Origin of the sequence: Tianweitania populi (assembly GCF_014652875.1) — a bacterium.
Lineage (GTDB): Bacteria > Pseudomonadota > Alphaproteobacteria > Rhizobiales > Rhizobiaceae > Tianweitania > Tianweitania populi.
The window spans coordinates 226652-282646 of record NZ_BMZQ01000001.1 but is presented as its reverse complement, the minus strand read 5'-3'; the positions used below and the strand labels follow the sequence as shown (position 1 = coordinate 282646).

Below are 55995 nucleotides of genomic sequence, written 5' to 3'. Positions count from 1 at the left end.
AAAGCGACCTTGGCGAACTGATGCCGGTGATCGTCGGCGAGTTGCAGAAGGCCGGCGAGCAGATCCAGCAGGAAGAGCTCGACCGTGCCCGCGCGCAATATCGCGCAGGCCTCCTGATGTCGCGCGAGAGTGCGGCCAGCCGTGCGTCGCAGATTGCGCGGCAGTTGCTTCTTTACGGCCGGCCGATCCCGACCGAAGAGCTGGTCGAGCGTTTATCCGCCTTGACGATCGAGCGCTTGACCGACCTGTCGCACCGCATGTTCTCGAGCACGCCAACAGTAACCGCCGTGGGTCCGGTGGAGCCGTTGATCTCCTACGACGCGATCTCGAGGAAACTCGGCAGCGCTTCGACACCGCGCAAACTCGCCATCGGCTGAGACACCGGCACCCATGCTCGCTTTGCCCTTCGCCCAAAAAGCCACTCCGGTGCTGAAGGGCGAACGGATCACGTTACGGCTGCCGGTCGGACGTGATTACGAGCAATGGGCGGCCCTGCGGCAAGCGAGCCGCTCCTTTCTGGAGCCTTGGGAGCCGCTCTGGTCCGTCGATGAGCTTGAGCGCTCGGGCTGGCGTTATCGGCTCGAACGCAACCGTACGGAGTTCAAGACGGGCAGCGGCATTGGTTTTCTCGTGATCGACAATGCGGAAAACCGCGTGACGGGCGGCATCACCATGGGCAATATCCGGCGCGGCGTCGCGCAGACATGCCAGATCGGCTATTGGATGGGCGAAAACTATTCCGGGCGCGGCTACATGCTGGACGCGCTGAATCTGGTTATCCCCTTCGCATTCCGCGAGCTGCGGTTGCACCGGATCGAGGCCGCTTGTATCCCTTCCAACGCGCGCTCGGTGCGTGTGCTTGAAAAAGCCGGATTCACGCGTGAGGGACTTGCGCGATCTTACCTGCGCATCAACGGCGCATGGCAGGACCATCTTCTTTACGGCCTGGTCTGCGACGACGCGCGCAGTTAACCGGGTAACTTCCAAGTCGACGGGGTGAGTTTGCCGCGCTTCATTCAAAACTCGATTCTGGCCGTTCTCGCCTTGGTCGCCCTTGTCATGGCGGCCATGCCTGCATCGGCCGTCGAACCGATCAAGATTACCCGCGATGATGTTGCGCTCAATCTGACCGGCGCGGTTGAGATCCACCGCAATCAGGGCAGCACGTTCCAGGTCTCCACGGCGCCCGGTCCCGACGGGATCGTGCGACGCATCGAAGTCGAGGCGATGAACCAGGGTTCGGCGGGCGACTGGGCCGTGTTTGCGCTTGCTAACACGACCGACCAGCAGCTCGACCGCCTGATAGTCGCGCCGCATTACCGACTTGTCGGATCCGGTATCCTCTGGCCGGATCTCGGCTCGACCCGCATTTCGGCCATCACCCCCAGCGAAGGCTTCGCGCTCGACCGTCAGGCCAGCGAAGATGCCGACGTGTTCCTCGTCACGCTGAACCCGAATACGGTCGTGACCTTCGTCACCGAAATGGCCTCGCCGCGAATGCCGCAGCTCTACCTTTGGGAAACCGAGGCCTACAAGGACCAGGTCAATTCCTTCACGCTCTATCGCGGCATCGTCATCGGCATCGCCGGTCTGCTGGCGCTGTTTCTGACCATCCTGTTCGTGGTCAAGGGAACCTCCATGTTCCCCGCCACTTCCGCCCTTGCCTGGGCGGTGCTTACCTATGTCAGCGTCGATTTCGGCTTCCTCAATCGCTTGATCGAGGTCGCGCCGGGGAATGAACAGATATGGCGAGCGGGAACGGAGGTGGCGCTGGCCGTCACCCTTGTCGTGTTTTTGTTCACCTATCTCAACCTCAACCGCTGGCACGGCCATTTCGCGTATGGCGCGGTGATCTGGATCTTCGGCTTGATGCTGCTGGCCGGCGTCGCCGTGTTCGATCCTGTCATTGCGTCCGGCATTGCGCGCATGTCGATGGCTGCCGCCGCCGGTATCGGCCTCCTGCTGATCGCCTACCTCACATTCCGCGGTTATGACCGCGCCATCATGCTGATACCCAGTTGGCTGATGGTGCTGGCTTGGCTTGCCGGCGCCTGGCTGACGATCACCGGCATGCTGAACAACGACGTCGTGCAGCCGGCCCTCGGCGGTGGCCTCGTGCTGATCGTTCTGCTGATCGGCTTCACCGTCATGCAGCATGCACTGGCCGGCACCGGCATGCATCAGGGTCTGCTCAGCGATCTCGAACGCCAGGCGCTGGCCGTGATAGGTTCCGGCGACATCGTGTGGGATTGGGACGTTCTGCGCGACCGGGTCGTCACCCGCCCCGACGTCGCGCCGCTGCTCGGCCTTGCCCCTGCCAGTTTGCAGGGCCCTGCCCGCAATTGGCTGCCGGTTCTCCATTCCGACGATCGCGACATGTTCCGCACCACGCTTGATGTCGTCCTCGAACATCGCCGCGGCCGCGTTTCGCAGGACCTGCGCTTGCGCGGCGCCGACGGTCACTACCGCTGGTTCTCGCTGAAGGCGCGGCCGGTGATCGGCTCGGACAGCGAGGTCATTCGCTGCGTCGGCACGCTGATGGAAGTGACGGATCAGAAAAAGGCCGAAGAGCGCCTGCTGCATGATGCAGTTCATGACAACCTGACCGGCCTGCCCAATCGCGAACTCTTCATCAACCGCCTGGACACGATCATCTCGGTTGCCAAGACCGAACCGACCGTGCGCCCGACCGTGTTCGTGATCGACATAGACCGCTTCGGCGAGGTCAATGATGCCCTTGGCGTTGCCGCCGGCGACACGATCCTGCTCACCATCGCGCGCCGTTTGCACCGCCTGTTGAAGCCGAGTGATGCTCTTTCGCGCTTGTTCGGCGATCAGTTCGCCCTCATGCTTCTGTCGGAACAGGAGCCTGCACGCATCGCCGCCGTCGCAGAAGCAATCCGCCAGGCCGTGCGCGCGCCGGTGACCTTTGCCAAGCGCGAGATCGTGCTCACGCCATCGATCGGGCTAATCTCATGGTCCGCGACACAGAACGCGGCTGAAGACATGCTCAAGGACGCCGAGCTTGCCATGCATCAGGCCAAGCGCTTCGGCGGTGACCGCATCGAGCCGTTCCGCCCTGCTTTCCGTTCTGTCGGCACCGATCGCCTGACGCTGGAAGCCGATCTGCGTCGTGCCATCGAGCGCAACGAGCTGTCGCTTGCCTACCAGCCGATCATCCGCCTGGAAGACCGCAGCCTCGCCGGCTTCGAGGCCCTGCTGCGCTGGGAACATCCCCGCCGCGGCGCGATCTCGCCATCGGACTTCATTCCAGTTGCGGAAGGCTGCGGGCTGATCGTCCAGCTCGGCCTTCTATCCATGACCCGTGCGGCCGAAGATCTCGCCGAATGGCAGAAGCATCTGCGCGACACGCCGATCTTCGTGTCAGTCAACCTGTCTAGCCGCCAATTGCTGCGCCGCGACCTCGTCAGCGATGTGCGCTCGGTGATCGCGCGCTCCGGCCTTCAGCCACGCCATTTCCGGCTGGAACTCACCGAATCGCTCGTGATGGATAGCCCTGAACAATCGGCGCATGTGCTCGGCAAGCTGAAGCAGCTCGGCATCGGCCTGTCGATTGACGATTTCGGCACCGGCTATTCCTCGCTCTCCTATCTCACCCGCTTCCCCTTCGACACGATCAAAATCGACAAGAGCTTCCTCGACGATGAAAGCCCGAAGCGTGGCGTGCTGTTGAAATCGATGGTCGCCATGGCGCACGATCTCGGCCTGTCGGTGGTCGCAGAAGGGGTCTCGGACGAGGAAGATGCGCGACTTTTACGGGAAATGGGCTGCGAATATGCCCAAAGTTTCCTGTTTGGGCCGCCAATTCCGGCAGAAATCGTCCAAAAAATCCTGCGCGAGCAGGCCAACACGGCTCAGCCGGTCAAAGCCTAGAAGCGTCTGAGAAGCGCATTGAGGATGGCCGCAGCGAATACCCCGGCCATCCCGCCGCACGCTTTCACCACAGCATCGAACATCCTTGCATGACGACCGGGGATGATCATCTGCAGGATCTCCAGCCCAACCGCCACGCCCACGACGATGATCGCGATGCGCAGGAGATGCTTGGGGTATGCCAGGCCGAACAATCCGCCAATCAACGCAAAAGCGAACAGCCGCTCATAGTTCGGCCCACCGACATGCGGGCGCAGGCCGATCGGCGAAAGCGTTGAAAACGCTATGAAGATCAAAACGATCCAAGCCGCGGGAACGGCCACACGGTGCAACGATGCTGCAGAAAAGCGCGAAATGGGTCTGACCTTGCTTGGACGTATCAGGCGTGCCCAGCCGTGTGGCTGAGATGCGCAAGGTCGATGCCGATCGAGCTCAAGATACGATCATATTTCTGCTCGATCTCGCTATCGAACAAAAGCTCGGCATTGGCCGGGCAAGTCAGCCAACCGTTCTCGATGATCTCGGTTTCCAACTGCCCCGCACCCCAGCCGGCATAGCCAAGCGCCATCAAGGTATGCTTGGGCCCCTTGCCTGCCGAAATCGCGCGCAGGATGTCGACAGTCGCCGTGAGAAAGATGTCTTCGGCAACCGGTGTGCTGGATTCCATCGTCACATCGTCCGAATGCAGCACGAAGCCGCGGCTGCGATCCACCGGGCCGCCATGGCGCACGATCAGATCACGCGCCGAGTCCGGCAGGCGGATGGCATCCTGTTCTTCGATGACGCCGATCTGAACCAGCAAGTCCGGAAAGCGCATCTGCTGGGGCTGATTGATGATCAATCCCATCGCGCCGTCCTCATTGTGGGCGCAGATATAGATCACGGTGCGCGCAAAGCGGTCATCCTTCATCGCCGGCATGGCGAGGAGGAAGTGATCATCGAGGTAGCCGTGTTCGGCCACGGTGCTTTTCTTGCCCAACAGTTCCATAAATCCAAGGGTAACGCGTTTTGAAAAGCCGTAAAGTGGCAACACGCGCGCCGGTTAAGAAAAAGGTCCGGGGGCACCGACCATTTCGGGTAAGCGCCCTGTCTCACACAAAGATGAGGCACTTGGCGATTGCGCCAGCGCTTGCAAGTTGGGAAAGAAAGACATGGTGATGTCCCAAAAAGCAGCGCTCGCGCTTGTCCTTCTGCTTGTCGCGCTGCCGGCGCAGGCCGCGTCCAGTGCCTGGTTCGAGACCGAAGGCGGCCGCATCAGGCTTGTGACGACGGGGGTCCCAGCTGCGGATGGCACGCTGCGCGCAGCGCTGCAGATCGACGTCGCTCCGGGCTGGAAGACCTATTGGCGCGATCCCGGCGATGCCGGTGTGCCTCCGCAGATCACCTTTCCCGCCGCGTCCGGTGTCACGACCGCCGAGATCGGCTTTCCCGTGCCGCAACGCTTCGACGATGGGGCGAGCCACTGGGCGGGCTATGAATGGCCGATCGCACTTGCGCTGACGCTGCATGCTGCACCGGGCAAGACAACGGGAACATTGGAAGCCGATGTCTTCATGGGTCTGTGCCAAAGCATCTGCGTGCCCGTTCAAGCGCAGCTGATCCTCGACCCCCACCACAACGCCGACGACATGTTCGACCGCGCAAGCGTAAATGCCGCCTTCGACTCTCTGCCCGCAAAGGCATCCGCCAGCTTCGGCGTCACGGCCGCGCGCATTGAAGGCGATATGCTGATCGTGGAAACGGCCGCTCCCTCCCGGGACCGCCTGACGCTGTTCTTGGCGAGCAATGGCGGCTTCGAGTTCGGCGTGCCGAAGCACGAGAAAGGCGGTGCTCGTTTTGCCGTTCCGCTTCTTGCCCGACCGAAGGATGCAGCAACCTCGGCATCCGTCGCCTACACGCTGAGCAGCGGCGATGCGGCAGTGGACGGTGCGTTCACGCTTCCATAGCCTGGACGTGGTGGACAGGCGGTCCATCACACCTACATCACGCGCTTCATGACTGCCAACAGATTGGAGACCGCAATGACGATTGCAGTAGGTGACAGCCTGCCGGACGTGAAGCTGAAAGTGGTGGGTCCCGAAGAGATGACCGAAGTCTCCACGAGCGAATTTTTCTGGAACAAGAAGGTGGTACTGTTCGGCGTTCCCGGCGCTTTCACGCCGACCTGCTCCAACAACCACCTTCCCGGCTACCTCGAAAATGCCGACACGATCCTCGGCAAGGGTATCGATACGATCGCGGTGATCGCGGTCAACGACGCCTTCGTCATGCGCGCTTGGGCGCGATTTACCGGCGGCGAAGGCAAGATCACCTTTCTTGCCGATGGCAGCGGCGTGTTTGCCAAGGCGGCCGGCCTTGAGCAGGATATGAGCGCCGGCGGCATGGGACTGCGCAACAAGCGCTTTTCCATGATCATCGACAGTGGCAAGGTCACCGCGCTCAACCTTGAAGGGTCGCCCGGCCAAGCGGTTGATAGCGGTGCTGCGCGCCTGCTCGAACAGCTCTGAGACAAGAGGGCTAGGCTGCTGCCGGCAGCCTCAATCCTCGCGAATGAAGGTCCGGTTCAGCTTGCGCGTCGGCGCGGCTGGCTGGACCGACGCGGCGGCCCGGATCGGATCAACCTTGGCAGCGCTTGGCTTTGGCGCACGCTGCGCCTTGAACGGCGCCATGCCCTGCCGCGCCAGGTCGTCAGCACGCTCGTTTTCCGGGTGGCCGGCATGGCCCTTGACCCAGTGCCACTTAACCTTGTGGCGTTGACGCGCCTGGTCGAGCTGCTGCCAAAGCTCGGCATTCTTCACCGGCTGCTTGGCGGCCGTCTTCCAGCCATTGCGCTTCCAGCCTTCGATCCAGCCGCCGATTCCATCCTTGACGTAGTTGCTGTCGGTATAAAGGTCGATTTCGCACGGCTCCTTCAGCGCGTTCAGCGCCGAAATAGCGGCCATCAGCTCCATGCGATTGTTGGTCGTATTGGCCTCGCCGCCCGACAGTTCCTTGGTTTTGCCGTTGTAGCGCAGGATCGCGCCCCAGCCGCCAGGGCCGGGATTGCCGGAACAAGCACCGTCTGTGTAGGCTTCAACCGTTTTCATGAGATACCGTAAGCTTCGGGCGTCGTTACACCGCGATGAAAGCGCAGCTTGGCGACATATTCCAGCGGATCGCGCTTTTGCACCAGCGCACCATCCGGGATCGTCAGCCAGTCATAAAGCCGCGTCAGCATGAAGCGCAGCGCGGATCCTCGTGCCAGGAGCGGTAGGGCCTGTTGTTCCGCAGCACTTAAGGGACGCACAGATTGATAGCCTGCCGTCAGCGCCGCGGCCTTTGCGGCATTGAAGCTGAAATCCGGCTCGAAGCACCAGGCGTTCAGGCACACCGCCACGTCGTAGGCATAGAAATCCTCGCAGGCAAAATAGAAGTCGATCAGTCCTGACAGCCGGTCGCCGAGAAAGAAGACGTTGTCAGGGAAAAGATCGGCATGGATGATGCCGCCTGGCAGATCCTGCGGCCAGTCGCGTTCCAGAACGGCGAAGTCCGCTTCAACTTCCGCCACCAGCCCGGGCACGACCGAGTCGGCGCGATCACGCGAGCCGTCCCACAGCGTGCGCCAGCCATCCACGGCCAGCGCATTGGCACGGTGCATGGGAAAGTCGGCACCGGCCAGATGCAGCTCCGCAAGTTCACGCCCGACTTCGCCACATTGTGCGACCGTCGGATGGCGCATCCACATCCCTTCAAGAAAGGTGATGATCGCTGCAGGCCGCCCAGCCAGTTCGCCGATCAGCTGGCGGTCGCGTCTTTCAACCGGCAGTGGACAGGTGATGCCTTTGCGCGCGAGATGCTGCATGAGGCAAAGGAAAAACGGCAGATCACTCTGGTCGACGCGCTTTTCATAGAGCGTCAGGATGTAGGAGCCGGTGTCGGTGCGAAGCAGGAAGTTCGAGTTCTCCGAGCCTTCCGCGATGCCCTTGTACGAACGCACATGGCCGATCTTGTATTCCTCGAGGAAGCGGGCAAGCTGCTCCTCGTTGACGTCTGTGTAAACGGCCATGGTCAGGCGTTTCCGTTCACAAAAGCCATGTCGGCGGGCACCAGCGGCATATCGCGCAGCACGCTGAGAACGGGGAAGTTCTCGTTCTCTATCGCGGTAACCGCAAGATCGATCGACACGTTGAACCGTGCATTGAAGGCATCGACGATCTCATCAACGATGATCTGCGGCGCTGATGCACCGGCTGACAAGCCGAGCGTACCGATCGTTTCAATCTCGTCCCATGGAATCTCCGCCGCACGCTGCACCAGCAGAGCGCGCTTGGCACCTGCCCGTTCAGCCACTTCCACCAGCCGCTTCGAATTGGAGGAATTCGGCGCGCCGACGATCAGGAAGAAATCGGTGCCCGCTGCTGTTTCCTTCACGGCTTCCTGCCGGTTCGTCGTGGCGTAGCAGATCGACTCGGCTGACGGCGCCTGGATGGCCGGGAAGCGCTCCTGCAGCCGGGCGATGATGCCCGCCGTGTCGCTTACCGACAGCGTCGTCTGCGTAACGAAGCCGAGCTGATCCGGATCAACCGGCATGAAGCCATGCACATCCGCCTCGGTTTCAATTAGCGTGACCGCGCCATCCGGCAACTGGCCCATCGTGCCGATGACCTCGGGATGACCGGCGTGGCCGACGAGCACGACATGGCGGCCGAGACGCTGATGGCGCATGGCCTGCTTATGGACCTTTGACACTAGCGGGCAGGTCGCATCGAGATAAAACAGGTTGCGCGCTTGCGCATCCGCCGGCACGGATTTCGGCACGCCGTGGGCCGAAAACACCACAGGCCGCTCGCGGTGCTCAGGCGGGATCTCGTGCAGTTCCTCGATGAACACGGCGCCGCGCTCTTGCAGGCCCTGCACCACGAAGCGGTTATGCACGATCTCGTGGCGGACATAGACCGGAGCGCCGTATTTCTTCAGTGCCAGAACCACGATCTGGATTGCGCGATCGACGCCGGCGCAAAAACCGCGCGGCTCGCACAGGCGGATCGTCAAAGCAGGCTTGGCGGGAGAAAACAGGGACATCAAAGCGCTCGCATAGGCCGGACGGACATGAGGTCTGGGAGCGGCTATGTCAAGGTTGGGCGGGTTAAGTGGGCTTGTTCCGGCGCACCCACATTGCCACGCAAACGCCGGCCAGCGCCAAGCCCAAACCATACCAAGTCACGGCATATTGCAGATGATTGTTCGGCAGATCGATGATGGTCACCCCGCCGATCGGCAGGCCGCCGGCGTTCGGCGCCTTGTCGGCATCCACGAAGAAGGGTAGCACCGGCTCGCCGAGCCCTGCACTCGCAGCCATGGCGTCGATATCTTTCCAGTAGAAGATGTTCTTGGCCAGATCGTTGGTCGGCACGAGCCAGGACGGCTTGCCGTTCAACCTTTCGCGCGCCAGACCGGTGACCGTCACATCGCCGCCGACCTGCCCTTCGGCGCGGCTTGCCGGCTCCTTGCGATCATAAGGCACGAAGCCCCGATTGACGAACAGGACGCGGCCATCAGCGAGACGCAGCGGCGTGTAGATGTAGAAGCCGGACTGGCCTTCATAGGTGGCGAAGAAATGACGCTCGCGATCATGCAGGAAAGTGCCACTGACTGTGACCGGGCGATATTCAATAGGATCGCCTGCGGCCTGAGCGGCTTCCACAGTAGCGAGCGGCACAGGCGGCTGGGACAACTGGCTGGTGATGCGCGCCATGAGCGCTTCCTTCCACGCCAGCCGCTCCATCTGCCATGTGCCAAGCGCAAGCAGAATAGCCATCGCAATCAGCACAAAGGCGCCAACGATCCAAAACCGCGCCTTCGAGGCCGGTCTGATGACCAGGGATGGTCCGTCGCCCTGCTGCACTGCCAAACCTTGAACCTCCGAAAACGAAAAAAGCGGCCGCTCGCGCAGCCGCCCTTTCCTTAGCATGATGGGCGTTTCAGTGTCCGGTTGCGATGGTCGCGCCGGCGGAGGCCCAGACATAGATCGTGGCAAACAGGAACAGCCAGACCACGTCCACGAAGTGCCAATACCAGGCAGCGGCTTCGAAGCCGAAATGTTGCTTCGGCGTGAAGTCGCCCTTCATGGCGCGGATCAAACAGACCAGCAGGAAGATCGTGCCGATGAACACATGGAAGCCGTGGAAGCCAGTCGCCATGTAGAAGGTCGCACCGTAGATCGAATCCGCGAAGGCGAACGGTGCGTGCATGTATTCGTAGGCCTGCACGAAGGAGAACAGCACGCCCAGAGCGACGGTGAACACCAGGCCGGACACGAGGCCCTTACGGTCATTGTGCAGCAGCGCATGGTGCGCCCAGGTGACCGTCGTGCCCGACAGAAGCAGGATCACCGTGTTGTAAAGCGGCAGGTGCCAGGGATCGAGCACCTCGATGCCTGCCGGTGGCCACTGGCCGCCGGTATATTCGGTACGCGCGACCTGCACCACTTCGCCCGGGAACAGGCTGGCATCGAAGAAAGCCCAGAACCAGGCAACGAAGAACATCACCTCGGAGGCGATGAACATGATCATGCCGTAGCGCAGATGCAGCGACACGACCCGCGTGTGGTGACCTTCGCGACCTTCCTTGATCGTGTCCGACCACCAGCCGAACATGGTGTAAAGGACCACCGCCAGACCGACCACGAAGAGCCAGGCATTGTTCAGCGGAATGCCGAGCAATCCAAACTCGTTGCCTTTCAGGCCCTGCATCCAGCCTACGCCGCCGAGCGCCATCAACAGCGCGCCGACCGAGGCCGTGAACGGCCACGGGCTGGGGTCTATGATGTGGTAGTCGTGATTCTTGGCGTGCGCCTCAGCCATATCAACCCCCGAGATTATCGCTGGAAACCCTGCTTCCCGCAGCACTTCCCTTTTCGCCAGCAGAGGTGTTGGCCGCGAGCGGCGCACCGGCTGGCAAGGGGAAGAACGTGTAAGACAAGGTAATTGTTCTGATGTCTTTGATGTCGGGATCATCGACGATCGCAGGATCGACGAAGAACACGACCGGCATGTCAAGGGCCTCGCCGGGCTTCAGGGTCGTATCCGTGAAGCAGAAGCACTCGACCTTGTTGAAATAAGCGCCGGCAAGTTCGGGCGTCACGTTGAACGTGGCCTTACCCGCGGTCGGCGTGGAGAACGGATTGGTGGCGGTGTAGCCGATCTGCGTAGTTTCGCCGATCTTGATCGTCACGTCGCGCTGGTCGGGCTGGAAGGTCCAGGGCAGACCGCCGCTGACATTGGCATCGAACCGCACCGTGATCTTCCGATCCAAGATCGTGTCCGAATACTGATCGACCCGCTGTGTGGTGCCACCGTAGCCGGTTGCCTGGCAAAACATCTCATACAGTGGGACGGACGCATAGGCAGCACCGATCATGGCCGCGAAGAACGTCGCGCAGCCGACCGCAACGCGGATATTGGCGCGGCGTTTCGGGTCAACAGGGGTGCTGGTCTTGGTCATGGATCAGAGCGGCCTGTTGAGCAGCGACGGGCCGAACTTTGCGATGGTCGCCACATAAAAGATCACGACAAGAATCGCCAAGCCGACAGCAATCGCAACCGAACGGCTGCGACGCGCCTTGCGCTGCTTGTCCGTCAGCTTGATTGTTTCCTCGAACTGGTTCCGTTCGCCGGCCATCAGAGAATACCCGCCTGGAGAAAGCGCGCGACCAAGCTGTCCGCTAGATAAGCGGCGAAGATGCCAAAAAGATAAAGCAGCGAGAAGCCGAACATGCGCTTGGCCGGCAGCATGACCCGATCAGCTGGCGCCATGCGGAACACGCCCCAGGCGTAGTAAACGAAGCCAACACCCAAAGCTGCTGCGACGATCCCGTAACCGGCGGAAGCATAGCCGAGCACCCAAGGCAGCACGCCGATCGGCGACACGATCAGGGTGTAGATGAAGATCTGCAGGCGGGTCGACGCCTCGCCAGCCACATTCGGCATCATCGGAATGCCAGCGCGGCCGTAATCACCGGACTTGAACAAGGCGAGCGCCCAGAAGTGCGGTGGTGTCCACAGGAAGATGATGGAAAACAGGATGATGCTTTCCAGGCTCACCGAGCCCGTCGCAGCAGCCCAGCCGACAACCGGCGGGAAAGCACCGGCGGCACCGCCGATCACGATGTTCTGCGGGGTCCAGCGCTTGAGCCACATTGTATAAACAACGGCATAAAAGAAGATCGTGAAGGCGAGCAGGCTGGCTGCCAGCCAGTTCACCAGCAGGCCGAGGGTCATCACGGAAAGGAATGACAGAACCAGGCCAAAGCCGAGTGCTTCGCCCGGCAGCATGCGGCCGGCGGGAACCGGGCGACGCGCCGTGCGGCTCATCAGGCGGTCGATATCGGCGTCATACCACATGTTCAAAGCACCGGACGCGCCGGCACCAATCGCGATCGACAGGATGGCGATCGCGGAGAACAGCGGATCGAAGGGGGTAGGCGCGGCCATGAGGCCGACGAATGCAGTGAACACAACCAGCGACATGACGCGCGGCTTCAGCAGAGCGATGAAGTCGCCTGCCGTTGCTTCCGACAGCCCGACTTCCGGGGTGGGCGTCGCGGTTTGTTCAACCATGCTCATTCAAATCGTATCCAATGCCTGGACCCGGACTGTTCAGCCCGGGCCGGGGTTCGTTCAACTGCCTTACTTGATGCGCGGCAGCTGCTCCCACTGGTGGAACGGCGGCGGCGAAGACAGCTGCCATTCCAGCGTGGTGGCGCCTTCGCCCCACGGATTGTTGCCGGCAATACGCTTCTTCGAGAAGGCTTCAAACACGCCATACAGGAAGATCAGCACGCTGAAGCCGGAAAGATAAGCACCGTAAGACGACACCATGTTCCAGCCGGCAAACGCATCCGGATAATCGATGTAGCGACGCGGCATGCCGGCGAGACCCAGGAAGTGCTGCGGGAAGAACACGAGGTTCACACCGATAAACATGATCCAGAAGTGAACGCGGGCAATCGCCGACGAGTACGTGTAGCCGAACATCTTCGGGAACCAGTAGTACCAGCCGGCGAAGATCGCGAACACGGCACCGAGCGACAACACGTAATGGAAGTGTGCGACGACATAATAAGTGTCGTGCAGCGAACGATCGAGGCCGGCATTTGCCAGCTGAACGCCAGTCACGCCGCCCACGGTGAACAGGAAGATGAAGCCGATCGCCCACAGCATGGGCGTGCGCATGGAGATCGAACCGCCCCACATCGTGGCGATCCACGAGAAGATCTTCACGCCGGTCGGAACCGCGATCACCATCGTAGCGAACACGAAGTAACGCTGCGTGTCGAGCGACAGGCCGGTGGTGTACATGTGGTGCGCCCACACGACGAAGCCGACGACGCCGATAGCGACCATGGCGTAGGCCATGCCGAGGTAACCAAACACCGGCTTGCGCGAGAAGGTCGAGACAATGTGGCTGATGATGCCGAAGCCCGGCAGGATCAGGATGTACACTTCAGGGTGACCGAAGAACCAGAACAGATGCTGAAACAGGATCGGGTCACCGCCGCTTTCCGGCGCAAAGAAGGCCGTGCCGAAGTTGCGATCGGTGAGCAGCATGGTGATGCCGCCAGCCAGAACCGGCAAGGACAGAAGCAGCAGGAAGGCGGTGATCAGCACCGACCACGCAAACAGCGGCATCTTGTGGATGGTCATGCCGGGTGCGCGCATGTTGAAGATCGTGGTGATGAAGTTGATCGCACCCAGGATCGACGACGCACCAGCGATGTGCAGCGACAGGATCGCCATGTCCATCGCCGGTCCAGGCTGGCCCGAGGTCGACATCGGCGGATACATTGTCCAGCCACCGCCAACGCCATGCGCACCGGGCGCGCTCGGCATGAACAAGGACAGAAGCAGCAGCAGGAAAGCCGGCGGCAGCAGCCAGAAGGAAATGTTGTTCATGCGCGGGAACGCCATATCCGGAGCGCCGATCATGATCGGCACCATCCAGTTGGCAAAGCCGCCGATCAGCGCGGGCATGACCATGAAGAAGATCATGACTAGGCCGTGGGCCGTGGTGAAGGCGTTGTACATCGACTTGCCGGCGTCGATCGCGGCGTCGCCGTCGATGCCGTAAACCATGCCTGCCAGACCGTGGAAGATCTGGATGCCGGGTTCCTGCAACTCCCAGCGCATCATCATCGACAAAGCGCCGCCGATAATGCCGGCCGTGATCGCGAAGATCAGGTAGAGCGTGCCGATGTCCTTGTGGTTGGTCGAATATACCCAACGCGTCCAGCCCGTGGGCCGGTGATCGCTATGGGCATCGTGGTGGGTTGCAGCGCCTGCCATGATTCCGCTCCGTCTCCTTCCGTCCGGCTGTTGCGAGTTACTCGCCGGCCGAAGCAATCTTGTTCTGGGCGTCGACCGAAGCCATCAGGGCGCGGTTGGCGCCACCGAGATCCGTAGCCGCTGCCGCAAGCCATGTCTGATATTGATCCAGCGCAACGACGCGGATGGCGATCGGCATATAAGCGTGGTCCTTGCCGCAAAGCTCGGAGCACTGGCCATAATAAAGACCTTCCTTCGTCGCCTTGAACCAGGTCTCGTTGATGCGACCCGGAACGGCGTCCACCTTCACGCCGAAAGCCGGCATGGCGAAGGAGTGAATGACGTCGCCGCCAGTGACCAGCATGCGCACCGTGGCATTCACGGGCACGACGACTTCGTTGTCGACGGCGAGCAGGCGCGGATAAGCGCCACGATCTTCCTTGCCGGCAGCAGCGCGGGCATCATCCGTCAACAAAGCCGAGTTGAAGGTCAGCGGCGTTTCGACCTGGTATTCGTAGTCCCAGTTCCACTGGTTGCCGATCGCCTTCACCGTCAAGGCCGGCTCTTCCGGCGGCGTGTATTGCGCCGTCAGCAGCTGGAAGGAGGGAATGGCGAGGCACAGGAGAATCACCACCGGTCCGACGGTCCAGATGATCTCGATGAGCGTGTTATGGCTGGTACGCGACGGGGTCGGGTGGGCATCAGCGCGGAAACGCACGATGCAATAAGCCAGCAGAGCCAGCACGAGCAGCGTGACGGGAATGATGAACCACAGCGTGTAGTTCTCGAACCACTCGATGCTTTCCATGATCGGCGAGGCTGCCGGCTGGAAATCGGTCTGCCACGGCGTTGGTTGGGCGGCAAAGGCGGCCGCACCGGACAACAAAACCATTGCGGCAGCCGCGCCTGTCACTTTTTTCATGGCGATCGTCATCTCCCGGATACCCTGACTAGGACGCGCGTCAGCATGCGGCATGCACACGCACAGACTCCCAGTTCTCTCCAGCCCGTTCAAATCATACTCTCTTGGCGTCCGCAAGAAAGCCACGATTCTGCTGGATGCGGCATTTTGTTCGTGCTGGATCAACAACCTGCCATTGCGTTATGAAGCAAAGTAGGAGCTGCCCTTCAGGCTGATTCACACAATTCTGTGGTGGTCGCGTGCTGATCTGCCGCTGACAGCGCTTTGTTTTCCATGCGAAGGCTGCAGGCTAGATCGCGATGATTCGGTTGGAGACCTTCCCCTGATGCGCTTTTTGAGGCCGCTCGCCTTCAGTCTGCTTCTTGCTTCGCCTTTGGCAAGCGCCCTTCCCGCCAGCGCTCAGCAGCCGGCCCCAACCGGCGCCGTCCGTTCCAGCCATGGCGCGTGGTCGATCATCTGCGACACGCCGGCGGGTGCGACGGCTGAACAATGCGCGATGATGCAGAATGTGGTCGCCGAAGACCGGCCGGAGATCGGCCTTTCTGTCGTGGTTCTGCGCACCGCCGACAACAAGGCCGAGATCCTTCGTGTTCTGGCGCCTCTTGGGGTGCTTCTGCCGAACGGCCTTGGCCTCAATGTCGACGGCAAGGATATCGGCCGCGCTTATTTCGTGCGCTGCTTCCAGGACGGTTGTTATGCCGAGGTGATCCTGGAACAGCCGCTGCTCGACACTTTGAAGACCGGTAAGGCCGCGACCTTCATCGTGTTCCAGACGCCGGAAGAAGGCATCGGCATCCCTGTCGAACTGAACGGCTTCGGCGAAGGTTTTGCCGCACTGCCCTGAGGCCAAGTGTTGGGTGAACCAGCCTAAACCGAAGCGCCTGGTCGCTTCGGCTGGATTCTTGCGACGGCAGCCCCTACTTCTCGGGCATTGCTTCGCAAAGTGAGTCCGCTTCCATGTCCAAGTCCCTGATTAGCCAATTCGATTGTTCCGAAGATCGGCTGCGGCAGATGCTTGCCGACACGGTTCAGGGCGCGGATGACGGCGAGCTTTATCTCGAACAAAGCGAAAGCGAAGCGCTGATGTTCGACAACGGCCGCCTGAAGACAGCCAGCTACAACACGGATCGCGGCTTTGGTCTGCGTGCGGTTGCCGGCGAGGCCACAGGCTACGCCCATGCCAGCGAACTATCGGAAGCCGCCGTGTTGCGTGCTGCCAGTGCGGTCTCCGCTGTTAAAGCCGGCTATTCCGGCACGCTTGCTGATGCGCCGCAGGGTACCAATCGCAAGCTCTACGGCGACAACAATCCGCTGACCGAGCCGGCCTTTGCCGACAAAGCCAAGCTGCTTCAAGAGATCGACGCCTTTGTTCGCGCCGAAGATCCGCGGGTGCGGCAGGTGACGGCTTCACTCATCGCGTCCTGGCAGCAGATCGAGATCATGCGCGGCGACGGCCGGATGGTGCAGGACATCCGGCCGCTGGTGCGCATGAATGTGTCCGTGGTGGTCGGCGAAGGCGACCGGCAGGAAAGCGGCTCTTACGGGATCGGCGGGCGCAAGGGCTTTGGTGAATTCATCGCCGACGATTCCTGGCGCTTCGGTGCCAAGGAGGCGCTGCGTCAGGCGCTGGTCAATCTCGAAGCATCCCCTGCCCCGGCCGGCACGTTCGACATCGTCTTGTCGTCGGGCTGGCCCGGCGTGATGTTGCATGAAGCCGTTGGCCATGGGCTGGAAGGCGATTTCAACCGCAAGAAAACGTCGGCCTTTGCCGGGCTGATGGGGCAACAGGTTGCTGCCAAGGGTGTCACCGTCGTAGATGACGGTACGATCGCCGAGCGCCGCGGCTCGCTGACCATCGACGACGAAGGCACGCCCACCAATCGCACCGTGCTGATCGAAGACGGCAAGCTCGTCGGCTACATGCAGGATCGCCAGAATGCGCGGCTGATGGGCATGGAAGCCACCGGCAATGGACGCCGCGAATCCTATGCGCACCAGCCAATGCCGCGCATGACCAACACCTACATGACATCGGGCGACAAAACGCCGGAAGAGATCATCGCTTCCGTCAAAAACGGCATCTACGCCGTATCCTTCGGAGGCGGACAGGTGGACATTACATCCGGCAAGTTCGTGTTCGGCTGCACCGAAGCCTATATGATCGAGAACGGCAAAGTGACCCGGCCGATCAAGGGAGCCATGCTGATCGGCAACGGCCCGGATGCGATGCATCGCGTATCCATGATCGGCAACGACATGAAGCTCGATACCGGCATCGGCATGTGCGGCAAAGCCGGCCAGGGCGTGCCGGTTGGCGTTGGCCAGCCGCATCTTCGCATGGATCAGATGACGGTGGGTGGGACGCAGGCTTGAGGGCCACCGCTCAAGCGCGCTGTAGCTGGTCCATCTGGTTGTTGGCTCAGCGCGCTTGCCATTTCCGCATGTGCGAGGCGTAGTGAAGGTAGGAAGAGGCTGATCATGGCCTTGCCTGTCTTCAACCATGCCAGCGCGTCGCCAGCGGAGAATCAGTGAATGTCCTTCTCCTCCATCGTGATCCTCACTGGCGCTGGTATCTCTGCCGAGTCTGGCGTGGATACGTTTCGCGACAAAGGCGGCATCTGGTCGAAGGTGGATCTGCAGGATGTGGCGACACCGCAAGGCTTCAAGCGGGATCCGGAACGCGTTCATGCTTTTTACAATGACCGCCGCGCCGGGCTGAAAACCGTCCGGCCCAACGCCGCTCATCGGGCGCTGGCGCGGTTGGAAGCTGAGTTCATAGGCAGTGTCCTGGTCGTCACGCAGAATATCGACAATCTCCATGAACGGGCCGGCACCAAGCACCTCCTCCACATGCATGGCGAACTCACCAAGGTGTTCTGCACGAAGTGCGGCACCCATCGCGACGAACACGGCGATCTCACGACCTTCGATTATTGCAGCCAGTGCGGCGCAACCGGCACGTTGCGGCCGGACATCGTCTGGTTCGGCGAGATGCCCTACCACATGGACGAAATCCACGAGGCGCTGCACCGCTGTGATCTGTTTATCGCGATCGGCACCAGCGGCAGCGTTTATCCGGCCGCCGGCTTCGTGGAGGAAGCCCACGCAATCGGCGCACATACGGTGGAGCTCAATCTGGAGCCGACCGAACACGACAGTGCCTTCGACGAAGTGCGCCGAGGCCGCGCCACCGAACTGGTGCCGGCCTATGTCGAGGAATTGCTGCTGTCCTAGCGGCGCTTCTTGGGCTTTTCCAACAACGCGACAGCTTCCACATGGCTCGACCAGAGAAACTGATCGACGGGCGTGACAGACGTGATGCGGTAGCCGCCGGCGGTGAGGATCGCCAGATCGCGCGCGAGCGTGAGCGGATTGCAGGATACAGCGGCGACTTTCGGCACCTGGCTTTTGGCGAGCTGCTTGCACAGGAACTCGGCGCCTGCGCGCGGCGGATCGAACACCACGGCGTCGAAGCGGTCGAGTTCCTTCGTGGTCAATGGCCGTTCGAACAGATCGCGCTTTTCCGTGGTGACGCGCTTGAGGCCCGGCGTGAAGCGGAAGGCACGATCGAGTGCGGCCAGGGGTGCTGCATCCCCTTCCACGGCATGAACTTCAGCGCGAGCCGCCAACCTCAGCGAGAAGGCGCCCGATCCCGCGAAGAGATCGGCAACGCGCTTGGACTTGCCGATGTGATCTAAAACCAGAGCCGCCATCGCCCCTTCGGCCGACGCGACCGCTTGCAGGAAGCCGCCGGGCGGCACGGTGACCACCGATGCGCCCATCGAGACCTGCGGCTTGGTTGGCTCGACGATGATCTCGCCATCAACGGACACGCGGGCGAAACGGTTGGCGAGCGCGAAGTCGGCGATGGTCTTTCGCGCGGCGTCGTCCAGCTTGCCGCTTTCCAGCAAGGCAACGTCCAGCCCGGCCGCGGTAGCGGTTACGGTCATACGAAAAGGCTTGTTGGTGGAACAGCTTAGCCGCGCCACTGCGCGCAGTGATTCAAGCGCTTCAACGATCGGCGGAACGCTGATCGGGCATTCCACGATGTCGATGATCTCATGCGACAGATGGCGATTATAGCCGAGCAGCATGCCCGCTTCCACCTTGCGAAGGGCAAGGGTGACACGGCGGCGGCTGTGCGGCGCGCAGGGGATGATGTCGCCGACTTCCGGTGTCAGCGCCTGCGATTTCAGCGCCTGCACGACCTTGTTGCGCTTCCAAGCGAGATAGTCGGGCATGGCCATATGCTGCAACTGGCAACCGCCGCAGGTTCCAAAATGCCGGCAGGGCGGCTCGACGCGGTTGGCTGCCGGCTCCTGGATGGCGATCAGATCGCCGCGATCCTTGTTCACAGCGGCGGTGACAGTCTCGTCAGGCAACGTGAACGGGATATAGACCGGGCCGCGCTCGGTGTTGGCGATGCCGTCGCCCTGCGCACCGAGATGGTTGATTCGATATTGCGTGCTCATAGGTATTTCTCGGCTCCGAGAAGCCATTCCTTGTTGCCGTCGCCGCCTTCGATCGGACTGGGCGTGAGTCCGAGTGCTTTCCAGGCCAGCTGACTGTCGAGCCAAGCGCGCAATCGCTCGGCAGTGCGAGGGCCTTCTTCCGGGTCCTTCAGCAGGCCGCCTTTGCCGATCGCATCGCGGCCTGCTTCGAATTGCGGCTTCACCAGAAAAACCCCTCTCGCCCCGGCAGCAGCGAGATCGAGGGCGCGCGGCAAGGCGAGCGTCAAAGAGATGAAGCTGACGTCACAGACGATGAGGTCGATCGGCGCGCCGCCGAGATCCTCGGCCTGCAGGTCACGCGCGTTCTTGTTTTCGAGAGAGGTGACGCGTGGATCATCGGCTATGCTGGGATGGAGCTGACCATGGCCGACATCGACGGCGAAAACACTGGCAGCACCGCGTTCCAGCACGACCTGCGTGAAGCCGCCGGTGGAAGCACCGAGATCGAGCATGGACTTGCCGCTGACATCAATGCCGAAATAATCAAGGCCGGCGATCAGCTTGAGGGCTGCGCGGGACACGTATTTCTGAGCAGGATCATCGACGCAGAGCGTTGCATCGGGGTCGATCAGTTGACCCGCCTTGGTCACGACTGCATCGCCCACGCGAACGGTTCTGCGCTTCACGGCATCGCTGGCGCGCGATCGGCTGGCGAACAAACCGCGCGCAACAAGCACTTCATCGAGACGCTGGGTAGATTTGCCTGGCATCCCCGCTCCATGGCCGAAGCGGGCTGCGATAGCAAGCTCAGGCGCGCGCGGCGTTCTGACCGCGTCCGAGCGCGCCGAAAACAGAGCGCACGATGCCTGCGGAATCCAGCCCCGCATCGGCATACATCTTTTCCGGCTTGGCGTGATCGACGAAGAGGTCCGGTAGAACCAGAGGCCGCACCTTCAGCCCGTTGTCGAGCAGACCTTCCAGCGCAAGGAAATGCAGCACTTGCGTGCCGAAACCGCCGATCGCGCCTTCTTCCACCGTGATCAGCACTTCGTGGTCGCGCGCAAGACGGCGCACAAGATCCTGGTCGAGCGGCTTGGCAAAGCGTGCGTCCGCAACCGTGGTGGACAAGCCAGCAGCATCGAGTTCATCGGCAGCCAACAGGCAATCGGCCAAACGCGTGCCGAAGGACAGCAGCGCGACCTTAGTGCCCTCGCGGATCACCCGCCCTTTACCGATCTCCAGCACCGAACCCCGCTCCGGCATGTCAATGCCGACGCCGTTTCCGCGCGGATAGCGGAAGGCGATTGGGCCGTCGTCATATTCGGCAGCCGTGCGCACCATGTGCTTGAGCTCGACCTCATTAGCAGCTGCCATCACTACCATGCCCGGCAGCGAGCCGAGATAGGTGGTGTCAAACGCACCAGCATGAGTCGCGCCATCCGCCCCGACGAAACCGGCGCGGTCGATCGCGAATCGCACCGGCAGGTTCTGAAGTGCAACATCATGCACGACTTGGTCGTAAGCGCGCTGCAGGAAGGTCGAATAGATCGCGCAGAATGGCTTGTAGCCTTCGGTCGCCAAACCGGCCGCGAAGGTCACGGCATGCTGCTCGGCAATGCCGACATCGAAGATGCGCTTCGGAAAGGCTTCCCCAAACAGATCGAGCCCGGTGCCGGTGGGCATGGCCGCAGTGACGGCGACGATCTTTTCGTCGAGTTCGGCTTCCTGCATCAGGCTTTCGGCGAAGACGCGCGTATAGGCTGGCGCGTTGGCAGGGGCCTTGGCCTGCGCGCCTGTGATGACATCGAACTTGTTGACGCCGTGATATTTGTCGGCCGCAGCCTCAGCCGGCGCGTAGCCCTTGCCCTTCTTGGTCACGACATGGATCAGCACCGGGCCATCACCATTGTCGCGCACATTCTTGAGCACCGGCACGAGGTGTTCGAGATTGTGCCCGTCGATCGGGCCGATATGGTAGAAGCCGAGTTCCTCGAACATCGTGCCGCCGGTCACGAAGCCGCGTGCATGTTCAACCGCGCGCGTCACCGTGCGCTCGACGCGGCGGCCGAGATAACCGGTCAGCTTCTTGCCGATATCGCGGATTTCCGAATAGGCCTTACCCGAAGCCAGCCGCGCCAGATAGGCGCTCATCGCGCCCGACGGCGGGGCGATCGACATATCGTTGTCGTTGAGTATAACGATCAAACGCGCATCCAGCGCACCGGCATTGTTCATGGCCTCATAAGCCATTCCGGCCGACATGGCGCCGTCGCCGATCACCGCAATGACGTTGTTTTTGCCACCCGAAAGATCGCGCGCGACAGCCATGCCGAGGCCGGCCGAGATCGAGGTCGAGGAATGGGCCGCGCCGAACGGATCGTACTCGCTTTCCGAACGCTTGGTGAAGCCGGACAAGCCATGCTCCTGGCGCAGTGTGCGGATGCGGTCACGACGGCCGGTGAGAATTTTGTGCGGATAGGCTTGGTGGCCGACATCCCAGATGATCTTGTCGTCTGGCGTGTCGAACACATAATGCAGCGCCACCGTCAACTCAATGACGCCCAAACCTGCGCCAAGATGGCCGCCGGTCTGTGACACGGCATCGATCATTTCCGCGCGCAGTTCGGACGCGAGCTGCGGCAGCTCGCCTTCGGGAAGCGCGCGAAGATCGGCGGGAAACCGAACCTTGTCGAGAAGCGGGGTCTGGGGAGAAGGCTGCACTCTTGTTACCTTGCCGGCATCGTATGCCCGGAAATAGGGCCGCATGCGCGCGTTGTAAACGGGTGCTCCAGTTTGCCTATGGCGTAGTGCATTGATGATGGAGCTGGTTTCAAATCGCCAAGGAGCTAAAATGACCTCTGGGTCATTTAGCGCCATGTAAGAATGGATGAGTCGTACTTTGCGACTTGTCTGTCCGCCGAAACGAAGGTCAAAGCCTCAACGAGAGATTGAGCGATCATCAATCTGTCGAACGGATCGTGATGGATGAGCGGTAACTGATCGACCATCGCAGCATGGTTTTCCGTGACAGCCAAGATCTCAAAGCCGGCATCCTTGAACCGACGGATTGCCTCCACTGCGGGATAAGGCATTTGATGCTGTCGCAGCTTATATTTGATGGCGACTTCGAAGACGGACATTGCAGAGACATATACGTCATTTTCAACGTCTGAGAGAAGCTCGTAGACATGTCGTGGTAGGCGTTCGTCGTCAGTCGTTGCCCAGATGGCAACGTGGGTATCGAGCAACAGCCTCACTTACTATCCTCAGGGAAGATCGAGCTGGCATAGAAGAGTTCCTCGACTTCCTTGTCGAGTGCTTGGAAAGCCTCGTAGTCAAACGGTAATCCCTTAGCCAATCCCAAGCGACGGTGACGCTTCGGCGTTGATGTCAAAGGAACCAGCCGAGCAGCCGGCCTCCCATTGCGGGCAATGATGACCTCCGTCTCAGAGCCTGTTTCCACGGCTTCAACAAGCCTGGACAAAGACGTCTTTGCTTCCAGCATGTTGACGGTTTTCAGAACATCACCTCCTTAGTCAGGTCTGGCTAAGATAGGCTATGCTCGTGCTTTCAGCAAGAATGATCGTGCTTTTTGTCGGAACGCACCGGCTTGCTTCGTCCTTGTTCTTGCACAACAAGGGAGGAGCACTGCCATTATGTCGACGGATTTCTACTGGCCGTACCGAAGGACAGGCTGGACGACTACAAGCAGATCGCCGAAGCAGCTGCCGGGCTCTTCATGGAATGGGGCGCGACGTCCTATATGGAAGCCGTTGCCGATGATGTGCCTTACGGCGAACTGACCTCTTTCCCGCGCGCCGTCATGGCAAAGGACGATGAGGTCGTCATCTTCTCCTACATCACCTACCCTTCAAAGGCGGTGCGCGACGCGGCGCAGAAGAAGATGATGGAGAATGAGCGCATGAAGCCGATGATGGAAGACATGCCCTTTGATGGAAAGCGCATGATCTTCGGCGGCTTCAAGGCAATCGTGGAGCGCTAAGGCTTCGGTTCAGCCTTACTCTGGATCGAGCGGCTCAACGCCGAGCGGCTTGCCTTCGCGCGACAGGCGGATCTTTTCCACCTTGGCTTCGGCTGCCTTAAGCAGGCGGTCGCAATGATCCTTCAACGCTTCGCCGCGCTCATAGATGCGGATCGACTGGTCGAGCGGCACGTCGCCGCGCTCCAGATCGTCGACGATCTGCTCAAGCGCGGCCAGCGCCTGCTCGAACGTCATGGCCTTGATGTCTTCGTTTTCGGCCATAGGCTCAGCCCTTCATCAATCGTTTTACATGCGTCGCCACGGACGACGATAAGCCTTCGAGGTCATAGCCGCCTTCGAGCAGGCTCACTAGACGGCCGTTGGCGCTGCGATACGCCACATCCATCAGCTTGCCCGTCGCCCAGTCGAAATCGTCTTCCACCAGGTTGATCTCGGCGAGCGGATCGCGGTGATGGGCGTCGAAGCCGGCCGAGATGATGACGAGGTCAGGCCGAAAGTTTGCCAATGCCGGCAAAACACGGCTGGTGAAGGCGTCGCGGAACTGGCTGCCGCCGTCGCGGGGGCTGAGCGGTGCATTGACGATGTTGCCGACGCCCGTTTCCCCTTTCGCACCCGTGCCTGGGAACAGTGGCAGCTGGTGCGTCGAGCAATACAGCACGCTTGGATCGCTCCAGAAGATGTCCTGCGTACCGTTGCCGTGATGGACATCCCAGTCGATGATCGCGACGCGCTCGGCACCGTGCGTCTTCTGAGCATAGCGGGCGGCGATTGCCGCCTGGTTGAAGAAGCAGAAGCCCATCGCCATTTCCGCTTCGGCGTGATGACCGGGCGGACGGGCTGCAACAAACACGTTGTCGGCCTTGCGGCCGAACACGTCATCAACGGCAGCATTGGACGCGCCGATCGCGGTCATGACCGCTTCAAACGAGCGCGGGCTGAGCGTCGTATCAGAATCGATCCGCGTCAGCCCTTCTTCCGGGATGGCCGCCTTGATGCGCTCGAGGTGACTTTCGGGATGGGCGAGGAGAACCAGCTGTTCGTCGGCGGCAGTCGGTTCGACACGATCGAGCCCGTCGAAGTCTGGATCCTCAAGGCGGCGCGCAATCGCCCGCAAACGGTCAGGCCGCTCGGGATGACCGGGCGGCGTCAGATGCTCAAGAAAGATCGGATGGGAATACAGGCGCGTGGTCATGGCTTCCCTTATAGGCTGAAGCGCCGAAGCGCGACACGCACCTCAGCCTCGATTTTCCCTACGCTTATCGCAGGGACCTTCAAATTCGGCCAGTCTGGCCGCGATGGCGCAGATAGTGATCGGCGATGGCGCAGGAGACCATGGCTTCACCGATCGGCACTGCGCGGATACCGACGCAGGGATCGTGGCGGCCCTTGGTCATGACATCGACTTCCTTGCCCGTGCGATCGACGGATTGGCGCGGCGTCAGTATCGAGGAAGTCGGCTTGACGGCGAAGCGCGCGACGACCGGCTGCCCTGTCGAAATGCCGCCAAGGATGCCGCCCGCATGGTTGGCGAGAAAGCGCGGCTGGCCGTCATTGCCGCCACGCATTTCATCGGCATTCTCCTCGCCGGTCATCCTGGCCGTGGCGAAGCCGTCGCCGATCTCAACACCTTTCACGGCGTTGATCGACATCAGGCCGGCTGCGATATCCGCGTCGAGCTTGGCGTAAAGCGGTGCGCCAAGGCCGGCCGGCACGCCTTCCGCAACGATCTCAATCAAGGCGCCGACCGAAGACCCATTTTTGCGGATGCCGTCGAGGTAATCGGCGAACACGGGTACGGCTGCGGGATCGGGCGTGAAGAACGGGTTGTCCGCGCTTTCCACGAAGTCCCAGTCCCAGTTGGCGCGGGTAATTTCTTTGTCACCCATGGCGATCAGCGCGCCGCGCACTTTCAGGCCGGGCACAACGAGCCGGGCCAGAGCGCCGGCCGCAACCCGCGCCGCCGTTTCGCGCGCGGAGGACCGGCCGCCGCCGCGATAATCGCGCACGCCATATTTCACGTCATAGGCATAATCGGCATGGCCCGGACGATATTGCTGGGCGATGTCGCCATAGTCCTTGGAGCGCTGGTCGACATTCTCGATGAGCATGGAGATCGGCGTGCCGGTGGTAACGAGGTGGCCATCGTCCCCGTCAGGCAGAACGCCGGAAAGCATTTTAACTTCGTCCGGCTCGCGGCGTTGCGTCACGAAACGCGACTGGCCGGGCTTGCGGCGGTCGAGTTCGCGCTGCACGTCTTCCAGCTTGAAGCGGATGCCGGGCGGGCAGCCGTCTACCACGCAGCCCAGAGCGGGACCGTGGCTTTCGCCCCAGGTGGTGACCCGGAAAAGGTGGCCGAAGGTGTTGTGCGACATGGAAATTCCGCAGACGGCAAAAGGAGGCTGTCGCGCTTCTAGGAGTGAATCCGGCAGGGGTCAAACCGGCCACCTGCTCGCCTGCCTTTTATTTTTGACACATTCTCTTCGTTCTTGTCTGCTTAGAGGGCGTCGACTTGGCCTCTCAGCTTCTGCCTGTCCCAATTCAAGGAATCCCATGAAGACCGGTTTCGCTGCCGCCTCCATCCTTTTGCTGTCGATTGTCGGCGCTTACGCTGCCGATACGGAAGGCGAGATCAAGAAGATCGATCGCGACAACCTGACGATCACGCTGTCGGACGGTGAAAAGTTCAAGCTTCCCGGCGAGTTCGATGTCACTGCGCTTGAAGAAGGCATGGACGTCGTGATCGCCTATGACGAGGTCGACGGCGAAAAGCTGATCACCGACATGCAGCTGCCGGATCAATAAGCAGCTGGGACCGGCTTAGAGCCAGCTGAGCCGGTCATTTTCCATCCGCAAGATCCGGTCCTGCGGAATGTCCATCTCGCTGGCGGCCACCTCATCAGCCTCCCCCAACAGATGAAACAGTGTGCGAACGATGCCGCCATGGGCGACGCAGATCGTTTGCGTGCTGAGCTCGCGGAGCCATCCGTTGAATCTTTGCGCTAGAAGCGCGTAGCTCTCCGCTCCCTTGCCCGGCGGCAGGTAATTCCACTTGTCCTGGTTGCGCTGGGCGCGCAGGCCCGGTGTTTTTTCTTCCAGCTCGGCGAAGGTAAAACCCTGCCAGTCGCCGAAGCTGAGTTCCATCAACCGGCGATCGGTGCGGTAGGCTTGTGGATCGAGCCCCATGGCCTCGCGCAATCGCTCCATCGTGTGACGCGTGCGCTGCATCGGGCTCGACACGAAGTCGAACCCTGCTGCATCACCGATCAGGCTCTTGAGCTTGACCCCGTTGCCGGTCGCTTGTGCCCTGCCCTTTTCCGTCAGGTCGCGGTCGGCCTGGCCCTGAAGCCGCCCTTCCGCGTTCCAGTCGGTTTCACCGTGACGGATGAAGTAGCAGAGCGGTCGCACCACGTTCGGTCTTATTCCTTGACGACGGAGATGTCCGGGGCATCGACTGACTTCATGCCGACGACATGGTAGCCGGAATCGACGTGCATGACTTCGCCGGTCACGCCGCGGGAAAGATCCGACAGGAGGTAAAGCGCGCTGTCGCCCACTTCCTCAATCGTCACGGTGCGCTTGAGCGGTGCGTTGTACTCGTTCCACTTCAGGATGTAGCGGAAGTCGCCGATGCCCGACGCAGCCAGCGTCTTGATCGGGCCGGCCGAGATCGCGTTGACGCGGATCTTCGAGCCGCCGAGATCGACCGCCAGATACTGCACGCTCGCTTCGAGAGCGGCCTTGGCGATGCCCATGACGTTGTAATGCGGCATGACTTTTTCGGCGCCGTAATAGGTCAGCGTCAGGATCGAACCGCCATCCGTCATCAGCGGCTCGGCGCGCTTGGCGATGGCCGTGAAGGAATACGCGGAGATGTCCATCGTACGCAGGAAGTTGTCGCGCGTCGTATCGACGTAGCGGCCGGTCAACTCGTCCTTGTCGGAGAAGGCGACGGCGTGCACGACAAAGTCGATTTTGCCCCACTTTTCCTTTACCGCGTCGAACACGGCGTCGATCGTGGCCATATCCGTCACGTCGCAATGGCCGACCACGGTCGCGCCGAGTTCGGCAGCGAGGGGCTCGACGCGCTTGCGCAGCGAATCGCCCTGATAGGTCAGCGCGATTTCCGCACCCTGGTCCGCGAGTGCCTTGGCGATGCCGTAGGCGATCGAACGATTGTTCGCTACGCCAAAAATCAGACCGCGTTTGCCAGCCATCAGGCTATTTCCGACCGCCATTCCCGCGCTCCTGTTCAATTCAATTCGTTGGCCGCCCTATTGCACAGCCCTACAGCCGCTTCAAGCAGCCACGATCCCGTTCGCTGACACACGGAGGGCTTGGCTGGCTCTTGCTTAGGCGTTCTGCACGCTATTTGATGGCCAGCCAAGTGGTTGGCGGCTGATAGCCGTTTCGTTGCACGAACATGCTTGAGGAGGCGTGATGACGGGGTTTGGAGGAGACAAACCGTTGGCTTATGAGGATGTGCTGGCCGGGTTCAGCGCAGACGATCTGGCCTCGACGCTCCAGGGCAACCTGGAAGGCGGCATCAATGCCTGCGTCGAATGCTGCGATCGCCATGTCGGCGCGAACCGGCTGGCGCTTGATTACGAAAGTCAGGACGGTCGCCGCGAACAGCTTTTCTTTGAGGAACTGCGCGACCGCGCGGCTCAGTTTGCCAACTACCTCCAATCCATCGGTCTTAGCGCCGGCGATGTCGTCGCGGGCATGCTGCCGCGTACGCCGGACCTTTTGACCACCATCCTCGGCACTTGGCGCGCCGGTGCGATCTATCAGCCCTTGTTCACGGCTTTCGGACCAAAGGCGATCGAACATCGCTTGAAGATGAGCGAAGCCAAGCTGGTCGTGACCGACGCCGCCAATCGTCCGAAGCTCGCAGACATTGCCAATGCGCCGCGTATTGGCGTTTTCCTTCGGGCCGACAGAGGCGAGAGCGTCCAGGCCGGCGACGATGATCTGCGCGCCAAGCTCGCCGAACAGAGCACCGACTTCGCGCCGATCATGCGGCGCGGCGACGATCTGATGATGATGATGTCGACATCCGGCACCACCGGCCTGCCGAAGGGCGTTCCGGTACCGATCCGCGCGCTGCTCAGCTTCGACGCTTACATGCGCTATGCGATCGATCTTCGGCCGGACGACATCTTCTGGAACATCGCCGATCCAGGCTGGGCCTATGGCCTGTATTATGCCGTGACCGGCCCGCTGCTGCTCGGCCATGCTACGACCTTCTACGACGGTCCTTTCACGGCCGAAAGCACCTACCAGTTGATCCAGAGCCACGGTATCACCAATCTGGCTGGCGCGCCCACCGCCTTCCGCCTGCTGATTGCGGCCGGCGAAGACGCGGCAGCACCGCTGAAGGGCAAACTGCGGGTCGTGTCCAGCGCTGGCGAGCCGCTCAACCCCGAAGTCATCCGCTGGTTCGCCGCCAATCTCGGCGCGCCGATCTTTGATCATTATGGCCAGACCGAAACGGGCATGGTGGTCAATTCGCATCACGGCCTCAGCCACGAAGTGCGCCCGGGTGCAGCCGGTCTGCCGATGCCGGGCTTCCACGTCACGGTGATCGGCGAAGACAATGCGGAACTGCCCGTGAACACGCCCGGCGACCTCGCCGTCGATCTCAGCCGCTCACCTCTAATGTGGTTCGAGGGCTATTACCGCCAGGACACGCCGGCGATCGATGGCGGCTTCTATCGCACTGGTGATACGGCCGAGCGCGCCGACAGTGGCCATATCAGCTTTGTTGGCCGCAACGACGATGTCATCACCTCATCCGGCTATCGTATCGGGCCGTTCGACGTTGAAAGCGCGCTGGTAGAACATCCGGCCGTGGTGGAAGCGGTTGTCATCGGCAAGCCCGACCCCGAGCGCACCGAGATCGTCAAAGCCTTCATCGTGCTGAAGCCCGGCCTGTCCTCAGACGGCCTTGCCGACGAACTCTCCACTTTCGTCAAGAAGCGGCTATCGGCCCACGCTTACCCGCGCGAGATCGAGTTCGTCACCGAACTGCCGAAAACCCCAAGCGGAAAGGTCCAGCGCTTCATCCTGCGCAATCGGGAAAAGGAGCCAGGGCAGCCGGCGGGATGAAGCTAACCGGTTTACGCCTGCCGCACCCGCAGCAGATGCTCCAGCTCATGATCGCTGGCATCCAGCATGATGCGGACGTGGACATAGAGGTCGGCATGGCCGCCGGTTTTCACCGGCAGGCCGCGGCCCTTGAGGCGCAGGACCTTGTCGGAGCTTGACCAGGCTGGCACCGACACGGCGAGCTTGCCCAACGGAGTTTCCACGGCAACCTTGGCGCCGAGCACGGCGTCGCTGAGGGCGACAGGCAGGTCGACATGAAGATCACGGCCTTCGATGCTGTAGCGCGGATGGTGCGCATAAACGATCTTGACCAGCGCATCACCGGGCTCGCCACCATAGGGTGACGGATCGCCCTGCCCTTTCAGGCGGATGGTCTGGCCGTCTTCCACATAGGCCGGCAGCTTGACGGCGATGCGCCGTCCGCCGGGAAAGACCGCCTCGACCTTGGCGGCCGCGACGACATCCTCGATGGAAACCTGCATCGTTGCGTTGAGATCGGCACCCTTGGGCGCAGGACCGCGCGCACCGGCACCGGCCGCGCCGCCACGACCAAAGGCCTGGCCGAAGATCTCGCTGAAGATATCGTCATTACCGCCGCCAAAGCCGCCGGAGCGGAAATGCGCGCCGCCGCCGCTCTGACGGAACTGGCCGAACGGATCGCCGCCAGCGCCCGCACCTTCGAAGCCCTGGAAGCGCGGCTTGCCGTCGCCGTCGATCTCGCCACGGTCATACTGGCGGCGCTTGTCGTCGTCGCCGACGATTTCGTAAGCCTGATTGGCGGCGTTGAACCGCTCCGTCGCCTTGGGATCATTCGGATTCTGATCGGGATGATACTTCTTGGCGAGCTTGCGGAACGCCGATTTGATGTCTTTGGCCGAGGCGTCCTTGCTGACGCCCAGCACTTCATAAGGATCGCGCATGGTGATTAAACCGGGTTAACGGAAGTTATCGCCAATATGCGATCTCGAAACCGTGAATTAAAGAGTGCTTGTGGAACGGAGCACCACTTACATGCTCTTGAAGGCGCGCAACTGCCAGGCGCCGCCGTTCACCAGGCAGGCGTCGCCGTCATACAGGCTGACGCCACTATAGCTTTCGCGCGACACTACAAATTTGCGGCAGGTCAGACCTGAATTGGATTCGGCATATTCGGAGATGCTGGAGATCGCGCCGCGAGAGCCGGTATCGGTATTGGCCCAGGATACGCCGCCCTGCCCCACCGACTGGAGATCGGTTGCCGAAACCGCGTTGCGGATGATCGACTGGTCGGAGGCCATCTGGGTATCGGGTGCAGGCGTTGCCGGTACGCTCGACGTGGTCAGGCCAACATCGGCAGCCTTGTTCACAGACATGCCGCAGCCCGCCAGCATCGTGGTCAGCGCAAGACAGCCGAGCAAGCCTGCCGAGCGTCCTCTGGCCGACCGCTTCAGGCGAAGTGGTGCGTGGCTGGTGCTCAAACTGGTGCTATCCCTATCGGCGGGTTGCGCGAAACGCGACAATCGGCAATCTCCGTTTACGGATTTCGAGTCAGGACAGAATAGTGAACGATACACCGTTAACAAGCAGTGACTTTGCCGCAACGCAAAACCCCTTCGAACTGTTCGGCACGTGGCTCGATGAAGCCACAACCACCGAGATCAACGATCCCAATGCGGTTGCCGTTGCCACGGTCGATCCGACAGGCATGCCGAATGTGCGCGTCGTGCTTTTGAAGGAATTCGATGCGCGTGGCTACACCTTCTATACCAATTATGAGAGCGCGAAGGGTCAGGAGATCCTGTCAGCCCGGAAAGCCGCGATGTGTTTTCACTGGAAGTCATTGCGACGGCAGGTCCGCATTCGCGGCGATGTCGAGCTTGTGTCGGACGCGGAAGCCGATGCCTATTACAACACCCGGCCGCGTGGCAGCCGTATCGGCGCCTGGGCTTCGCAGCAATCGCGCCCGCTGGAAAGCCGCGACGTGCTCGAAAAAGCTGTGGCTCAGATCACCAAGCGCTATGGTGACGGCGACATCCCCCGCCCCGCGCACTGGTCAGGCTTCCGCATCGTGCCTGATGTGATCGAGTTCTGGCGCGACATGCCGTATCGCCTGCACGACCGCATCGTCTTCACGCGCGATGGCGAGAGCTGGACCACCGAACGGCTTTACCCCTGATCGAATTAGGCGGCGCGGCTGTCCGAAGGCCGCGCCGTCATCGATCCGTCATCGCCACGTTCAATCCCTGTCATTTGAAAGACCTATCCCCCGCCGCGTTGATCATCCGACTTTCTGAAGGGGGAAGTTTCATGACGCTCCGCGCCATTCTCGCATCCGTCGCGCTTTGCGCGATTACCGCTTCGGCCCATGCCGAACAGACGTTTCCCGCCAAGCTCGCAGGCCACGCTTATTTCCCGGCCATGACGCTTATCGCGCCGCCTGCAGACGCGCCGCGTGACGCCTGGACCTCCGGCAAGTTCACGGGCAAGACCCGCAACGAAAAGCCGATGACCGCACCCGGCGACGTGGGCGCTGCTTATGGCAGTCACCCGACAGGTTTGTCGCTGCCATTCTTGGGCCAGCCCGTGCAGGGCATGTCGGGCTTTGCCATGAATCTGGCCGAAGACGGCAGCATCTACACGCTGACCGACAACGGCTTCGGCGCCAAGGCCAACAGCGCCGACGCGCTGCTGTTCTTCCACAAGATGAAGCCGGACTTCGCCGGCGGCAAAGTCGAGCGCCTCGACTCCATCTTCCTGCACGATCCCGACCACAAGGTGCCCTTTCGCATCGCCTATGAAGGCACGGAAAGCCGCTACCTGACGGGCGCGGATTTCGACCCGGAAAGCATCCAGGTTCTGAACAACGAAGTCTGGATCGGCGACGAGTTTGGCCCTTACCTCATCCACGCGACACTCGACGGTAAGGTTCTTGCAGTTCATCCAACCAAGCTCAACGGCAAGCCGTTGCTCGGGCCCGACACGCCCGGCGTCACCGTTCCGGCTTCTGCGGGCAAGGATTTCCAGGCGCAGCGTTCCGGCGGCTATGAAGGCATGGCGCTTCAGCCCGGCACGAACCTGCTTTGGGCCATGCTGGAAAAGCCGCTTTACAGCGAGAGCGGCCAGCCCGAAGGCAAGGCACTGACCGTGTTGACTTTCGACCCCGCTAAGAATGACTGGACGGGCGACAGCTACAAGTTCCCGCTCGGCGAAGGCGCCACTAATATCGGTGACTTCAACTTCATCGATGACACCCGCGCCCTGGTGATCGAGCGCGATGCCGGCGAAGGCAATGCTAGCCTGGAATGCAAAGCCGACAGCACAGACAAATCGGCATGCTATCCTATGCCGGCCAAGGTCAAGCGCATCGTGCTGGTGGATACCGCCCAGATCGACCAGGATGGCGCGATGCGCCGCATCGGTTCCATCGACCTGATGAACATCGATGATCCGGACGGCAAGTCGATCAAGGAGATCGTCAAGAACGATCCGGACGGCAAGTTCACCTTCCCGTTCCAGACGATCGAAGACGTCATCAAGATCGACGACACGCATATCCTGGTCGCCGACGACAACAACCTGCCCTTCTCGGGCGGTCGTGAGATCGGCAAGGCTGCCCACAACGAGTTCATCCTGCTCGAAGTGGCCGACTTCCTCTCCGCCAAGTAAGCAACGATCCAAATCAAGCAACGGCTGGCGCAAGCTCGCCGTTGCTTGGCAAACAGCAGGCGCCTGCAAGTTCATCTGGATGTGACTCAGCTACAATGCTAAGCGCAGCCTATACAGGGGGACACAATGCAGGCACTTCTTGCAACCATGGCCGATTGGCCGCCGATCGCCGTTTACGCGCTGGTTGGCGCTCTAGTCGGCCTCATCGGCTTCCTGGTTGCCTACCCGTTCAGACAAGCGGGATACAAGTTCGCTCAGTTCATACCCATCATCTTGGTGGCTTCGACGGTGCCGTTGATGCCGCAGTTATTGCCGCCCTTGCTGATCGAGGCAAAGATCAACGCGTCGCTGCCGCAGAAGATCGATGATGCGACGACCCTGCAGTCAGCCAGCATTTCGGAAAAGGAACTTACCTACTTCTTTACGATCGAGGGTGAGCTTCCTGCTGATTTCGACGTGTCGGTCATCAAGGCCGACAACCTCTCGACCTTCTGCAGCACGTTCCGTTCTTCGTTCGAGAACAGGTTCTACACCAAAGTCATCTATGACTATCAGACACAGGCAGGATCGAAGCAGTTCACGGTTACGCCTGACGATTGCCGGTAAGCGGCTTGTCCGGCAAGTTGGCTGCGGAATGATGGCCTGGGATGATCCGGCTCAATGAAGACAATGAACCTCATTCATAACGAGCGTACGAAACTAACTGCTGGTGCGTTGGATCGAACATCAACAGCGTTTTTCGCTGTCGGTGTTCTCGGGCAAGCCTTCTCGCTCGTTCCGAGCAACGAAAGCTCTCTCGGCGTCATTGGCATTTTAGTTTGGTTTTTTGCTGCAATCTGCCTACATGTTGCAGCAAGGCACGTTCTAAGGAGCTTGCAGGAATGACGTTCGATATTTTCTTCTGGTACGTATTCCCGCTGATCGTCGGCGTCGGCGCCCTTGGCTGGGTTGCGTTCGATCGCCGCAAGCAGCATCGGATGCATCCCGGCGAGTAAGCTCGGGCACAGCATCGCGATTGTCGGCGGGCCCTCAGGCCCGCTTTTTCATATCAGCGCCGACGGCTTAGCTGAAGCCGACAACAGCGTGCGGAACATAGGGCGCATCGAGTGAGGCTAGCTCGTCCGGCGTCAACTTCACCGACAAAGCCGCCACTGCATCGTCCAGATGGTTCGGCTTGCTCGCGCCGACGATCGGGGCCGTGATCGGCTCCTTCTGCAGCACCCATGCCAAGGCTACCTGCGCGCGCGAAATACCACGCTTTTCAGCAACATGGGCTACGGCTTCCACCACCTTGCGGTCGGCTTCGGCGGTCTTTGCATAGAGCGTCTGGCCGAACTTGTCGGTGTCGGAGCGGAAGCTGCTTTCTTCCCAGTCGCGCGTCAACCGACCACGGGCCATCGGGCTCCAGGGAATGACGCCAATGCCTTCCGCCTTGCACAGCGGCAGCATCTCGCGCTCTTCCTCGCGATACAGCAGGTTGACGTAGTTTTGCATCGTCGCGAACCGCGCCCAGCCCTTGCGCTCGGAAAGAGCCAGCGCCTGCGCGAACTGCCACGCATACATGGAAGACGCGCCGATATAGCGTGCCTTGCCTGCCCGCACGACATCGTTCAACGCTTCCAGCGTTTCCTCGATTGGTGTGGCATGGTCGAAGCGATGGATCTGGTAGAGGTCCACATAGTCAGTGCCAAGGCGTTTCAGACTGTGATCGATCTCCGTCAGGATTGCCTTGCGCGATAGGCCGGCGCCGTTCGGGCCGGGGCGCATGCGGTTATACACCTTGGTGGCAATCACCACCTCGTCGCGATTGCTGAACTCCTTCAGCGCACGGCCGACGATCTCTTCGCTGGTGCCGTCGGAATAAACATTGGCCGTGTCGAAGAAGTTGATGCCGAGATCGAGCGCCTTCTTGATCAGTGGCCGACTGTCAGCTTCCGGAAGCGTCCACTCATGCGAGCCGCGACCGGGCTCACCATAGGTCATGCAGCCTAGGCAAATGCGTGACACGTCCAGGCCGGTGCGTCCGAGTTTGACATAGTCCATGCGGGTCTCCTCGATACTTGTTGCCGCTCGAGATAGGGTAAGCCACAACCTTTGCAGGGCCGTTTCGTTCAGGAGCCTGATGATCAAGACGCTCAGGGCCGATGTTTGTAGTCCGGTTCGTCGGAGTCCGGCACTGCGTCGCAACTGCCGCCGCCAGTCCAAGTGCTGTCGTAGCACCGGCGCAGCGCATAGAAGTTCAAACGTTCCAGCCGATCTTCCGCAAGAGCACGCCACCACAATGGCTCGATCTCCGCGCGTCGCTCGGGTGCGATCGTGCAAACCTGCGTACGCAAATCGCCGTCACAGGCCAGCGGAAATTCGTATACCCCGCGATCGACTACACCCAGCAGCGCCCGTGCGCCGCGCTCATCGGCAGGCGGCGGATCGGTGATCGCCTGCGTGACACCCCAGCGCGCATTGCTGCGTGTCGATTCATCCGTACCCGCCACCTCTTCGATCGGCACCGACCGGATGATACGCCCGCCGTTTGAATATTCGTTCGTGAAGCCGGCCTCCATCTGCGGCCCACGATCCTGCTCGTCGGTGCCGATGATGCTCAAGGTCTGCGACACATAGGACTCGCGCTTCTCGACGCCATCGATCGGCTGGACGCGGTAGGCGTAGTCGCTGCCTCGAAGGAAACGGAACTGCACGACGCCGTAGCGCTCGTTCAACCGAACGATCGTCGCCGGATTGCTTGCAGCGATCTTCTCCCATGCCTTCGGATCGGTCGGGATGGGATAAACAGTGATCACGCCACCATGCTTGAACACGTCCGGACCAACTTCGATGATCAGGTCAGGCTCCGCGGCGTGAGCAGTGCTCGTCAGAAGCAGCCCTGCAATGGCGGCGGTTGCGAGAGCCAGTCCTTTCGGAAGGATCCTCACGGTTTCTTCTTGTTCAGGAAAGCCGCGAATGCGGCGCGCGCTTCGTCCGACTTCAAGCCGGCCCGCACCGCTTCGGCTTCCTCGTCGATGCGCTGCAGCAGGTCGGTGCGCGATCCTCGGATCAGCTCGCGTGCGATCCGCAGCGCATTTGCCGGTTTGTCCGCCAGCCGGTCCGCCGCAGCGAAGACCGACGCTTCCAACTCGTCTTCACCCACCACAGCATGAATCAACCCGCCTTGGCGGGCGGCTTCGGCTGGGAGCGGATCCCCCATGACAAGCAGCGCGAACGCGGGTTGATGACCAAGCCGCGCCGGCACGAGAAGGCTGGAGCCGGCTTCCGGGACGATACCGAGGTCGACGAAGGGCGTGCGAAACTCTGTGCGTGGTGTGGCGTAGGTTAGGTCGCAGTGAAGATGCAGGGTCGCGCCGATGCCGACCGCGATGCCATCTGCGCCCGAAACCAGCGGCTTCTTGGCGGTGGCGAGCGCGCGCAGAAAATCGAAGATCTCCTCGCCCTGGCTTTCCCCGGACGCGATCTTCACGAAATCCGCGAGATCGTTGCCAGCTGAAAACGATCCCGGCACGCCGAGAATGACATGGACGCGCACGGGATCATCGGCATCCCCCGCCCGCAAAGCTGCGGCCATGGCGGTATACATGGCGAAGGTCAGCGCGTTCTTCTTGTCGGGACGGTTGATGCGGATGACGTTGACCGCGCCGCGCTGTTCGATCTGAATGTGCTCGCTCATCGTGAGTCCCTCTTCAGCCAAGCGCGACACGGGCAGCGGCAAGGCTTTCCGCACCCTCGATCACCCGCGCCTTTAATGCAGCACTCTCGCCTACAAGGTTTTCTGCAAAGAAGCGGCAGAGCGCCCGTCGCGCGGCACCGGTATCCGCCACCGCCGCACGGGCCAGATAAGCACCGCCGGCGGCCAGACCAAACAGGCGGAGGTAGGGCGTTGCACCCGCCAGCGCCTCGTTCATCCGGCCTTCGGCGAGCGCCGATTGAAGCCAGCTCGTCGCGTCATCGAGATCATTGATCGCGCTGTCCAGCCGATCAGCCGCGTTGCCGAGATCGGCCGAGTTCGACACACGCAAGGCCGCAACATCCTCGCGCAGTTCTGCGATATAGCCTGCCACCTGAGCCCCGCCGGATTGCGGCAGCTTGCGCGTCATGAGGTCGATCGCCTGAATGCCATTGGTGCCTTCATAGATCGGCGCGATCCGGGCATCGCGATAGAAGATTGCCGCGCCGGTCTCCTCGATGAAGCCCATGCCGCCATGCACCTGCACGCCGATCGACGCCACTTCGACACCGACATCGGTGGAGAAGGCCTTCGCGACCGGCGTCAAAAGATTGGCGCGTTCCTGCCAGTGCCTGGCTTCATCACCGTCAGACGAGCGCGCGCGATCGAGCGCGTTGGCACAAGCGTAGCAGATCGTGCGCGCGACCGACGTCAGCGCCTTCATGGTCAAGAGATTGCGCTGGATATCGGGATGCTCGATGATCGCGCTCATTCCCTCAATGGCACCACCCGCAGCCTTGCCCTGCCGACGCTCCTGCGCGTACTCTTTGGCCTTCTGATAAGCCGCTTCCGCGATGCCCACGCCCTCGATGCCGACATTGAGGCGCGCATTGTTCATCATGGTGAACATGCAGGCGAGGCCGCGATTTTCCTCGCCAAGCAGATAGCCGATCGCGCCAGCCTCACCGCTGTCTCCCTTACCGTCGCCAAAGATCATCGTGCAGGTCGGCGAGCCGTGGATGCCGATCTTGTGCTCGATGGAGGCACAAAACACATCGTTGCGCGTCCCAAGCGAGCCGTCATCCTTCACGAGGAACTTCGGCACCACGAACAGCGAGATGCCGCGTGTGCCGGCCGGCGCATCAGGCAGCCGCGCGAGAACGAGATGCACGATGTTGTCGGTGATGTCGTGCTCGCCATAGGTGATGAAGATCTTCTGGCCAAAGATGCGGTAGGTGCCATCTTCTTTGCGCTCGGCGCGTGTGCGTAGCGCCGCCAGATCTGATCCCGCCTGCGGTTCGGTCAGGTTCATCGTGCCGGTCCATTCGCCCGACACCAGCTTTTCCAGAAAGGTCGCCTTCAGCGCGTCCGAGCCATGCTTGTCCAGCGCCTCGACCGCGCCCATGGTAAGCAGTGGCCCGAGCCCGAAGGCCATGGAGGCCGCGCTCCACATCTCGTTAGCGGCAACATTGATCATCACCGGCAGACCTTGCCCGCCGAACTCTTCCGGCCCGGACAATCCGTTCCAGCCGCCTTCGCGCCAGCGATGATAAAGGTCCGCCCATCCGGCCGGCATGGTCACCGTGCCATCCTTCCAGCGCGCGCCTTCCTGGTCACCGGAAAGGTTCAGCGGCGCGATCTCCTCGCCCGCAAAGCGCCCGGCCTCACTTAGGATCGCATCCACCAGATCATCCGAAAGATCGCCATAACGACCCTTTTCGAGATCAGGTGCAAGCCCCGCAACCTGCTTGAGGGTAAAGGCGATGTCGTCGACCGGCGCGCGATAGGTCATGGTTCCTCCGTCCAATCCCGGCAGCGGCGCCGGGCCGACGAAGTGCTAACGCGTTTTGGCCGTTATTTGAAGGCGCAACGGCTTTGCTTGTCACAAGGACCCGCTTGCCAAGCCGCCGCACGATGTTACTGCTCAATGATCGGACTTCGAGGGCAGAAGCAGCAGCGCCGAGCCAGCCGGCGCGACCGGGAGGATGAGCCATCCCGGCTGAGGCAAACAGGCTTTGCCCTTGAAACTGGAGGTGACGATGATGTGGTTTCTACCACTGAGTGTCACCCTGGATATGAAAAGAACCCGGACCGGCTGGCAGCTGAAGATCCGGGTTCAATTCATGCTCTAGGAAAAGGAGGCTGGGCGAAAGCTCAGTCTCCGCTCCAGAAATATAGCAACGCTGCTGTAACGCGTCAAACCGACCCGCGATCGATCTCGATCGCCCGCCACCCAATATCGCGGCGGCAAAAACCTTCCGGCCAGTCGATGCGGTCAACTGCCTCGTAAGCCATGGTCTGTGCTTCGCGCACAGTCGACGCCTTGGCAGTCACGTTGAGCACACGTCCGCCACTGGCCACGAGCGCGCCATCCTTCAATGCCGTACCGGCATGAAAGACCTTCGCGCCTTCGCCGGCTGCCGTGTCGGCGCCCTTGATCACGGTTCCCGTGCGGGGCTTGGCCGGATAGCCTTCCGCCGCCATGACCACCGTCAGCGCCGTATCCTGGCTCCAGGACAGCGCCTGATCCGCCAATCTGCCTTCGGCCGCCGCATAAAGCACTTCAAGAAGATCGCTATCCAGCCGCATCATCAGCACCTGGCATTCCGGATCGCCGAAGCGAACATTGTATTCGATGAGCTTGGGACCATCCTTCGTAAGCATCAGGCCGGCAAACAGCACGCCCGAGAACGGCATGCCGATCTCGCTCATCCCCAGCAGCGTTGGCGCGATGATGTCGTGCATCACGGCCGTTTCGACTTCATGGGTGAAAGCAGGCGCCGGAGAATAGGCGCCCATCCCGCCGGTGTTCGGTCCCGTATCGCCGTCGCCGACGCGCTTGTGATCCTGTGCCGCGCCAAAGGCGAGAGCAGCGCTGCCGTCGCACAAGCAGAAAAAGCTGACTTCCTCGCCTTCCAGAAACTCCTCGACCACCAGCTCTGCACCCGCTGCGCCGAAGCTGCCGTCGAAGCAGGCGTCCACCGCGTCCAGCGCGTCCTGCGCGGTCATGGCCACCGTTACGCCCTTGCCCGCCGCCAGACCATCGGCCTTGACCACGATCGGTGCGCCCTGGCTCTCGATGTAAGCGCGCGCATCCGCTGCATTGTCGAAGCGACCATAAGCAGCGGTCGGAATGTCAAAGCGCGCGCAAAGATCCTTGGTGAACCCCTTCGAGCCCTCCAACTGCGCTGCCGCCTTGCTTGGCCCGAACACCTTGATGCCGGCTTCGCGCAACGCATCAGACAAGCCATCCACCAGCGGCGCTTCCGGCCCGATCACGACGAGTTCGATGGCCTTGTCGCGGCAGAAGGAAGCAACCACGGCATGATCCGTCACCGAAAGCTCAACCAGTTCGGTATGCTCGGCAATGCCGGGATTGCCGGGCGCGGCGTACAGCTTCGTCAACTTAGGCGACGACGCGATCTTCCAAGCCAGCGCATGTTCGCGGCCACCGGAGCCGATCAGGAGAACGTTCATGAGAAACAAAGGTCCGCAGGAGTCTTGAGTTCTCGCCTAAGGGTGGGAGGGCGGAAAGGCAAGATTGACGCTAGCGTTCGTAGTGGAAACGGCAAGCGGAGATCTCAACGATCTGATCTTGGCCTTTGCCCGTCACGCGATAGATAATGCGGTGTTCGTGCGAAAGCCGCCTCGACCACCAACCGGAAAGCTCACGTCTGAGCGGCTCTGGCTTGCCGGTGCCTTCGAAAGGGTGCCGACGGATTTCCTTGATGATCTCATTGAGGCGCGCGAGCATCTTTGGGTCGGCTTGCCAAAAGAGGTAGTCGCCCCAGCCGCGTTCGGTCCAAAGAACCTTCACTTCATTTTCGTCTCAGGCTCGATCAGATCGTGTTCAAAAACATGACCGGCGTTCGCCTCAGCAATGGACTGACGAAGATGTTCGGCATTGGCCGGATTGCCGAGCAGGTAGAGCGTTTCTTGCATGCTTTCCCAATCCGCCAGAGGCAGCACGACGACCGCCTCATTGTTCTGGCGCGTTATCACCAGTTCAGTTCGGTCGGCTGTAACTTCGTCCAGATATTTTGCGACATTCGCACGGAAGTCGCTAACGGTTGCATAGCCCATCTCGGCCTCCAAAGCTGAACGTACATATACACGTACATGTGCAATATAACAACCGTCTTGACGCCCCGCCTCGCCCCTGCCACTCCCGATCCCTATGGAAACCATTCAATCGTCGGGCGTGCGCGGGCGCGTCAAGGATGCGCCGTCGGGGCACTGGACCTATCGCCTGCTTCCGCGCGCGATGTGGCCCTATGCGCAGCTGGCCCGTTGGGACCGGCCGATCGGCTGGCAGTTGCTGCTTTGGCCTTGCTGGTGGTCGGCAGCGATGGCTGCTGCGGCCAATGCTCAGGCTGGCGATCCGCTGCTGAGCGTACTGCCCTCGCTTTGGCACATCGTCCTGTTTTTGGTCGGCTCAATCGCCATGCGTGGTGCCGGCTGCACCTATAATGACATTGTGGATGTCGACATCGACGAGAAGGTCGACCGAACCCGCTCGCGCCCGCTGCCGGCTGGTCAGGTCAGCCGAAAGCAGGCCTGGGCGTTCTTGGTTGCGCAGGCGCTGGTCGGACTGGCCGTGCTGCTGCAGTTCAACACATTCGCGATCGTCACAGGTCTTTGCGCGCTGATCCCGGTCGCGATCTATCCATTCATGAAGCGGATCACCGACTGGCCGCAGCTCTTTCTCGGCTTCGCTTTTTCCTGGGGCGCGCTGATGGGATGGGCAGCGTATTTCGGCCGGCTCGATGCCGCGCCCTTGCTGCTCTACTTCGGCGCGATCCTGTGGACGATTGGCTATGACACGCTTTACGCTCATCAGGACAAGGAAGACGATGCGCTGGTCGGTGTGCGCTCAACTGCGAGGCTGTTCGGCGATCGCACCAAGGAAGCGCTTGTCTATCTCTATGGCGGCGCGCTGATCCTATTCGCTTCGGCCTTTACCTTGGCCCAGGTGCCCCTGCCCGCCATGGCCGGTCTGCTTGCGGCTGCCGCCCATATGTTCAGGCAGATCCGCGTGCTCGATATCGACAATCCCGATCAGTGCCTGAAGCTTTTCCGGTCGAATAACACTGTGGGCTGGCTCATTTTCATCGGGCTGATGGCGGGCGGCGCGTGGGCCGCTCTGCGCATCTATCTTTGAACCAGGGCGTTAGTTGCGGGCGATGATCTCTTCGCCGTCCACAACGAGACGCAGGCCGAGATTGCCGATCTTGCGGCGGGCGAGGAAGCGTGGCCGGCGTGGCGCGGAGGTCGCCCGCTTGCGGCGCGGCTTCGGTTCGCCATTGGTCACGCCGCCGATCGAGTCTTCCAGCGTGCGGGCCACGCCGTCGGATTCCACCAACAGCATCGGCAGGCGATAGGCTTCCGCCCAGGCGCGCCAGTCTGCGGCCACGTCGTCGAGATCATGTGCCACGAGCAGCGGCACGGAAAGCTGCGGGTCGGCATGATGCAGTTCGAGCGTCACCGTCACATGGCCGGTCTCGTCTTCCATCGCGCGCGCTGCGACGCCCTGGAAAGCCGGTGCCGGCAGCGCGATCGTGACGGGCAAACCGCTGCGTTCCAGCCAGCGGCGGATGACGGCGCCGCGCTTGTCGATCGTGAAGTGAACATCCCCTTGCTCATCGCGGCTGGCATAAGTTACCGCCTGCGGCAGGTGGAACGGGTCCAGGCGCATGTTGCTGCTTGCCCAAACCGGCTTCAATCCCGTGTTCATCATCTCTCGCCTTCCTGTTCTTCCTGAGAGCCTCTTCCGGCTGGCCGGTTCAGCTTCCGGGCCGGTTTTCCGGGCCTCGTTGAAGTGGAAGGTAGAGCGCGGTCCTTACCGCCGCACTTAAGAAGTTGGGTTAAGCAATTTCGGCTTTGCCGATGGTTATCGGAATGCAACCGTAATACATAAATCATCAAGCTTCGTATCCGAAGCATTGATGCTTAGCAGAGTGTGAAAATTGTTTGAGCTTTATTGCGCGCGAGGCGCGGCAGCGCGGCTAAGGCGGTCGTTGATGGCTGTGCCAAGCCCATGATGCGGGATAGGCTCCACCGCGATCATGCGCGCGCCATAGCGGTCCAGCGCTTGAAGATCGGCATAAAGATTGGCGGCTGCTTCCCGCAGATCGCCTTTTTCCGAGAGGTTACGGATAGCCACGGCCTGATCAGCCCCGATGCCCCGGTTTGGTCCGAAGGCCAGCAGCGCTTCGCCCGGTTCGATACGCTGCGCATTCAGACGCACAGACGCGTCAGGCGCATAGTGTGAGACAAGCATGCCCGGTGCTTCAATAGCAGGACCAGCACTGCCCGTTACTATCGGCCGACCGATGGCCGCTTCGATCTCTTCCGACGTCAACCCGCCCGGTCGCAGCAGCCGAACTGTATCGCCCTCCACTTTCAGGATCGTGGATTCCACGCCTACATTCGTGGGTCCTCCATCGAGGATGTAAGCGAGCTTGGAACCGAGATCGTCCTGCACGGCTTGCGCGCTGGTCGGGCTGATGCGTCCGGACGTGTTGGCGCTGGGCGCAGCGATCGGGCGGCCGAGTGCGGCGATCACATCACGCGCCAGTCCCTGCGGCATACGCAGGGCCACCGTGTCGAGCCCGACCGTCACCAGCGGATGGATGCCACTGCCTGGTTCCAGAGGCAGAACCAGCGTCAGGGGGCCGGGCCAGAAGCAATCGGCGAGGCCGGCTGACAGAGGGCCGAAGCGCGCGATGCGTTCGGCCATTGCACGATCGGCGACATGGACGATCAGCGGGTTGAATCGCGGACGGCCTTTGGCCTCGAAGATCCCCGCCACCGCCTCGCCATCCGTGGCATCGGCAGCGAGGCCATAGACGGTCTCCGTCGGCACCGCGACGAGCCGGCCGGCGGCGAGTTCGGCAACGGCCCGCTCTATTGCCGCGCGGTCCGACATCGATCAGCCCGCGATGCGCGAGAAGTCCGCGACCTGACCGGTGGCGGCGCGGATGCGCTGCAACAGCGCGAGACGATTGGCCCGCACGCCTTCATCCTCATCATTAACGAGAACGCCGTCGAAGAAGGCGTCGACCGGCGCGCGCAGCTGGCTCAACGCCTGCATGGCGGCGGAAAAGTCTTGTGCCTGAATCGCTTGCGCGGCGTCCTTCTCGGCCTGGTTCACAGCGGCAAATAGCGCTTCTTCCTGCGGCAGCGTGAACTTTGCGGCATCCACGGTGGCGGCGACTCGTGTGCCCTTCTTTTCTTCGGCGGCCAGAATGTTCGCTGCACGCTTGGTGCCGGCCAGCAGGTTCTTGCCGTCTTCCGTGTCGAGGAACGTGCCCAGCGCTTCGACGCGGCGGACGATCAGGAGGAGATCGTCGTTGGCCGAGTCCGTCGCCAGAACGGCGTCGATCAGATCATGCCGCGCGCCACGATCACGGAGGTAGACCTTGAGGCGATCGTGGAAGAAGGAGAGGAGATCCAGACTGTTCTGATTAACATCAAGGCCTTTGTGGAAGACGGACGCAATGGCACGGCCAATCGCGTTGATCGTGCCATTCGACTGATCGGACACTGTGGGGATGTTCTTGCCAGCAAGACCGTCATGCTGCTCCAGAAGAGGAAGCAGCTTCAGCTCGACCCCGTTCTCCACCAAAATCCGGATCACGCCCAGCGCAGCGCGGCGCAGGGCATACGGGTCCTTGCTCCCCGTCGGCTTCTCGTCGATCGCCCAGAAGCCAACCAGCGTATCAAGCTTGTCGGCAAGCGCCACCGTCACTGAAACCGGATCGGTCGGCACATGATCGGACGGACCTTGCGGCTTGTAGTGTTCTTCGAGGGCCGCAGCGACGGAAGGCTGCTCGCCTTGCAGAAGCGCATATTTGCGACCCATGACACCCTGCAGTTCCGGAAACTCGCCGACCGCTTCGGTGGTGAGATCGGCCTTGGCGAGCACCGCCGCGCGCTTGGCCTGCGCGGGATCGGCGCCGATGATTGGCGCCAGTTCTTCCGCCAATGCCGCGATGCGGCTTACGCGTTGCCCTTGCGTGCCGAGCTTGGCGTGGAAGGTCACGTCCAACTTGTCGAGGCGCGCCATGCGCTGGTCGAGCGGCTTGCTGAGGTCGAGCCCAAACTTGTCGCCGGACGCACGCAGGTCTTCCGGGTCCGGCATATCGGCCTGGTCGGTGTTCCAAAAATACAGCGCATCGGAAAGGCGGGCGCGCACGACCTTGCCGTTGCCGTGCACGATCTCCACCCCGCCATCGCTCGCCTCGATGTTTGAGGTCAGGATGAAGCGGTTGGCGAGTGCCCGCTGATCCCCCTCCCCCTTGAGGGTAAGGGGTGGGGGTACTGAAGCGCCGAGCGTGTCATCACCCCCACCCGAACCTTCGGTTCGACCCCCCCTCAAGGGGGTGGTTGAAGAACACACAAAGCACTTCTGGTTGGCGCGAATGGTGAGGCGGATCACCTCGCCTGGGATCTGCAGATAATCCTCTTCAAACTCACCCATCAGCACGACGGGCCATTCCACCAGCCCGGAAATTTCCTCGAGCAACGCATCGTCTTCCACCAATTCCAGCCCGCTGGCGAAAGCGAGGTTGTTGGCGTCGTGGCGGATGATCTCCTTGCGGCGTTCGGCATCCAGCACGACCTTGGCGGCAAAGAGCTTGGCGACATAATCGTCGAAGCGCTTGACCGTGATCGCATCCGGCGCATGGAAGCGATGGCCGTAAGTGACGTTGCCCGAACGAATGCCGTCGACCTCGAAGTCGATCACCACCGGCTCGGCGCCGGTTTCCGGCCCGAAGGTGCACAGGATCGATTGCAGCGGCCGAACCCAGCGCAAGGATCCGGGCTTCGCCGACGCCTTGCCCCAGCGCATCGACTTCGGCCACGGGAAAGCGCGGATCGTGGCCGGCACGAGTTCGGCGATGATCTCCTCGGCGCTGCGACCCGGCTTGACGAGATGCGCGACGTAGAAGTCACCCTTCTTCGGGTCCGAATGCGTATGCGCCTGCGCAATATCGGTCAGGCCCGCCTTACGCAAAAAGCCCTGTACCGCCGCATCGGGTGCCTTGGTGCTCGGCCCCTTGATCTCCTCGCGCACGTCCTTGGAACGCGCCGTCAGCCCGCGAATGTCGAGCGTCAGCCGGCGCGGCGTCCAGTATTCCTGCGCGCCCTCATAGGTCAGCCCGGCCTCAACGAGACCATCGGTGATCATCTTCTTCAAGTCGCCCGCAGCCTTGCGCTGCATGCGAGCTGGGATTTCCTCGGATCGAAGTTCGAGAAGCAGGTCGGGCATTATTTCACCAGCGCATCTGTTTTGCAGATGATCGAGAAGCGGTCGGAGAGTGCGGCGAGTTCGGCCTCGTGCAGGTCGGCAGCTGCAACCACGCCTGTGCCATCCGGGCGCGGCAGGTCGCGGGTCGCGCTGGCATCGGACACGACGGTGGTGCCGAAGCCCAGATCGAGCGCAGCGCGCGCGGTCGAGGACACGCACATATGCGTCATGAAGCCAGCCAGAACGAGCTTCTTTCGGCCGAGACGGTCGAGCGCGTCCTTCAGGTTGGTGCCGGCAAACGCGTTCGGCAGGCCCTTTTCCACGATCGTCTCGCCGTCCACGGGTGCGGCCTGATCCGCGATGGCAAAGCCGTTGCCGCCCGGATCGAAAGCGCCGCCGGCCTTGCCCTTGTGCTGAACATGGATCACCGGCGCATTCGCTGCCCGCGCAGCTTTCAAAAGTTCGGCGATGTTGGCCAGCGCCGGCTGGACGTTTGGCAAGGCAAGCGCGCCGTCGACATATTCACGCTGCGCGTCGATCACGATCAACACGGCGTCTGACAGGTTCGGCGGCGTCAGGTCGGCGCCGGCCATCTGCAACAGGGTCTTGGCCATCATGCCGCCTCGCGGTTGGAATTAAAGCCGCCGGCATCGGTGAGCAGGAAAGCCTCACCGCAAGCCTTGGCAAGGTTGCGCACGCGCAGAATGTAGTTCTGGCGCTCGGTGACCGAGATCACGCCGCGCGCATCGAGCAGGTTGAAGACGTGGCTAGCCTTGATTGCCTGGTCATAGGCCGGGAACACCACGCGCTGCGGGCCGCCATCGCGCGGAGCGCCTGCCGCGAGCAGCGCCTTGCACTCGCCTTCCGCATCCTCGAAGTGGCGCAGCAGCATGGCCGTGTCGGCATGCTCGAAATTGTGGCGGGAATATTCCTGCTCGGCCTGGAGGAACACGTCACCATAGGTGACCTTCTCAGTCCCTTCGCGGCCATTAAAGTTCAGGTCATAGACGTTGTCGACGCCCTGCACATACATGGCCAGGCGCTCCAAACCGTAGGTCAGTTCGCCCGCCACCGGCGCGCATTCGATGCCGCATACCTGCTGGAAATAGGTGAACTGTGAGACTTCCATGCCGTCGCACCAGCATTCCCAGCCAAGACCCCAGGCGCCCAGCGTCGGGCTTTCCCAGTCGTCCTCGACGAAGCGAATGTCGTGCAGCAGGGGATCGAGGCCGATCGCCTTGAGGGAGCCGAGATACAGGTCCTGCAGGTTGGACGGGTTCGGCTTCAGGATGACCTGATATTGGTAATAGTGCTGCAGCCGGTTCGGGTTCTCGCCGTAGCGCCCGTCCTTCGGTCTGCGCGAAGGCTGCACGTAAGCCGCGTTCCAGGGCTTCGGTCCCAGCGCGCGCAAGGTCGTGGCGGGATGGAAGGTGCCGGCGCCCACTTCCATGTCATAGGGCTGCAGCACGGCGCAGCCGTAATCCGCCCAGTAAGCGTGGAGCGTCAGGATCAGGCCCTGAAACGAGCGTTTGGGATCGTTGTGAGCAGACAGTGCGGAAACGGACAAGCGAGCCTCGGGCTAACATCGGCGGCAGAGGCTGCCGTCCTAAGACGGGGTCGGGCAAGCGTCAAGGAGCGGAGGCTGTGCGGCGGGTCTCACCAAGCTTTGCCATTGTCAAAGAACGCGGATCACAGAGGCAATCCCCTTCACGCCTCGTCTTGCAGACACGGCTTCTCGCCTTCCCGCCCTGCAAGGTTCGGGAAGCGGACGCAAGGTTCCGCGCCTTTGTTTGATTTTAATACGGCGCGGAAACACTCGCGTCCGTCGGTGCTCTTGCCGCGGCACCGGGGGGCTGTTCGGATGGCTTTCCCCCTGGAAAGGTCCGAAACAGCGCTGAACCGGCTCGTGGCCCGGGCTTGGAGAGGACTGATTACCTCAAGATCACGCTACCGCAGCGCAACCAGCCCGGACACCGCCGCCCTCCTCTGATCCCCGGTGCGCACCAGAGTTCCCAACGAGGGCGATGGGGGGGGGGAGAATAGAGGGATGGGTTGAGGGCGTGGATAAGATTTCCAGCGAAAGGATAAGTGCAGCGGCAACATCAAAGGGTTAGCCGCACCCCCGCAAATTCGTCATCCTCGGGCTTGACCCGAGGATCCATGCCGCGACGGTGAATGAAGCTTGGGTGGGCCGATCGGCACCATGGCACGGCCGGGACCGTTCAGGCATGGATCCTCGGGTCTGCGCCTACGCGTGAGCTACGGCTTTGCCCAAGGATGACGAAGAGGATGCGAGGGTTGAGCGTGTAGCCTTCTCCCCGTGTGGGAGAAGGTGGATCGGTGCGTAGGGGCGGGATGGATGACGGTTTTCATCCGAGGCGGCGCCAAGCTGGAACACCCCTCATCCGACTTCGCTTTTGGCTCAGCCACTGCCCGGGGCGAGTCGCGGGCCTCGCCCGCCCTTCGGGCCCCACAAGGGGAGAAGGGAGAGCAGCACCCTTACCGCTTCGTCATCCTCAGGCTTGACCCGAGGATCCATGCCATGACGGTGAATTAAGCTTAGGTAGGCTGATCGGCACCATAGGAAGGCGTGGGGCGTTGTGCCCTCACCCCTTCTTGTCAGCGTCCGTCTTGGCGGGCTCGGGCTTGTTCTGGTCGGCATCGGCCGCTGCTGGTGGTTCGATGTCCGGCAGGCCGTTGGCCAGCTTTTCGCGGATCTTCGGCAGCTCGATGTCGGTCGGCTTGCGATCGACCGCGTGGCTCCACTGGAAGGTCGCTTCCAGCTTGCGGCCGACGCGCCAATAGGCGTCGCCGAGGTGGTCGTTGAGGACCGGATCATCCGGCTTCAAGGACACGGCTCGCTCCAGCTCGGTCACGGCTTCCGGGAAGCGGCCGAGGCGGTAATAGGCCCAGCCCAGCGAATCCACGATGTAGCCGTCGCTCGGGCGCAGCTCGACGGCGCGCTTGATCATGGTCAAGCCTTCGTCGAGGTTCTTGTTCATGTCGACCCAGGAATAGCCGAGATAGTTCAGGACCTGCGGCTGGTCGGGGAAGAGTTCAAGCGCCTTGCGGAAGTCCGGCTCGGCCTTGTCCCACTGCTTCAGACGCTCATAAGCGATGCCGCGCTGGTAGAAGATATTCCAGTTGGCGCGCTCGGGCGCGGAAAGCGTTGCAACTGCCTCGTCATAGACTTCCGACGCGGCCTTGTAGTTTTCCTGGCTGGAATAAACGCCGCCAAGGGCAAGGTAAGCGCGCATGTCGCTTTTGTCCTGCTCAAGGGCCAGACGCAGATGCTTGATCGCCTCGTCCTTCTGGTCGAGGTCGGCGAGGTTCAAGCCGATCTGCAACTCGGCCGCGCGCTTCAACGGCGAGCGGTTGGAGATCTTGGAATAAAGGTCGATCGCTTCCTTCGGCAGCTGCTGCTGTTCGGCGACGCTGGCGAGCTGCAGCAGGATCATGTCGTTGGTGGGGTTCAACGCCCTGGCGAACTGCAGGTAAACGCGAACGAAGTCCTCGCCACCCGACTGGTTCAGCGCGGATGCGATGTTGTACATCGCCTCGCCCGCACCCTCGGCCGGGTTCTTGACGAGCTTGCGCACTTCCTTGCCATCGCGCACATCGTTGCGCAGCGACAGGATCGGCAGGCGGCCGCTGATGAATGTGTCGGCATTGTCCAGCACCTTGAGCGCGGCATCCTTCTCACCCTTGCGGGCGAGGAAACCGGCATAGGCTTCGGCTGCGCGCAGATAGGTGTCGGGTGCTGCACCGCCGGCATCCTGGTTGGCGAGCGTCGCTTCAAAGGTCTTGCGCGCTTCATCATCCATCTTTGCCGCTTCGGCGATCAAAGCACGGTGATAGCTGACGAACAGGGCAAACCACGGCGGGCCATCGAGGCGGTCCAGCGTGTCGAGCGCTGCCTTCGGCGCATCGGTGCCAAGCTTAGCCCAGGCGGACAGGAGGCCGGTGACCAGCTGGTCGAGGTCGGATTCGTTGTTGCCGGCGAACAGCGTGTCGGCCTGCTTGTAATCACGCTTGCGCATGGCATCGATGCCGAGCGCGATCGTGCTGAAGCGGGACACGCCGCGCACCAGCTTGAGCTTTTCGGCATACTTCAGCGCCTGGTCGAAATCGCCCTGCGCGATCAAACCGAGAAACAGGCTTTTTTCGACATCCTGATTGTTGGGGTCGAGCACCAGCGCGCGCTTGTAATAGATCGTCGCGCTGGTGAAATCCTTGTCGATCTCGGCGGTGCGGGCGGCCAGAAACGCACCGGAAAAGGAGCTGATCGTCAGCGGATCGACGCGCTTGGCGCTTTCGGCCGGCGTTTCCTTGGCGAAAACCGGCTGGATTGCGGTGGACAATCCGGCCGCCAGAATCAGCGCCGTCACCGCGCCCTTTGCCATCTGCCGCATCGTAAAACCCTTTCCGGGCGCAAGGCCCGCTCCCGTTCTTCGAACCGGCATGCCGCCTGATCGTGAAATCAGCGAACCAGTTGTCGCGCAAGCATGGCCTTTTTGCGGTCGGCGATCAACGCGCGATGCACGTTGACACCGGCTGAATCAAACCACGCGGCTGATGCAGAAATCGATGACGTCGAGAAGCGCCGTCTTGTGGCGCGAGTTCGGCATCGGTGCCAGCGCATCCCGGGCAATACCACCGAAATGACGGGCGCGACCGATCGTGTCGGCGATGGCATTGTGCTTCTTCATCAGGCCGAGCGCCTTTTCCAGGCCGGCATCGTCGGCATTGCCGCCCTCGATCGCCTGCCGCCAGAAAGCACGCTCGTCCTCAGTGCCACGGCGATAGCTCAGGATCACTGGCAGCGTCACTTTCCCTTCGCGGAAATCGTCGCCGACATTCTTGCCGAGATCCTTGGTGGAACCGCCGTAATCCAGCGCATCATCCACCAGTTGGAACGCGTAGCCGAGATTGGTGCCGTAGGAGCGCAGCGCCGTGCGGTCGTTGCGCGAGGCCTTGGCGATCACCGGGCCGACTTCCGCCGCGGCCGAAAACAGCGCGGCGGTCTTGGCTTTGATGACTTCGAGATATTCGTCTTCGGTGGTTTCGAGATTCTTGGCCACAGACAGCTGCAGCACCTCGCCTTCGGCGATCACGGCGGCAGCGTTGGCGAGAATATCGAGGGCTTCGAGCGAGCCGACATCCACCATGGTGCGGAAAGCCTGGCCGAGCAGGAAATCGCCGACCAGCACGCTGGCCTGATTGCCCCAGATCATGCGCGCCGTTTTCTTGCCGCGACGCATGCCGCTTTCGTCCACGACATCATCATGCAGCAGGGTCGCCGTGTGCATGAACTCGACGCTCATCGCGAGCTTCACATGACCGTCGCCCTCGTAGCCGAACAGCTTGGCGGCAGCCAGGGTCAGCATCGGCCGCAACCGTTTGCCGCCCGATGAAATCAGGTGATTGGCGACTTCCGGGATCATCGTCACATCGGAGCCGGCCTTGGACAGGATCAGCTCGTTGACGGCCTTCATGTCGCCTGCGGTCAATTCGACCAGCGCGGCGATGGAAGCTTCCGGCTTCTTGCCGTCTTCGAGGTTGACTACGACACCCACAAACACACTCCCGGACGCGACTTCCCTTGGTTGCGCGCGTTTTACGTTGGCTCCTCCTTGGGGAGCAAGAGGGCAAATAGCGCGCAGGGGCGCAAGTGACAGGTGTATCGCCTGCCCGTCCATGCACGTGGCGGTTTACATCCGTCCTTAGACCTGCCAGCAAAGGTGCATGATCGAGCTCCTGCGCACCAACGACCTTGTGGTCATCTCCTTTGTCGAATCGCTGATGCGCGATGCGGACATCGCCTGCTTCGTGGCCGACCAGAATATGAGCATCATGGAAGGTTCGCTCGGCGTCTTGGCGCGCCGCGTCATGGTCGATGCCGACGAGGCCGATGCCGCACGCAAGCTGCTGGCCGATGCCGGCATTGAGGCCGAGATCAAGCGCGACTGAGGTGTTTGACCGCGCCCACTGGCCGCCGCATACGATCGACGCCTTTCATCGCGGCGCATTTCACCTCGTTCAGCCGCGTGACCAGGGCCACCGCGCCGGCACCGATGCGCTAATGCTGGCAGCCGCTGTGCCCAGCGGCTTCAGCGGGACGGTTGCGGATCTTGGCGCAGGCGTTGGCGCTGCCGGTCTCGCCGTGCTCGCCCGCTGCCCGCAGGCCAAGGCGGTTCTGGTGGAGCGTTCGCCGGAGATGGTGGAGTGGGCGCAGCGCACCCTTGCGCTGGAAGCCAATGCCGCACGCGCTCCACGCGCCACGATTCTACAGGCCGACGTCACGCTCACCGGCGATGCCCGTCGCGCAGTCGGTCTCGCCGACAACAGCGTCGATATCGTCATCCTCAACCCGCCCTTCAACGCCCTGCCCGACCGCTCCTCGCCGGATGTTTTACGCGCGGAAGCGCATGTGATGACGCCCGACCTGTTCGAGCAGTGGCTGCGCACCGCTGCGGCGATCGTCCGATCTAAAGGCCGCGTCGCAGTGATTGCCCGGCCGCAATCTTTGCCCGACATTCTGCGCGCCTTTACCGGCCGGTTCGGACGTGCAGAAATTCTGCCGATCCTTCCGCGTCCCGACAAAGCGGCCACGCGGATCGTCGTGCGCGGCGAGCTTGGTTCGCGCGCGGCCCTCTCGCTTTTGCCGCCGCTTGTGGTTCACAACGCCGCCGGCAATGGTTTTTCGGTCCGCGCCGACGCCATCAACAACGGCCGCGCCAGCTTGTTCGGCGACTAGGATGCCATTGCGTGCTTCAAGCGCGCACCTACATGGGAGGCACTTGTCCACCGGAGAGTACCCTCGTGAAACGCATGCTTCGCCGCCTCTTGCCCAAGTCGATGCGCAAGGAGGGTGTCGTTATTCCGGTGGTCCGGCTCAACGGCACGATCATGGCCGGCGGCTCGCCGCTTCGCCCTTCGCTGAACCTTGCCACCTGCGCCGGTTTGCTCGAGAAGGCGTTCGGCATGAAGGATGCGCCGGCCGTTGCGATCTCGATCAACTCGCCCGGCGGTTCGCCCGTGCAGTCGCGCCTGATCTACCAGCGCATCCGCGATCTCGCCGTTGAAAAGAACAAGCGCGTGCTGGTGTTCGTGGAAGATGTCGCGGCATCCGGCGGCTACATGATCGCGATTGCCGGCGACGAGATCATCGTCGACCCTTCCTCCATCGTCGGCTCGATCGGCGTCGTGTCCGCTTCCTTCGGCTTCCAGGATCTTATCGCCAAGCTCGGCGTCGAACGCCGCGTGCACACGGCTGGGCAGAACAAGGCCGTGCTCGACCCCTTCAAGCCCGAGCGTCCGGAAGATGTCGAGCGCCTGAAAGCCTTGCAACTTGAAGTGCACGAAACCTTCATCGACATGGTGAAAACCCGCCGCGGCGCCAAGCTTGCCGACGATCCCGACCTGTTCACCGGCCTGTTCTGGGCCGGCAAACGGGGCGTTGCGCTTGGTTTGGCCGATGCGCTGGGCGATCTGCGCGGTACGCTGAAGGCCCGCTTTGGCGCCGACACAAGGCTCCGCGTCATCACGCCACCAAAGGGCCTGCTCGGCCGCCGCTTCGGCCTGCTTGGTGCGCAGGATGCCGGCCTCGCTGGCAGTTTCGCGGCCGCAGCCGGTGCCGGCCTGATCGAAGCAGCGGAAGAACAAGCGCTGTGGGCCCGTTATCGCCTTTGATCTGCCACGAAATCCCTTGTAGATTTAGGCTGAAACATTCGCGCCAAGGAGCGCTTGAACCATGCCGCAGATCGTCTTCTTTGCCGTGGTGGGCGCGCTTGCTTATGCCGGCTACAAGAAGTTCGTCGGTGAGGCCGAAAAGGTCACGGCCCGCATCAAGCGGCAGGAGCAGGAAGCCCGCGCCGGCAGCCAGGGAACGCTGATCCGCGATCCAAAGACCGGCGTTTACACCGTCGCCAAGGATTGACCGCCCCGCATGAAGCCGGCGCGCTGAGCCAGTTCGCGCCCGCCAAGATCAACCTCGCTTTGCATGTCGTGGGCCGTCGCGCCGATGGCTACCACCTGCTCGACAGTCTAGTCGCCTTCGCCACGTCAGGAGACCGCATTACGGTCGAGCCCGCCGCCGAAGACGCCTTCACCGTTTCCGGTCCATACGCCGCCGGCGTACCTCTCGACACCGGTAATCTCATTCTGCGCGCCCGCGATGCGCTCCGAAGCCGTATCGGTCCCACTGCCTTCCCCATCCGCATCCATCTCGAAAAAAACCTGCCGATCGCCTCCGGCATCGGCGGCGGCTCCAGCGATGCGGCGGCCACGCTGAAAGCGCTTTGCGCGTTGTGGCAGAGCGACCCGCCTCAGTTGGATCTCGCCGCCCTCGGCCTCTCGCTCGGCGCGGATGTCCCGATGTGCCTTCACGCCCAACCCGCGCGCGTCACCGGCATCGGCGACGGCATCACGCCGATCAGCACCCTGCCCGACCTTCCCGCCGTACTGGTCAACCCCGGTGTCGCCGTGTCGACGCCCGCGATCTTCAAGCAGCTCACCACGAGCGACAACCCGCATTTGGCCCCGCCGCCTGACGACAGCGCCCCGCAAACCTGGCTCGACTGGCTGGCCAACACACGCAACGACCTTCAGCCGCCCGCCATCGCAGTCGCGCCGATCATCGCCGACGTCCTGCGCCACATAGCAAACACAGGCGCATCCTTCACCCGCATGTCTGGCTCGGGCGCTACCTGTTTCGGCCTGTATGCCACGAAGGCTCAAGCGGATGCGGCAGCGGCGCAGCTGTCGCTCGATCATCCGCAATGGTATGTGCAGGCAACACTGCTCAAGGGATCGGACAGCGCATCATGAACCGCCCCGCCTATCGCATCGACGAGACAAAAGCCTTTTTGCCCGTCGGCATCGCCGTGCTCACCGTGTCCGACACCCGCACATCGGAAACCGACAAATCCGGCGACACACTGGCCGCGCGCATCGAAGAAGCCGGCCACCGCCTCATCGCCCGCGCCATCGTGCGAGACGAAATCGAAGCCATCCGCGCCCAGGCGCTAGCCTGGACAAGCGATCCGGCAATTGACGTCGTAATCACCACCGGCGGCACAGGCTTCACCGGCCGTGACGTCACCGTCGACGCCCTGCTGCCCTTGTTCGAAAAGGTCATGGACGGCTTCTCAGCGATCTTCCACCGCGTGTCCTTCGACAAGATCGGCGTCACCACCATCCAGTCCCGCGCCACCGCCGGCACCATCAACGCCACCTTCGTCTTCGCGCTCCCCGGCTCCCCCGGCGCCTGTAAGGACGGCTGGGACGAGATCCTCAAACCGCAACTGGACTACCGGCATCTGCCCAGCAACCTGGTGGACCTCATGCCGAGGCTGAACGAGCATCGGGCAAAAAGCGGCGAGTGAGCGAAGTGGGGCCTTCGAGGCTCGCTACGCTCACGCCGCAGGATGAGGGGGGTCGTTCCCGCTCGCTCAGGGGTCTGCGCTCGAAAAAGGAACCTCGCGGCTCTTTTTTTGGCAGCGCGGGGAGCCAGATGCCCTTCCACGATAGCGGCGTTCACCACGGTCCTTATCCTGAAGTGCGAGCATAGCGAGCCTCGAAGGACGCAAAGCACCAAATGCAGCCCTTCCCTTCTCCCCCTGTGGGAGAAGGTGGCTGAGCCAGAGGCGAAGTCGGATGAGGGGTGTTCCAGCTTGGCAACTCCGTGGATGAAAAACCCTCAACCGTCTCGCCGCTGCCGCGTCGATCCACCTTCTCCCAC

General features: G+C 61.9%; 59 protein-coding genes (1 of these 59 running past the window's edge). 21 read left to right on the top strand and 38 right to left on the bottom strand.

Annotated elements, in window-relative coordinates:
* From IE166_RS01405 to IE166_RS01395, 3 genes are all read left to right on the top strand, one after another.
* Positions 1-377: the 3' end of a M16 family metallopeptidase gene (locus tag IE166_RS01405; RefSeq protein ID WP_189501156.1), read on the top strand. Its footprint begins 916 nt before the window's first position; the window shows 377 of its 1293 coding nt (coding positions 917-1293); its start codon lies beyond the left edge, outside the window; the stop codon is at positions 375-377.
* A gap of 13 nt (positions 378-390) precedes the next feature.
* Complete coding sequence (locus IE166_RS01400; RefSeq protein WP_189501154.1) at positions 391-972, top strand: GNAT family N-acetyltransferase; 582 nt, start codon at positions 391-393, stop codon at positions 970-972.
* Between the two features lie 87 nt (positions 973-1059).
* Positions 1060-3894: a putative bifunctional diguanylate cyclase/phosphodiesterase gene (locus IE166_RS01395; protein WP_189503170.1), complete on the top strand. Its 2835-nt coding sequence runs from the start codon at positions 1060-1062 to the stop codon at positions 3892-3894.
* Here the strand turns inward: IE166_RS01395 and IE166_RS01390 are convergent.
* Together IE166_RS01390 and IE166_RS01385 are read right to left on the bottom strand one after the other, a co-directional pair.
* The gene (locus IE166_RS01390; RefSeq protein WP_244641282.1) at positions 3891-4190 is read right to left on the bottom strand and encodes a VanZ family protein; all 300 of its coding nucleotides are present in this window, start codon (positions 4188-4190) and stop codon (positions 3891-3893) included. The two genes, IE166_RS01395 and IE166_RS01390, sit on opposite strands and share 4 nt — an antisense overlap.
* A gap of 83 nt (positions 4191-4273) precedes the next feature.
* Positions 4274-4882 carry a YqgE/AlgH family protein gene (locus tag IE166_RS01385; RefSeq protein WP_189501152.1) on the bottom strand — a complete coding sequence of 203 codons (609 nt, stop codon included), beginning with the start codon at positions 4880-4882 and terminating at the stop codon, positions 4274-4276.
* A 169-nt stretch (positions 4883-5051) separates the two neighbouring features.
* Here IE166_RS01385 and IE166_RS01380 point away from each other — a divergent pair, with 169 nt between their 5' ends.
* Together IE166_RS01380 and IE166_RS01375 are read left to right on the top strand one after the other, a co-directional pair.
* Positions 5052-5840, top strand: coding sequence for a protein-disulfide reductase DsbD domain-containing protein (locus tag IE166_RS01380; protein WP_189501150.1), 789 nt, complete (start codon positions 5052-5054; stop codon positions 5838-5840).
* A gap of 75 nt (positions 5841-5915) precedes the next feature.
* On the top strand, positions 5916-6401 hold the full coding sequence (locus IE166_RS01375; RefSeq protein ID WP_189501148.1) for a peroxiredoxin: 486 nt from the start codon (positions 5916-5918) through the stop codon (positions 6399-6401).
* Positions 6402-6431: 30 nt separating this feature from the next.
* On the opposite strand, the gene rnhA is transcribed toward IE166_RS01375, so the two are convergent.
* The 10 genes from rnhA to coxB all read right to left on the bottom strand — a co-directional run bounded on the left by rnhA (position 6432) and on the right by coxB (position 15117).
* Entirely contained in the window at positions 6432-6980 is a 549-nt protein-coding gene (gene rnhA, locus IE166_RS01370; protein WP_189501146.1) for a ribonuclease HI, read from the bottom strand.
* A complete protein-coding gene (locus IE166_RS01365) occupies positions 6977-7939 on the bottom strand; it encodes a homoserine kinase (protein WP_189501144.1) in 963 nt (320 codons plus the stop codon). The genes rnhA and IE166_RS01365 overlap by 4 nt, the downstream gene beginning before the upstream one ends.
* Positions 7940-7941: 2 nt before the next feature.
* On the bottom strand, positions 7942-8955 hold the full coding sequence (ispH, locus tag IE166_RS01360) for a 4-hydroxy-3-methylbut-2-enyl diphosphate reductase (protein ID WP_189501142.1): 1014 nt from the start codon (positions 8953-8955) through the stop codon (positions 7942-7944).
* A 64-nt stretch (positions 8956-9019) separates the two neighbouring features.
* Positions 9020-9691, bottom strand: coding sequence for an SURF1 family protein (locus tag IE166_RS01355; RefSeq protein ID WP_244641281.1), 672 nt, complete (start codon positions 9689-9691; stop codon positions 9020-9022).
* A 163-nt stretch (positions 9692-9854) separates the two neighbouring features.
* Positions 9855-10736, bottom strand: a complete 882-nt coding sequence (locus tag IE166_RS01350; RefSeq protein ID WP_189501139.1) for a cytochrome c oxidase subunit 3 — start codon at positions 10734-10736, stop codon at positions 9855-9857.
* Position 10737: 1 nt separating this feature from the next.
* Positions 10738-11376: a cytochrome c oxidase assembly protein gene (locus IE166_RS01345; RefSeq protein ID WP_189501137.1), complete on the bottom strand. Its 639-nt coding sequence runs from the start codon at positions 11374-11376 to the stop codon at positions 10738-10740.
* Positions 11377-11379: 3 nt separating this feature from the next.
* Positions 11380-11553, bottom strand: a complete 174-nt coding sequence (locus tag IE166_RS01340; protein ID WP_189501135.1) for a hypothetical protein — start codon at positions 11551-11553, stop codon at positions 11380-11382.
* The gene (cyoE, locus tag IE166_RS01335) at positions 11553-12497 is read right to left on the bottom strand and encodes a heme o synthase (protein WP_189501133.1); all 945 of its coding nucleotides are present in this window, start codon (positions 12495-12497) and stop codon (positions 11553-11555) included. The genes IE166_RS01340 and cyoE overlap by 1 nt, the downstream gene beginning before the upstream one ends.
* A 63-nt stretch (positions 12498-12560) precedes the next feature.
* Positions 12561-14216, bottom strand: a complete 1656-nt coding sequence (ctaD, locus tag IE166_RS01330; RefSeq protein ID WP_189501131.1) for a cytochrome c oxidase subunit I — start codon at positions 14214-14216, stop codon at positions 12561-12563.
* A gap of 37 nt (positions 14217-14253) precedes the next feature.
* Entirely contained in the window at positions 14254-15117 is an 864-nt protein-coding gene (gene coxB / locus IE166_RS01325) for a cytochrome c oxidase subunit II (RefSeq protein ID WP_189501128.1), read from the bottom strand.
* 325 nt (positions 15118-15442) lie between these two features.
* Here coxB and IE166_RS01320 point away from each other — a divergent pair, with 325 nt between their 5' ends.
* The 3 genes from IE166_RS01320 to IE166_RS01310 all read left to right on the top strand — a co-directional run bounded on the left by IE166_RS01320 (position 15443) and on the right by IE166_RS01310 (position 18351).
* Positions 15443-15961 (top strand): invasion associated locus B family protein, encoded by a 519-nt coding sequence (locus IE166_RS01320; RefSeq protein ID WP_189501126.1) that lies wholly within the window; start codon positions 15443-15445, stop codon positions 15959-15961.
* 113 nt (positions 15962-16074) lie between these two features.
* A complete protein-coding gene (gene tldD, locus IE166_RS01315) occupies positions 16075-17490 on the top strand; it encodes a metalloprotease TldD (protein ID WP_189501124.1) in 1416 nt (471 codons plus the stop codon).
* Positions 17491-17649: 159 nt separating this feature from the next.
* Positions 17650-18351: an NAD-dependent deacylase gene (locus IE166_RS01310; RefSeq protein WP_189501122.1), complete on the top strand. Its 702-nt coding sequence runs from the start codon at positions 17650-17652 to the stop codon at positions 18349-18351.
* Here the strand turns inward: IE166_RS01310 and IE166_RS01305 are convergent.
* The 5 genes from IE166_RS01305 to IE166_RS01285 all read right to left on the bottom strand — a co-directional run bounded on the left by IE166_RS01305 (position 18348) and on the right by IE166_RS01285 (position 23073).
* Positions 18348-19589, bottom strand: a complete 1242-nt coding sequence (locus tag IE166_RS01305) for a class I SAM-dependent RNA methyltransferase (RefSeq protein ID WP_189501121.1) — start codon at positions 19587-19589, stop codon at positions 18348-18350. The genes IE166_RS01310 and IE166_RS01305 overlap by 4 nt on opposite strands.
* Entirely contained in the window at positions 19586-20338 is a 753-nt protein-coding gene (locus tag IE166_RS01300) for a TlyA family RNA methyltransferase (protein ID WP_189501119.1), read from the bottom strand. Before IE166_RS01300 ends, IE166_RS01305 begins: the two co-directional genes overlap by 4 nt.
* A 37-nt stretch (positions 20339-20375) precedes the next feature.
* The gene (gene dxs / locus IE166_RS01295; protein ID WP_189501117.1) at positions 20376-22334 is read right to left on the bottom strand and encodes a 1-deoxy-D-xylulose-5-phosphate synthase; all 1959 of its coding nucleotides are present in this window, start codon (positions 22332-22334) and stop codon (positions 20376-20378) included.
* A 101-nt stretch (positions 22335-22435) separates the two neighbouring features.
* The gene (locus IE166_RS01290; RefSeq protein WP_189501115.1) at positions 22436-22825 is read right to left on the bottom strand and encodes a type II toxin-antitoxin system VapC family toxin; all 390 of its coding nucleotides are present in this window, start codon (positions 22823-22825) and stop codon (positions 22436-22438) included.
* Positions 22822-23073: a type II toxin-antitoxin system Phd/YefM family antitoxin gene (locus IE166_RS01285; protein ID WP_244641280.1), complete on the bottom strand. Its 252-nt coding sequence runs from the start codon at positions 23071-23073 to the stop codon at positions 22822-22824. The genes IE166_RS01290 and IE166_RS01285 overlap by 4 nt, the downstream gene beginning before the upstream one ends.
* Positions 23074-23178: 105 nt before the next feature.
* On the opposite strand from IE166_RS01285, the gene IE166_RS01280 reads away from it, so the two are divergent.
* Positions 23179-23571 (top strand): DUF1428 domain-containing protein, encoded by a 393-nt coding sequence (locus IE166_RS01280; protein WP_189501113.1) that lies wholly within the window; start codon positions 23179-23181, stop codon positions 23569-23571.
* 15 nt (positions 23572-23586) lie between these two features.
* Here IE166_RS01280 and IE166_RS01275 read toward each other — a convergent pair whose 3' ends face one another.
* From IE166_RS01275 to aroC, 3 genes are all read right to left on the bottom strand, one after another.
* Positions 23587-23832 (bottom strand): exodeoxyribonuclease VII small subunit, encoded by a 246-nt coding sequence (locus IE166_RS01275; protein WP_189501111.1) that lies wholly within the window; start codon positions 23830-23832, stop codon positions 23587-23589.
* Between the two features lie 4 nt (positions 23833-23836).
* The gene (locus tag IE166_RS01270; RefSeq protein ID WP_189501109.1) at positions 23837-24763 is read right to left on the bottom strand and encodes a histone deacetylase family protein; all 927 of its coding nucleotides are present in this window, start codon (positions 24761-24763) and stop codon (positions 23837-23839) included.
* A 79-nt stretch (positions 24764-24842) separates the two neighbouring features.
* Complete coding sequence (gene aroC, locus IE166_RS01265) at positions 24843-25943, bottom strand: chorismate synthase (protein WP_189501107.1); 1101 nt, start codon at positions 25941-25943, stop codon at positions 24843-24845.
* Positions 25944-26121: 178 nt separating this feature from the next.
* Here aroC and IE166_RS01260 point away from each other — a divergent pair, with 178 nt between their 5' ends.
* Complete coding sequence (locus IE166_RS01260) at positions 26122-26373, top strand: DUF1344 domain-containing protein (RefSeq protein ID WP_189501105.1); 252 nt, start codon at positions 26122-26124, stop codon at positions 26371-26373.
* 15 nt (positions 26374-26388) lie between these two features.
* Here IE166_RS01260 and IE166_RS01255 read toward each other — a convergent pair whose 3' ends face one another.
* Both IE166_RS01255 and fabI read right to left on the bottom strand, forming a co-directional pair.
* A complete protein-coding gene (locus IE166_RS01255; RefSeq protein WP_189503167.1) occupies positions 26389-26976 on the bottom strand; it encodes a histidine phosphatase family protein in 588 nt (195 codons plus the stop codon).
* 11 nt (positions 26977-26987) lie between these two features.
* Entirely contained in the window at positions 26988-27806 is an 819-nt protein-coding gene (fabI, locus tag IE166_RS01250) for an enoyl-ACP reductase FabI (RefSeq protein ID WP_189501103.1), read from the bottom strand.
* Between the two features lie 202 nt (positions 27807-28008).
* Between fabI and IE166_RS01245 the strand changes: the two genes are divergently transcribed.
* Positions 28009-29679, top strand: coding sequence for an AMP-binding protein (locus IE166_RS01245; RefSeq protein ID WP_189501101.1), 1671 nt, complete (start codon positions 28009-28011; stop codon positions 29677-29679).
* Between the two features lie 11 nt (positions 29680-29690).
* Here the strand turns inward: IE166_RS01245 and IE166_RS01240 are convergent, their stop codons facing one another.
* On the bottom strand, positions 29691-30599 hold the full coding sequence (locus IE166_RS01240; RefSeq protein WP_189501099.1) for a DnaJ C-terminal domain-containing protein: 909 nt from the start codon (positions 30597-30599) through the stop codon (positions 29691-29693).
* Positions 30600-30686: 87 nt separating this feature from the next.
* On the bottom strand, positions 30687-31136 hold the full coding sequence (locus IE166_RS01235; protein WP_189501097.1) for an RT0821/Lpp0805 family surface protein: 450 nt from the start codon (positions 31134-31136) through the stop codon (positions 30687-30689).
* A gap of 83 nt (positions 31137-31219) precedes the next feature.
* On the opposite strand from IE166_RS01235, the gene pdxH reads away from it, so the two are divergent.
* The 3 genes from pdxH (at position 31220) to IE166_RS01220 (ending at position 33930) form a co-directional block, all read left to right on the top strand.
* Entirely contained in the window at positions 31220-31834 is a 615-nt protein-coding gene (gene pdxH / locus IE166_RS01230) for a pyridoxamine 5'-phosphate oxidase (RefSeq protein WP_189501095.1), read from the top strand.
* Between the two features lie 131 nt (positions 31835-31965).
* Positions 31966-33324 (top strand): esterase-like activity of phytase family protein, encoded by a 1359-nt coding sequence (locus tag IE166_RS01225; RefSeq protein ID WP_189501093.1) that lies wholly within the window; start codon positions 31966-31968, stop codon positions 33322-33324.
* Positions 33325-33450: 126 nt separating this feature from the next.
* Positions 33451-33930, top strand: coding sequence for a hypothetical protein (locus IE166_RS01220; protein WP_189501091.1), 480 nt, complete (start codon positions 33451-33453; stop codon positions 33928-33930).
* A gap of 456 nt (positions 33931-34386) precedes the next feature.
* On the opposite strand, the gene IE166_RS01215 is transcribed toward IE166_RS01220, so the two are convergent.
* The 7 genes from IE166_RS01215 to IE166_RS01185 all read right to left on the bottom strand — a co-directional run bounded on the left by IE166_RS01215 (position 34387) and on the right by IE166_RS01185 (position 41083).
* Positions 34387-35367, bottom strand: a complete 981-nt coding sequence (locus IE166_RS01215) for an aldo/keto reductase (RefSeq protein WP_189501089.1) — start codon at positions 35365-35367, stop codon at positions 34387-34389.
* Between the two features lie 92 nt (positions 35368-35459).
* Positions 35460-36254, bottom strand: a complete 795-nt coding sequence (locus IE166_RS01210) for a hypothetical protein (protein ID WP_189501088.1) — start codon at positions 36252-36254, stop codon at positions 35460-35462.
* Positions 36251-37003 carry a crotonase/enoyl-CoA hydratase family protein gene (locus IE166_RS01205; RefSeq protein WP_189501086.1) on the bottom strand — a complete coding sequence of 251 codons (753 nt, stop codon included), beginning with the start codon at positions 37001-37003 and terminating at the stop codon, positions 36251-36253. The genes IE166_RS01210 and IE166_RS01205 overlap by 4 nt, the downstream gene beginning before the upstream one ends.
* Before the next feature lie 13 nt (positions 37004-37016).
* Positions 37017-38792, bottom strand: coding sequence for an acyl-CoA dehydrogenase (locus tag IE166_RS01200; protein WP_189501084.1), 1776 nt, complete (start codon positions 38790-38792; stop codon positions 37017-37019).
* Between the two features lie 404 nt (positions 38793-39196).
* Positions 39197-40477 (bottom strand): phosphoribosylamine--glycine ligase, encoded by a 1281-nt coding sequence (gene purD, locus IE166_RS01195; protein WP_189501082.1) that lies wholly within the window; start codon positions 40475-40477, stop codon positions 39197-39199.
* A 70-nt stretch (positions 40478-40547) separates the two neighbouring features.
* Positions 40548-40817 (bottom strand): Txe/YoeB family addiction module toxin, encoded by a 270-nt coding sequence (locus IE166_RS01190; RefSeq protein WP_189501081.1) that lies wholly within the window; start codon positions 40815-40817, stop codon positions 40548-40550.
* On the bottom strand, positions 40814-41083 hold the full coding sequence (locus IE166_RS01185) for a type II toxin-antitoxin system Phd/YefM family antitoxin (RefSeq protein WP_189501079.1): 270 nt from the start codon (positions 41081-41083) through the stop codon (positions 40814-40816). Before IE166_RS01185 ends, IE166_RS01190 begins: the two co-directional genes overlap by 4 nt.
* Before the next feature lie 94 nt (positions 41084-41177).
* Here IE166_RS01185 and ubiA point away from each other — a divergent pair, with 94 nt between their 5' ends.
* Positions 41178-42161 (top strand): 4-hydroxybenzoate octaprenyltransferase, encoded by a 984-nt coding sequence (gene ubiA / locus IE166_RS01180; protein ID WP_189501077.1) that lies wholly within the window; start codon positions 41178-41180, stop codon positions 42159-42161.
* Positions 42162-42170: 9 nt separating this feature from the next.
* Here ubiA and IE166_RS01175 read toward each other — a convergent pair whose 3' ends face one another.
* The 7 genes from IE166_RS01175 to IE166_RS01145 form a co-directional block, all read right to left on the bottom strand.
* Complete coding sequence (locus tag IE166_RS01175; protein ID WP_189503166.1) at positions 42171-42734, bottom strand: DUF6101 family protein; 564 nt, start codon at positions 42732-42734, stop codon at positions 42171-42173.
* A 243-nt stretch (positions 42735-42977) separates the two neighbouring features.
* On the bottom strand, positions 42978-43928 hold the full coding sequence (locus tag IE166_RS01170; protein ID WP_189501075.1) for an L-threonylcarbamoyladenylate synthase: 951 nt from the start codon (positions 43926-43928) through the stop codon (positions 42978-42980).
* Between the two features lie 3 nt (positions 43929-43931).
* Complete coding sequence (gene glyS / locus IE166_RS01165; protein ID WP_189501072.1) at positions 43932-46274, bottom strand: glycine--tRNA ligase subunit beta; 2343 nt, start codon at positions 46272-46274, stop codon at positions 43932-43934.
* Positions 46274-46870: a cysteine hydrolase family protein gene (locus tag IE166_RS01160; protein ID WP_189501070.1), complete on the bottom strand. Its 597-nt coding sequence runs from the start codon at positions 46868-46870 to the stop codon at positions 46274-46276. The genes glyS and IE166_RS01160 overlap by 1 nt, the downstream gene beginning before the upstream one ends.
* Entirely contained in the window at positions 46867-47820 is a 954-nt protein-coding gene (locus IE166_RS01155; protein ID WP_189501068.1) for a glycine--tRNA ligase subunit alpha, read from the bottom strand. Before IE166_RS01155 ends, IE166_RS01160 begins: the two co-directional genes overlap by 4 nt.
* A 1039-nt stretch (positions 47821-48859) precedes the next feature.
* Positions 48860-50665 (bottom strand): tetratricopeptide repeat protein, encoded by a 1806-nt coding sequence (locus IE166_RS01150; RefSeq protein ID WP_189501066.1) that lies wholly within the window; start codon positions 50663-50665, stop codon positions 48860-48862.
* A 147-nt stretch (positions 50666-50812) separates the two neighbouring features.
* On the bottom strand, positions 50813-51829 hold the full coding sequence (locus IE166_RS01145) for a polyprenyl synthetase family protein (protein WP_189501064.1): 1017 nt from the start codon (positions 51827-51829) through the stop codon (positions 50813-50815).
* A gap of 169 nt (positions 51830-51998) precedes the next feature.
* On the opposite strand from IE166_RS01145, the gene IE166_RS01140 reads away from it, so the two are divergent.
* From IE166_RS01140 to moaB, 6 genes are all read left to right on the top strand, one after another.
* Complete coding sequence (locus IE166_RS01140; protein WP_189501062.1) at positions 51999-52223, top strand: putative signal transducing protein; 225 nt, start codon at positions 51999-52001, stop codon at positions 52221-52223.
* Positions 52189-53010 (top strand): tRNA1(Val) (adenine(37)-N6)-methyltransferase, encoded by an 822-nt coding sequence (locus IE166_RS01135; protein WP_189501061.1) that lies wholly within the window; start codon positions 52189-52191, stop codon positions 53008-53010. Before IE166_RS01140 ends, IE166_RS01135 begins: the two co-directional genes overlap by 35 nt.
* 65 nt (positions 53011-53075) lie before the next feature.
* Positions 53076-53945, top strand: a complete 870-nt coding sequence (locus IE166_RS01130) for a S49 family peptidase (RefSeq protein WP_189501059.1) — start codon at positions 53076-53078, stop codon at positions 53943-53945.
* A 61-nt stretch (positions 53946-54006) separates the two neighbouring features.
* A complete protein-coding gene (locus tag IE166_RS01125) occupies positions 54007-54192 on the top strand; it encodes a hypothetical protein (RefSeq protein WP_189501057.1) in 186 nt (61 codons plus the stop codon).
* The gene (locus IE166_RS01120; RefSeq protein ID WP_189501055.1) at positions 54189-55082 is read left to right on the top strand and encodes a 4-(cytidine 5'-diphospho)-2-C-methyl-D-erythritol kinase; all 894 of its coding nucleotides are present in this window, start codon (positions 54189-54191) and stop codon (positions 55080-55082) included. The genes IE166_RS01125 and IE166_RS01120 overlap by 4 nt, the downstream gene beginning before the upstream one ends.
* Positions 55079-55639: a molybdenum cofactor biosynthesis protein B gene (moaB, locus tag IE166_RS01115; RefSeq protein ID WP_189501053.1), complete on the top strand. Its 561-nt coding sequence runs from the start codon at positions 55079-55081 to the stop codon at positions 55637-55639. The genes IE166_RS01120 and moaB overlap by 4 nt, the downstream gene beginning before the upstream one ends.
* The last annotated feature ends 356 nt before the right edge of the window (positions 55640-55995 follow it).

What these genes read in the sequence shown, in the direction of transcription:
- IE166_RS01185 (WP_189501079.1), bottom strand. Translation starts at nt 41,083, where the DNA reads ATGGGCTATGCAACCGTTAGCGACTTCCGTGCGAATGTCGCAAAATAT.
- IE166_RS01270 (WP_189501109.1), bottom strand. Translation starts at nt 24,763, where the DNA reads ATGACCACGCGCCTGTATTCCCATCCGATCTTTCTTGAGCATCTGACG.
- IE166_RS01375 (WP_189501148.1), top strand. Translation starts at nt 5,916, where the DNA reads ATGACGATTGCAGTAGGTGACAGCCTGCCGGACGTGAAGCTGAAAGTG.
- dxs (WP_189501117.1), bottom strand. Translation starts at nt 22,334, where the DNA reads ATGCGGCCCTATTTCCGGGCATACGATGCCGGCAAGGTAACAAGAGTG.
- glyS (WP_189501072.1), bottom strand. Translation starts at nt 46,274, where the DNA reads ATGCCCGACCTGCTTCTCGAACTTCGATCCGAGGAAATCCCAGCTCGC.
- IE166_RS01175 (WP_189503166.1), bottom strand. Translation starts at nt 42,734, where the DNA reads ATGAACACGGGATTGAAGCCGGTTTGGGCAAGCAGCAACATGCGCCTG.
- tldD (WP_189501124.1), top strand. Translation starts at nt 16,075, where the DNA reads ATGTCCAAGTCCCTGATTAGCCAATTCGATTGTTCCGAAGATCGGCTG.
- IE166_RS01260 (WP_189501105.1), top strand. Translation starts at nt 26,122, where the DNA reads ATGAAGACCGGTTTCGCTGCCGCCTCCATCCTTTTGCTGTCGATTGTC.
- IE166_RS01245 (WP_189501101.1), top strand. Translation starts at nt 28,009, where the DNA reads ATGACGGGGTTTGGAGGAGACAAACCGTTGGCTTATGAGGATGTGCTG.
- IE166_RS01320 (WP_189501126.1), top strand. Translation starts at nt 15,443, where the DNA reads ATGCGCTTTTTGAGGCCGCTCGCCTTCAGTCTGCTTCTTGCTTCGCCT.
- IE166_RS01225 (WP_189501093.1), top strand. Translation starts at nt 31,966, where the DNA reads ATGACGCTCCGCGCCATTCTCGCATCCGTCGCGCTTTGCGCGATTACC.
- ubiA (WP_189501077.1), top strand. Translation starts at nt 41,178, where the DNA reads ATGGAAACCATTCAATCGTCGGGCGTGCGCGGGCGCGTCAAGGATGCG.
- IE166_RS01275 (WP_189501111.1), bottom strand. Translation starts at nt 23,832, where the DNA reads ATGGCCGAAAACGAAGACATCAAGGCCATGACGTTCGAGCAGGCGCTG.
- IE166_RS01365 (WP_189501144.1), bottom strand. Translation starts at nt 7,939, where the DNA reads ATGGCCGTTTACACAGACGTCAACGAGGAGCAGCTTGCCCGCTTCCTC.
- IE166_RS01150 (WP_189501066.1), bottom strand. Translation starts at nt 50,665, where the DNA reads ATGCGGCAGATGGCAAAGGGCGCGGTGACGGCGCTGATTCTGGCGGCC.
- fabI (WP_189501103.1), bottom strand. Translation starts at nt 27,806, where the DNA reads ATGGCGGTCGGAAATAGCCTGATGGCTGGCAAACGCGGTCTGATTTTT.
- moaB (WP_189501053.1), top strand. Translation starts at nt 55,079, where the DNA reads ATGAACCGCCCCGCCTATCGCATCGACGAGACAAAAGCCTTTTTGCCC.
- IE166_RS01310 (WP_189501122.1), top strand. Translation starts at nt 17,650, where the DNA reads ATGTCCTTCTCCTCCATCGTGATCCTCACTGGCGCTGGTATCTCTGCC.
- IE166_RS01205 (WP_189501086.1), bottom strand. Translation starts at nt 37,003, where the DNA reads ATGAGCGAGCACATTCAGATCGAACAGCGCGGCGCGGTCAACGTCATC.
- IE166_RS01300 (WP_189501119.1), bottom strand. Translation starts at nt 20,338, where the DNA reads ATGCCAGGCAAATCTACCCAGCGTCTCGATGAAGTGCTTGTTGCGCGC.
- IE166_RS01355 (WP_244641281.1), bottom strand. Translation starts at nt 9,691, where the DNA reads ATGGCTATTCTGCTTGCGCTTGGCACATGGCAGATGGAGCGGCTGGCG.
- IE166_RS01160 (WP_189501070.1), bottom strand. Translation starts at nt 46,870, where the DNA reads ATGATGGCCAAGACCCTGTTGCAGATGGCCGGCGCCGACCTGACGCCG.
- ispH (WP_189501142.1), bottom strand. Translation starts at nt 8,955, where the DNA reads ATGTCCCTGTTTTCTCCCGCCAAGCCTGCTTTGACGATCCGCCTGTGC.
- IE166_RS01135 (WP_189501061.1), top strand. Translation starts at nt 52,189, where the DNA reads ATGCCGGCATTGAGGCCGAGATCAAGCGCGACTGAGGTGTTTGACCGC.
- ctaD (WP_189501131.1), bottom strand. Translation starts at nt 14,216, where the DNA reads ATGGCAGGCGCTGCAACCCACCACGATGCCCATAGCGATCACCGGCCC.
- IE166_RS01170 (WP_189501075.1), bottom strand. Translation starts at nt 43,928, where the DNA reads ATGTCGGACCGCGCGGCAATAGAGCGGGCCGTTGCCGAACTCGCCGCC.
- IE166_RS01240 (WP_189501099.1), bottom strand. Translation starts at nt 30,599, where the DNA reads ATGCGCGATCCTTATGAAGTGCTGGGCGTCAGCAAGGACGCCTCGGCC.
- IE166_RS01350 (WP_189501139.1), bottom strand. Translation starts at nt 10,736, where the DNA reads ATGGCTGAGGCGCACGCCAAGAATCACGACTACCACATCATAGACCCC.
- IE166_RS01200 (WP_189501084.1), bottom strand. Translation starts at nt 38,792, where the DNA reads ATGACCTATCGCGCGCCGGTCGACGACATCGCCTTTACCCTCAAGCAG.
- IE166_RS01215 (WP_189501089.1), bottom strand. Translation starts at nt 35,367, where the DNA reads ATGGACTATGTCAAACTCGGACGCACCGGCCTGGACGTGTCACGCATT.
- IE166_RS01305 (WP_189501121.1), bottom strand. Translation starts at nt 19,589, where the DNA reads ATGAGCACGCAATATCGAATCAACCATCTCGGTGCGCAGGGCGACGGC.
- IE166_RS01395 (WP_189503170.1), top strand. Translation starts at nt 1,060, where the DNA reads ATGGCGGCCATGCCTGCATCGGCCGTCGAACCGATCAAGATTACCCGC.
- IE166_RS01340 (WP_189501135.1), bottom strand. Translation starts at nt 11,553, where the DNA reads ATGGCCGGCGAACGGAACCAGTTCGAGGAAACAATCAAGCTGACGGAC.
- IE166_RS01140 (WP_189501062.1), top strand. Translation starts at nt 51,999, where the DNA reads ATGATCGAGCTCCTGCGCACCAACGACCTTGTGGTCATCTCCTTTGTC.
- IE166_RS01125 (WP_189501057.1), top strand. Translation starts at nt 54,007, where the DNA reads ATGCCGCAGATCGTCTTCTTTGCCGTGGTGGGCGCGCTTGCTTATGCC.
- rnhA (WP_189501146.1), bottom strand. Translation starts at nt 6,980, where the DNA reads ATGAAAACGGTTGAAGCCTACACAGACGGTGCTTGTTCCGGCAATCCC.
- purD (WP_189501082.1), bottom strand. Translation starts at nt 40,477, where the DNA reads ATGAACGTTCTCCTGATCGGCTCCGGTGGCCGCGAACATGCGCTGGCT.
- IE166_RS01385 (WP_189501152.1), bottom strand. Translation starts at nt 4,882, where the DNA reads ATGGAACTGTTGGGCAAGAAAAGCACCGTGGCCGAACACGGCTACCTC.
- coxB (WP_189501128.1), bottom strand. Translation starts at nt 15,117, where the DNA reads ATGAAAAAAGTGACAGGCGCGGCTGCCGCAATGGTTTTGTTGTCCGGT.
- aroC (WP_189501107.1), bottom strand. Translation starts at nt 25,943, where the DNA reads ATGTCGCACAACACCTTCGGCCACCTTTTCCGGGTCACCACCTGGGGC.
- IE166_RS01400 (WP_189501154.1), top strand. Translation starts at nt 391, where the DNA reads ATGCTCGCTTTGCCCTTCGCCCAAAAAGCCACTCCGGTGCTGAAGGGC.
- IE166_RS01285 (WP_244641280.1), bottom strand. Translation starts at nt 23,073, where the DNA reads ATGCTGGAAGCAAAGACGTCTTTGTCCAGGCTTGTTGAAGCCGTGGAA.
- IE166_RS01220 (WP_189501091.1), top strand. Translation starts at nt 33,451, where the DNA reads ATGCAGGCACTTCTTGCAACCATGGCCGATTGGCCGCCGATCGCCGTT.
- IE166_RS01345 (WP_189501137.1), bottom strand. Translation starts at nt 11,376, where the DNA reads ATGACCAAGACCAGCACCCCTGTTGACCCGAAACGCCGCGCCAATATC.
- IE166_RS01380 (WP_189501150.1), top strand. Translation starts at nt 5,052, where the DNA reads ATGTCCCAAAAAGCAGCGCTCGCGCTTGTCCTTCTGCTTGTCGCGCTG.
- cyoE (WP_189501133.1), bottom strand. Translation starts at nt 12,497, where the DNA reads ATGAGCATGGTTGAACAAACCGCGACGCCCACCCCGGAAGTCGGGCTG.